This is a genomic window from Arthrobacter sp. FB24 (assembly GCF_000196235.1).
Classification (GTDB): Bacteria; Actinomycetota; Actinomycetes; order Actinomycetales; family Micrococcaceae; genus Arthrobacter.
In genome coordinates, this window is sequence record NC_008541.1 from 3,329,507 (window position 1) to 3,387,177 (window position 57,671).

Genomic DNA, 57,671 nt, shown 5'->3' on the forward strand with positions numbered 1-57,671 from the left:
AGCCTTGTCGGCCTTCTTGGTTGCAGCCTTCTTGGATTTCTTTTCTTCCTTGGCTTCCACAACCGGTGCGGCAACCTCGGCACGAATGCCCAGCTCGCGCTCACGAAGAACGGTGTAGATGCGGGCGATGTCCTTCTTTACCGCGCGCAGACGACCGTGGTTCTCCAGCTGACCGGTGGCGGACTGGAAACGCAGGTTGAACAGCTCTTCCTTGGCCTTGCGGAGTTCTTCAACGAGACGCTCGTTGTCGAAACCGTCCAGCTGTGCGGATGCAAGTTCCTTGGATCCTACTGCCATTTCTACTCACCACCTTCGCGACGCACAATGCGTGCCTTCAACGGCAGCTTGTGGATTGCCAGGCGCAGTGCCTCGCGAGCTACCTCTTCACTGACACCGGAGAGTTCGAAGAGAACCCGGCCCGGCTTGACGTTTGAGACCCACCATTCCGGAGAACCCTTACCGGAACCCATACGGGTTTCAGCAGGCTTCTTCGTCAGCGGACGGTCCGGGTAAATGTTGATCCAGACCTTGCCGCCACGCTTGATGTGGCGGGTCATCGCGATACGGGCGGATTCGATCTGACGGTTCGTGACGTATGCCGGGCTCAGAGCCTGGATGCCCCACTCACCGAAGGAGACCTTGGTGCCGCCCGTAGCAGCGCCGGAACGACCCGGGTGGTGCTGCTTACGGTGCTTGACTCGACGTGGGATAAGCATTTAAGCCTGTCCTCCTTCTACTGCCGGTGCAGCTGCCTCAACCGCAGGAGCTTCAGCAGCAGGTGCTGCTTCGGCTGCCGGGCGGTCGGTACGACGACGGCGGTCACCACGGTCAGCGCCACCCGGGCGGCCCGGACGATCGCTGGCACCACGGCCGCGGGACGGAGCAGCAGCTGCCTGCTGAGCCAGTTCCTTGGAGGTGACGTCACCCTTGTAGATCCAGACCTTCACGCCGATGCGGCCAAAGGTGGTCTTGGCTTCGTAGAAGCCGTAGTCGATGTTCGCACGGAGGGTGTGCAGGGGCACACGGCCTTCGCGGTAGAACTCCGAGCGGGACATTTCAGCGCCACCCAGTCGACCGGAGCAAGCGATACGGATGCCCTTGGCACCTGCACGCTGTGCGGACTGCATTGCCTTCTTCATTGCACGGCGGAATGCCACGCGGGAAGTCAGCTGCTCCGCAACGCCCTGGGCAACAAGCTGTGCTTCCATCTCGGGGTTCTTGACCTCGAGAATGTTCAGCTGAACCTGCTTGCCGGTGAGCTTTTCGAGCTCGCCGCGGATGCGGTCTGCTTCAGCACCGCGGCGGCCGATAACGATGCCCGGACGTGCCGTGTGGATATCCACACGGACACGGTCGCGGGTGCGCTCGATTTCAACCTTGGCGATACCGGCGCGCTCCATGCCCGTGGACATGAGCTGGCGGATACGGATGTCTTCGCGAACGAAGTCCTTGTACCGCTGGCCGGCCTTGGTGCTGTCAGCAAACCAGTGCGATACGTGATCGGTGGTGATGCCGAGTCGGAACCCGTGCGGGTTAACTTTCTGTCCCACTTAGCGAGCCTCCTCTTTCTCCGGGGTAGCGACTACCACGGTGATGTGGCTCGTGCGCTTCTTGATCTGAAATGCACGACCCTGGGCACGCGGCTGGAACCGCTTCATGGTCGGGCCTTCATCAACAAACGCTTCGCTGATGATGAGGTCACCTTCGTCAAACGCCACGCCGTCGCGGTCCGCGAGGACCCGGGCGTTGGAGATTGCCGACTGAACTACCTTGAATACCGGCTCAGAAGCTGCCTGGGGGGCAAACTTCAGAATTGCCAGAGCCTCGTTCGCTTGCTTACCACGAACAAGGTTGACGACGCGCCGGGCCTTCATAGGCGTTACGCGGATGTGACGCGCAATTGCCTTGGCTTCCATTGCTTTCCTTCTCTCGTCTTTGACGTAAGTGCAGGCGCCTAGCGGCGCTTGCCCTTACGGTCGTCCTTGACATGGCCGCGGAATGTCCGCGTGGGAGCGAATTCGCCGAGCTTGTGCCCGACCATCGACTCGGTGACAAACACCGGAATGTGCTTGCGTCCGTCGTGCACGGCGATCGTGTGCCCGAGCATGTCGGGGATGATCATCGAGCGGCGGGACCAGGTCTTGATGACGTTCTTGGTGCCCTTTTCGTTTTCCCTGTCCACCTTTACAAAGAGGTGCTGGTCAACGAAAGGACCTTTTTTCAGGCTGCGTGGCATGTGTCCAGGCTCCTATCGCTTGTTCTTGCCAGTACGACGGCGACGAACAATAAGCTTGTCGCTCTCTTTGTTGGGACGGCGGGTGCGACCTTCGCGCTTACCGTTGGGGTTGACGGGGTGACGTCCACCGGACGTCTTACCCTCGCCACCACCGTGCGGGTGGTCGACCGGGTTCATCGCGACACCACGGACGGTCGGGCGAACGCCCTTCCAGCGCATGCGGCCGGCCTTGCCCCAGTTGATGTTCGACTGCTCGGCGTTGCCGACCTCGCCGACCGTTGCGCGGCAGCGCACGTCAACGTTGCGGATTTCGCCGGAAGGCAGACGCAGCTGGGCGAAGCGGCCTTCCTTGGCAACGAGCTGGATCGACGCGCCGGCGGAGCGGCCCATCTTGGCGCCGCCACCCGGACGCAGTTCAACTGCGTGGATGACGGTACCCACCGGGATGTTGCGCAGGGGCAGGTTGTTGCCAGGCTTGATATCAGCGTTGGCACCTGCCTCTACGAAGTCACCCTGGGACAGCTTGTTCGGGGCGATGATGTAACGCTTGGTGCCATCAACGTAGTGCAGGAGGGCGATGCGAGCCGTACGGTTCGGATCGTACTCAATTTCGGCAACGCGGGCGTCAACGCCGTCTTTGTCGTGGCGACGGAAGTCGATCAGACGGTACTGGCGCTTGTGGCCACCACCCTTGTGACGGGTCGTGATCTTACCGGTGTTGTTACGGCCACCCTTTTTGGGCAGCGGACGTACCAACGACTTTTCCGGCGTCGACCGCGTGATTTCAGTGAAGTCCGCTACGCTCGAGCCGCGACGGCCCGGGGTAGTCGGCTTATATTTACGGATTCCCATAATTCATTTCCTCGTTAAAGTGGTCTCCGCTACGCGAGCGGACCGCCGAAGATGTCGATCGTGCCTTCTTTGAGGGTCACAATCGCACGCTTGGTGTTCTTGCGGGTTCCCCAGCCGAATTTGGTGCGCTTACGCTTACCGGCACGGTTGATGGTGTTGATCGATTCGACCTTGACGGAGAAAATCTTCTCCACGGCCAGCTTGATCTCGGTCTTGTTCGAGCGGGGGTCCACCAGGAAGGTGTACTTTCCCTCATCGATCAGGCCGTAGCTCTTTTCCGATACGACGGGTGCAAGCACGACGTCGCGCGGGTCCTTGATGGTGGCTGCGCTCACTTGGCATCCTCCTCGTTCTTTGCCTTGGCGGCAACGAATGCCTCGTAGGCAGCCTTGGTGAAGACTACGTCGTCAGAGACGAGCACGTCGTAGGTGTTCAGCTGGTCTGCGTACAGAACGTGAACATCTGCGAGGTTGCGCACGGACAGTGCGGCAACATCGTTGGCGCGCTCGATGACAACGAGCAGGTTCTTGCGCTCGGAAACTCCGCGCAGCGTTGCCAGTGCTTCCTTGGCGGACGGCTTGGTGCCGGCTACCAGTTCAGCGACAACGTGGATGCGGCCGTTGCGGGCGCGGTCAGACAGTGCGCCGCGAAGTGCAGCAGCAATCATCTTCTTGGGGGTCCGCTGGCTGTAGTCGCGCGGGGTCGGGCCGTGGACAACGCCACCACCGGTCATGTGAGGAGCACGGATTGAACCCTGACGGGCGCGGCCGGTGCCCTTCTGCTTGAACGGCTTGCGGCCTGCACCGGAAACTTCAGCGCGGGTCTTGGTCTTGTGGGTACCCTGGCGAGCAGCAGCGAGCTGTGCAACGACGACCTGGTGCAGCAGCGGCACGTTGGTCTGTACGTCGAAGATCTCTGCAGGCAGGTCAACCTTGACAGTGCTAGTCATTGAACTAGGCTCCCTTCACGGCGGTGCGTACGAGGACGACCTGGCCGCGGGCACCGGGAACGGCGCCCTTGATGAGGAGCAGCGACTTCTCGACGTCAACTGCGTGAACCGTGAGGTTCAGCGTGGTGTGACGAACGGCGCCCATGCGGCCGGCCATTTTCATGCCCTTGAAGACGCGGCTCGGGGTGGATGCGCCACCGATTGAACCGGGCTTACGGTGGTTCTTGTGTGCACCGTGGGAAGCACCAACGCCGTGGAAGCCGTGACGCTTCATAACACCGGCGAAGCCCTTACCCTTGGTGGTGCCAACGACGTCGATCTTCTGGCCGGCTTCGAAGACCTCAACAGAGAGCTCCTGGCCCAGCTCGTACTCGGCAGCATCTGCGGTACGGAGTTCGACAACGTGGCGGCGAGGCGTGACGCCTGCCTTTTCAAAGTGACCAGCCAGCGGCTTGGTGACCTTGCGGGGATCGATCTGGCCGTAGCCGATCTGAACGGCGACGTAGCCATCAACGTCTGCATTGCGCAGCTGGGTGATGACGTTTGAGTCAGCCTGGACAACAGTGACGGGGATGAGCTTGTTGTTCTCGTCCCAGACCTGGGTCATGCCGAGCTTCGTGCCCAGCAGGCCCTTTACGTTACGGGTTGCGGTCATAGTCTCTCAGCACCTCCCTACAGCTTGATTTCGATGTTCACGTCAGCCGGCAGGTCGAGACGCATAAGCGAGTCAACTGCCTTCGGCGTGGGGTCGATGATGTCGATCAGACGCTTGTGCGTGCGCATTTCAAAGTGCTCGCGGCTGTCCTTGTACTTGTGCGGAGAGCGGATAACGCAGTACACGTTCTTCTCCGTCGGCAGCGGCACGGGGCCGACTACCGTTGCGCCTGCGCGCGTGACCGTCTCAACGATCTTCCGTGCTGAAACGTCAATGACCTCGTGGTCGTATGACTTCAGCCGGATGCGGATTTTTTGTCCCGCCATGTCGCCTGACTCTCTTTCAGTCTGTGCTTCCCCTGTTTGGGGCTGCCCTGTTTACTTACGCGTTGTGCGGCTGCCGAAGCATTTGAAGTCGTAACTACCACCCGCCGCACAAGCTGAATCCGGAAGAATCCGGGTTCCTCAACCTGCCGGCGTAACCGACCCCCGCGGTCGGGCGTGTCGCGCTGTGCACGCGTACTCGTCCGCAATTCCATGGGGAGGGGTTATGTTTGGTCTCCTACCTGGACCCTGACACCCGGCATTATCCGGATCGGGACGCGAAGGAGCGCTTGAACAACTCATCTAGTATGCCGGATTTTGCAGGCAGAAGCGAATCAGGATGTGCCGGGGCCCGTCAGTACCCGGAGATGCGGGGTCATTGCCTTCAGCAACCGTCGAATGGATGATAGGGGCATGACTGTGCAGAACTCTGCGGCGTTGCAGAGCCTGGCCGAGCGGCTGGACCCCGAGTTCGTCCTGGGTGTGGCCGCCGCCGCGTTCCAGATCGAAGGATCCCTCAAGGCTGACGGGCGTGGCCCGTCCGGCTGGGACGCCTTCGCCGAGAAACCCGGCAGCATTATGGACGGCCACTCCCCTGCCATCGCCTGCGACCATTACAACCGTTCCGGCGAAGATGTGGCCCTGATGCGCGAACTGGGCATCAACTCCTACCGGTTCTCCATTTCCTGGCCCCGCATCCAGCCCGACGGCCGCGGCTCCTTCAACAGTCAGGGCCTGGATTTCTACGACCGGCTGATCGACCAGTTGCTCGACGCCGGCATCTCACCGATGGCCACGCTGTATCACTGGGACACTCCCCTGCCGCTCGAGCACGGCGGCGGCTGGCTGAACCGATCCACTGCGGAGCGCTTCGCCGAATACAGCGCAGCAGCCGGAGAACGGTTCGGGGACCGCGTGGCGCAATGGGTCACACTGAACGAGCCAGTGTCGGTGACACTGAACGGGTATGCACTGGGCGTCCATGCCCCGGGGCACAATCTCCTCTTCAACGCCTTGCCCTCAATTCACCATCAACTACTAGGGCACGGACTCGCCGTCCAGGCCCTCCGGGCCGCGGGCGTCACCGGGGCCGTCGGCGTCACCAACCTGCACTCCCCTGTCCGGCCGGCAACCCGCAAGCCCGGCGACAGGATGGTGGCGCGAATCTTCGATATTTTGATGAACCGCATCTACGCGGACCCCGTTCTGCTGGGCCGCTACCCGAAACTGCCGCTGGTGGTCCGTCCGTGGTTCCGCTCCATGGGCAAGATCTCCGACGCCGACCTCCGGACCATCCACCAGCCCCTGGACTTCTACGGGCTCAATTACTACTACCCCGTTAAAGTTGCCATGGGCCGGGGGCCCGTCAGCGTACCGGCAAACAATTCCGGAGCGCTGGCCCAGTTGCCATTCCACGAAGTGGGCTATCCGGAGTACGAGACAACCGGCTTCGGCTGGCCTGTGGCACCTAAACACATCGGCATCCTGCTCCGCGAAATGAAGGACCGCTACGGGGATGCTTTGCCGCCGCTGTACATCACCGAGAGCGGAGCGAGCTTCCCGGAACCGGAGCATGTGACCGGTCCGATTGCCGACTCCAACAGAATCGAATACCTGGCCAGCCACCTCGGCCATGCGCTGGCGGCCACGTCACCCGGCGGCCTGGCCGAGGACGTGAAACTCCTGGGCTACTACGTATGGACGCTGCTGGACAACTTCGAGTGGGCCGCTGGGTACTCGCAGCGTTTCGGCCTGATCCACGTGGACTTTGACACGCTGGAGCGGACACCCAAGGAGTCCTTCTATTGGCTCCAGGCGCTGAGCCGGGCACGGAAAGCCTGAGCGCGGCCCTACTGGTTCTTGTTGGCGCGGTTGATGCGCTTGGCGCGGTCGATCTCCTGGCGGAAGTGCTTCTTCGCCCAGAAGACGCCGACGACGACCGCAGCGGCGACCAAGAGGAAAACTAACCATTCCATGTTGCTGTCCTTTCGTTGTCAGCAACCTTACCAAGGCATCAGGAAGAACGATCCTGCCGTCCGTCCGGTGTTGGCTGCGGTTCGGGCAAGGGCGCCGCATCAGCCGGAGCCACGGGCTTGGCACGCGACAGCTTCCACAGGGCAAAGACAATGAGCCCGACGGCGATCAGCGCCAGCAGGGCGAACGTGTAGGACCGAAGGGCCCACATCAGGCACAACGAAACCCCGGCCGCACCCCACCAGACGAACATCCGCTCACCGATGAGCAGCCCGGACAACAGGAGCACCGCATGCAGTGCGAGGATCCACAGCTGCTGGCCGCCGGATCCGCCAAAGAGTATCCCCACGCCGCTCAGCCCGAGCACAGCTGCGCCGGAGGCCAGCCGGATGCGCCCTGCCCTCCCGGATCCGGCTGCATAGCGGGCCGCGGCCGTCGCCGCGGCGAGCAGCACGTACCACTGCGCGGCCCAGAACGGCGACTGGAGGTGGCCCTCCGTGACAAGAAGCGCACGCTGCACGGCAACCGTCACCACGAATGTACCGATTTCGGCGGCCAGCCACCGCCTCCCGACCGGAACTTCCCGAACGATCACGGCCACTGTTGCCGCCGCCAGCAGGGACGCCGTCAGGGAGGTGGCGTCGCGCACCAATCCGGCCAGGGCGGGGACGGCCAGACCAAGCGCTCCTGCGCACACCAGCGTCCGCCGTCGCAATCCGTCCTGCGCACTGAACGCGAAGCTGACCCCGTAAAGGACCGCTGCGGCCAGCCCGCAGCCGGCCAGCCATGGCAGATAGGCTCCCCACACGCCCGGAGTGCCGCGGAACAGGGTTTCGGTAATTTGTGTCGCCCCGGTCAGGACGAGTGCTGCGGACGGCGGGTACAACAGCGGCAGGCCTTCCACGTGCGAGGCTGTGAACCCGGTGGCAGCCAGGACCAGAAGTGAGGCACCGGTGATCCAGCCCGCTGCCTGGGTAGCGGTGAGGACGGCAACGACTGCAGGAACAGCCGCCCCGGTCAGCCAGAACCAGCGGTCCGCCGCGGGCACATGCTGCCCCTCCCGGCGCCGACGACGTACAAGCCCGAAAGCGTTGAAGGCAAGTGACAGAGCAAGCAATGCCAGCGGAACGCCTGTCCGGCTGAGAAGTGGCGCTTCGAGGAAGGTTCCGGCCCCGAAGTGCAGCGCCGGTCCCGCCGCGACAACACCGAACAGGGCTGCATACACGGTCAGGTAAAGCGCACCGCGTGCCGCGAACAGCCGATGGGCCGCGACCGCACTGAGCAGCAGCAGAAACATCTCGGCCAGGACGACGCCGCGCCCGCCCTCGGCAGCGTACACGGCGGACGCACCGCCGCCCTGGATGACATACAGGGCCGGCAGGAGCGCCTGCGCCGCCAAGGTCACCCACACTGCGGCATCCTGGAACGGCACCTGCTCCAGTCGGTGCCGCATGAACCAGCGGAGCACGTGCTGGAAAGCCAGCACTCCTGCGAGGGTCAGCGACACTGCCGTGGCGGACGCCGTGACATCGTAACTGAAGACGATTGCCAGCGCGGCAGTGAGTATGCGCGCCGAAGCAAAGTAGGCGCCCTTGGCCTGCCGCGGTTCCGCCGCAACAACCATGACCGCGCTGTAAACAGCGAAGATTCCCAGCAGGAGCTCGACGTCGGGCAAAATCGCCGCGCTGCAGACCAGCAGGACGGCCAGCATGGACGGCGCGAAGGCTGCGGCCGCGGTCAGGTCCCGGAATACGTAGCCGGACGCGGCGGCGCTGAGTGCCATGATGGTGATGGTCACGGTTCTCTGCCAGTCCGCCCCGCCGCCGACGGCCGCGTCGGGCAGGATCACAGCCAGCGCCAGCGTGGCGGTTTGCAGCACCAGGACCAGTGCGACGTCGGCTACCACGGCATCCGGGGCGCGGTCGCGGACTGCGGTCACGAGCGGGAACACGAGCTGGACTCCCAGTGCAACGATCAGGATCGTGGGCAGCGAGATGTCCTCTCCGGCCACGACCAACGGCCCGGACTGCTCCTGAAGGTCTCCGTAGGCCATCGCCAGGAGCAGGGTTGCAGCTCCCCGCGCCATCCACCAGTAAGCCCAACGCTGGCTGATCGCAGCAGAGCGAAGCGCCGACATACCCAGGTAAAGAACCACCAGCACAAGAAGGCCATTGGCGAGGCCTGGCGAGACCCCGGAATAGGCCGTCATGACGGCGGTCAGCGCTATTGCCAGCGGCAGCCACTCGACTATCGCAGGCTGCCAGGTTGCGCCGGCAGCGGACCCCGGAAAGAGGAGGGCACCGGCCGCCAGTGAGGCCAGCAACTGGACCACAAGGGCCACCGCCGAAAGCAGGTTGCCGGGCGTGGAGTCCGTGATGGGCAAGGCCATAAGGCAAAGGGCGCCCGCGGCGGTAAACCCGGCGAGGGTGGGCACAGGCAGGAGTGCGGCGGCCCCCGCCCGTTCCGCCACGGCCGATGCCAACTGCTGGACCACAAGGCTGAGCGAGAGTGCGAAGGCAGCCGCAGCAAGGGCATCACTGCTTCCCTCCATCACCGCCGTCACGAAAGCAGGAACGGCGAAAGTTGCGGCTACGCGCGCCGCAACGATGAAGTGGCGGCGCAGCCCCGGGCGGGATGCCATCGAGCGAACCGCCCAGAAGAGTGTTGCTGCCGCAAGCAGATTGAAGGCCAGCCAAGGGCCGAGCTGGAAAGTGGCGACGAGGCCGGTTGCCAGAGCTGCCGGAGGCGCCCATTCAGCGGCTCCCCCGGCTCTAACCGCGGTGTACATGCCAGTTGCGGTGCCGGCAAGAACCGCCCAGAGCAGCAGGTCCTCCGTGCTACCGGAAACCCGCATGACCATGATGATGACCAGCACCAGCTGCCCGCCAAGCGTAACGAACGAGTCGGCGGTCCAGTACCGCCTGCCTGCCCGGGCCGGACTCCATCGCTGGAGGGGCGCTGCCGCGGCGGTTATGGCCACCGACTGAAGGGCCAACAGGGATGCCCCCGTGAAAAGGGCCCAGACGAAACTGCCGGAGAGATGCCAGGCCCAGGCCGACGCCGCGACCGTCAGCGCCAGGCGCGCGCCGTAGATCTTGACGAGTCGGTGCCCGGCGGCGGGCATCACGGCCGTCACGGCGAAATAGGCTCCGCAGAGCGCCATGATCAGCGCAAACTCACCGCGCCCCAGACGCAACGGAAGAAACAGCGCCGCGAGGCCGACGGCAGGAACAACGAAGGGGTCGAGAAGCAGGAGGGGCCGCAGGAACAGAGGAGTAGCCCAGCCGGGCTTCACCAATGTCACCGCAGTGGCTGCCACGGCAAAGCCGATCATGGCCGCGAAGTACCAGACGAGCGGAGCCCCGAGCACGGAGACCCCGGACCAGGCGGTGGAGACCATGAAAGTGAGGGACAGGTACGCGAGGACCCTGCTGTCGAGCCTGACGGCGGCAACCACGTACGCCGCCGTGCCAACGAGCGAGGTTATGAGCCATGCCAGCGGTGCGTCCTGCACGGCAAAGTTGTACATCGCCAGGCCTGAGACGGGCACCAGCGCCAGCCCTGTCCCTGCGAACGCTACGGCGGCCGGCCGTAGCCTCGGAGCCGTGGCATGGAGTGTTAGTCCGGCGCCATAGAAGAGCGCCGTGATGAGGCAAACTCCTGCGAAACGGAGCACGGCCGGGAGGCTGGTGCCCACAAAGAGGGCACCGGCTGCCACAAGCAACAGGCTCGCTACATAAAGGGTGACGTTGATGTTCTGACGTTCGCGCCTCTCCTTGCGTGCCTGCTTTTCCTCCGCGGACTCCGTGACGAGTGGCTCATCGGTCGCCGGCCCTGCAGCCGCCGACGCGGCGGCAACCTCGGTCGGGGAATATGCGGCGTCGTATGGCTGGCGGGGGGACGGCTCGACGGGCTGAACGAAGGGCGACGCCGAGAGATCAACGGAGGCATCATCAGGCGCGTCCGCGGCCGAGGGGCGGCGGGCCCAGGTTGTCCCGCGGACGTCGGCAGCAGCGGCGGGGAGCCCCACACTGGGTGCGCGCTGAACAGAGGCCGCGGTAGCGCAGTCCTTCCACCCCTGGACGTGCCCGGCCATGAAGCCGCTCCGGTAGGCCGCGGCGTTGGTGTCTTTCAGCTCTCGGATGGAGCGCCGGGAGGAGACCAACAGGACGGAGGCAGTGATGAACAGAAACGTCATGAGGGCAGACCACATCAAGGTATTCCTTTCGGTGTCATCGCCGCCAAGTGGGCGCAATATTTTATCCAGCGACTGGATTAACTTTAGCAAAAAACAGCCCCGCCGCGTCGAAACGCAGCGGGGCTGTTGATAAGTATCAGATGGCCGTTAGACGGCTTCCTGATCCTTGATCGTCAAGTACTACTTGATGATCTTGGTGACACGTCCTGAACCAACGGTGCGGCCGCCTTCGCGGATTGCGAAGCCGAGGCCCTCTTCCATAGCGATCGGCTGGATGAGCGCAACGGTCATCTCAGTGTTGTCGCCAGGCATAACCATTTCCGTGCCTTCCGGCAGGGTGATAACGCCGGTTACGTCCGTCGTGCGGAAGTAGAACTGCGGGCGGTAGTTGGAGTAGAACGGGTTGTGACGTCCGCCTTCGTCCTTGGAGAGGATGTAGACGTTAGCCTCGAAGTCGGTGTGCGGGGTGATGGAACCCGGCTTGACGACAACCTGGCCACGCTCTACGTCATCACGCTTCAGACCGCGGAGCAGCAGGCCACAGTTCTCGCCGGCCCATGCTTCGTCGAGCTGCTTGTGGAACATCTCGATACCGGTAACCGTGGTCTTCTGGACCGGACGGATGCCGACGATCTCGACCTCAGAGTTGATCGCGAGGGTTCCACGCTCGGCGCGGCCCGTTACAACGGTGCCACGGCCGGTGATCGTGAAGACGTCTTCGATCGGCATCAGGAACGGCTTGTCGCGGTCACGTACCGGGTCGGGAACGGACTCGTCGACAGCAGCCATCAGGTCCTCAACGGACTTGACCCACTCCGGGTCGCCTTCCAGGGCCTTCAGGCCCGAAACGCGCACGACCGGTGCTTCGTCGCCATCGAAGCCCTGCGAGCTCAGGAGCTCACGAACTTCCATTTCAACGAGGTCGAGGAGTTCCTCGTCGTCGACCATGTCAGCCTTGTTCAGTGCCACCAGCAGGTAGGGAACACCAACCTGGCGGGCGAGCAGAACGTGCTCGCGGGTCTGAGCCATCGGGCCGTCAGTGGCGGCAACCACGAGGATTGCACCATCCATCTGGGCAGCGCCGGTGATCATGTTCTTGATGTAGTCAGCGTGACCCGGAGCGTCTACGTGTGCGTAGTGGCGCTTCTCGGTCTGGTACTCAACGTGGGAGATGTTGATGGTAATGCCGCGCTGACGCTCTTCGGGAGCAGAGTCAATCGACGCGAAGTCACGCTTCTCGTTGAGAGTCGGGTACTTGTCGTACAGCACCTTGGAAATGGCGGCCGTCAACGTCGTCTTACCGTGGTCAACGTGACCAATGGTACCGATGTTAACGTGCGGCTTAGTCCGCTCGAACTTTGCCTTTGCCACAGGTTCCTCCTAGAACGTTTTCAAATGACTTACCCTTCGGCTGCGCTTGTCGCGGCCGAAACTTCAGTAAGTCTACTTGGGGGGCTTGGATTGGTGAAATTGCAGATTCAGGAACTAATACTAGTCCCTCGAGCCTGTTCGTGCAGATGGCCGGAGCCCGGCTTGACCGGACTGCATCTAACCGGGAACCGGCCATCTGCACCGGGCTTATTTCCGGAACCGGAAACGCACCCGAGTTTGTCGCGGTGAAAGTCCGGTGGACTACTCGCCGCGGTTCTTCTGGATGATCTCGTCGGCAAATGCCTTCGGGACCTCGGCGTAGCTGTGGAACGTCATGGAGTACACAGCGCGGCCCTGGGTCTTTGAACGCAGGTCGCCGATGTAACCGAACATGCCGGACAGCGGGACGTGTGCGCGGATAACCTTGACGCCCTGGGCATCTTCCATAGACTGCATCTGGCCACGACGTGAGTTGAGGTCACCGATAACTTCACCCATGTATTCCTCAGGGGTGCGGACCTCAACATCCATCAGCGGTTCGAGCAGGATGGGGTTCGCCTTGCGTGCGGCTTCCTTGAAAGCCATACGGCCGGCAATCTTGAACGCCATTTCCGAGGAGTCAACATCGTGGTACGCGCCGTCAATCAGCGTGGCCTTGATGCCAACCACCGGGTAGCCGGCCAGGACGCCATCGTTCAGTGCATCCTGGATACCTGCATCAACAGACGGAATGTACTCGCGCGGGATACGGCCACCAGTGACCTTGTTCTCGAACTCGTACAGCTCGCCGTCGGACGTGTCCAACGGCGCGATGGCGATCTGGATCTTTGCGAACTGACCCGAGCCACCGGTCTGCTTCTTGTGCGTGTAGTCATGACGCTCTACAGCACGCTTGATGGTTTCGCGGTAAGCAACCTGGGGCTTGCCAACGTTTGCCTCGACCTTGAATTCGCGGCGCATGCGGTCCACCAGGATGTCCAGGTGGAGCTCGCCCATGCCGGCGATGATGGTCTGACCGGTGTCTTCGTTGAGGGAGACCTGGAAGGTCGGGTCCTCAGCGGAGAGCTTCTGGATGGCCGTGGAGAGCTTCTCCTGGTCACCCTTGGTGTTCGGCTCGATGGCAACCGAGATCACGGGCTCCGGGAAGCTCATGGACTCGAGAACGATCTGGTTGGCCGAATCGCACAGGGTGTCACCCGTGGTGGTGTCCTTCAGACCGATGGCTGCATAGATGTGGCCGGCGGTAGCGCCCTCAACAGGCATTTCCTTGTTGGCGTGCATCTGGAACAGCTTGCCGATGCGCTCCTTCTTGCCCTTGGTGGAGTTAACCACCTGGGCGCCTGCTTCCACGTGACCGGAGTACACGCGGATGAAGGTCAGCTGGCCGAAGAAGGGGTGCGCAGCGATCTTGAAGGCCAGCGCGGAGAACGGCTCTTCGGAAGACGGCTTACGAGTCAGTTCCTTCTCTTCGTCGCGAGGATCGTGACCGATCATCGGGGGGACGTCGAGCGGGTTCGGCAGGTAATCGACAACAGCATCCAGCATCGGCTGAACGCCACGGTTCTTGAACGCGGAACCGCAGAAGACCGGGTAGATCTCGGAGTTGATCGTCATCTTGCGGATGCCGGCCTTGAGCTCGTCGACGGAGATTTCTTCGCCTTCGAGGTACTTCTCCATGAGCTCTTCGGAGGCCTCGGCAACGGTCTCAATGAGCGTTGCGCGGTACTCCTCGGCCTTTTCCTTGAGGTCAGCCGGGATCTCCTGGATCTCGTACTTGGCACCCATGGTGACGTCACCCTTGGAGTCGCCGGGCCAGACCAGTGCACGCATGTACAGGAGGTCGACGACGCCGATGAAGTCGTTCTCGGCGCCGATCGGCAGCTGCATGACGAGCGGCTTGGCACCGAGGCGGCTAATGATGGTGTCGACGGTGAAGTAGAAGTCAGCGCCGAGCTTGTCCATCTTGTTGACGAAGCAGATACGCGGGACGTTGTACTTGTCAGCCTGGCGCCACACAGTCTCAGACTGCGGCTCCACGCCTTCCTTGCCGTCGAACACGGCAACTGCACCGTCGAGGACGCGCAGGGAGCGCTCAACCTCAACCGTGAAGTCCACGTGCCCGGGGGTATCGATGATGTTGATCTGGTTGTTTTCCCAGAAGCAGGTCACGGCGGCAGACGTGATGGTGATGCCGCGTTCCTTTTCCTGTTCCATCCAGTCAGTCGTCGAAGCGCCGTCGTGCGTTTCGCCGATCTTGTGGTTCACACCCGTGTAGAACAGGATGCGCTCGGTAGTAGTGGTCTTGCCGGCATCGATGTGGGCCATGATGCCGATGTTGCGGACCTTGCTAAGGTCGGTAAGCACGTCCTGTGCCACGGTGTCTCCCTTTCGGATGGACTGCACGTTCGCCGCCGGCTCTGTCGAGCCGGCGGCGTCCGGGAAGTATTACCAGCGGTAGTGTGCGAAGGCCTTGTTGGACTCGGCCATCTTGTGGGTGTCTTCGCGACGCTTCACAGCGGCACCGAGACCGTTGGAGGCATCCAGGATTTCGTTCTGGAGGCGCTCGGTCATGGTCTTCTCGCGGCGGGCCTTGGAGTAGCCGACCAGCCAGCGAAGGGCCAGCGCTGTGGAGCGGCCCGGCTTGACTTCGACCGGAACCTGGTAGGTTGCGCCACCGACGCGGCGGGAGCGGACCTCAAGGGAAGGCTTGACGTTCTCCATGGCCTTCTTGAGGGCAGCAACGGGGTCGCCGCCGGACTTGGCGCGTGCGCCTTCGAGTGCACCGTAAACGATGCGCTCAGCGGTGGACTTCTTGCCGTCTACGAGCACCTTGTTGATCAGCTGCGTGACCAGCGGGGAGCCGTATACGGGATCTAGAACTAGCGGCCGCTTGGGGGCCGGACCCTTGCGAGGCATATTACTTCTTCTCCATCTTTGCGCCGTAGCGGCTGCGGGCCTGCTTACGGTTCTTCACACCCTGGGTATCGAGGGCGCCACGGACGATCTTGTAGCGGACACCCGGAAGGTCCTTCACACGACCGCCACGGACGAGCACAATGGAGTGCTCCTGGAGGTTGTGGCCCACACCGGGGATGTAGGCAGTGACTTCAACGCCACCGTTAAGGCGCACACGTGCAACCTTACGCAGAGCCGAGTTCGGCTTCTTCGGGGTGGTGGTGTAGACGCGGGTGCAAACACCGCGGCGCATCGGGCTGCCGTTAAGCGCGGGAGCCTTGGTCTTTTTGACCTTAGGCGTGCGGCCCTTACGGACCAGCTGGTTAATCGTAGGCACTCTCGTGTTCTCCGTTTTATCCGGAGCGGCCGCTGACAGCCGCTCTCCTTTTGCTTTGCCCCGCCGCCCGAGCTTTGAAGAATCTCCAGAGCAGCTGAGGCGAAGCCTTAATAGTCGGATCGCAGACCGGGACCGGACTCGCGTCGCGATTGGTCCCTAGGCATGCAAAAATGTGGCATACGTTGCACAAGAACCCTGCAAACCGGAAACGTCGCTCTGGCTTTGCCTTTCAGCTCAGCCGGCGCTCTCATCCACTGCCACAATAACAATTGGTATCCAGTCTAACATGGACAGCCGCCAGGCCTTAATCGGGCCAACGGAAAGGCCCCGCCACCGCTCCGTTGTTCAAAACAGAGAGGTGACGGGGCCCGACGCCGAACTAACTAACGGTTAGCGGAAGTCGCTGCCGAGATCGTAGTCATCCAGCGGGATGGCGTGGAACTCAGGAGCTCCGTCACCGCCCAGGGTGTCGTAGGAGAAGTCGCTGAATGCGCTGGGACCCGTGAACAGGTTTGCCTTCGCTTCTTCAGTCGGCTCCACCGTGACCTCCGTGTAGCGCGGGAGACCCGTGCCGGCCGGGATGAGCTTACCGATGATGACGTTTTCCTTGAGGCCGAGCAGCGGGTCGCTCTTGCCTTCCATGGCCGCCTGCGTGAGGACGCGGGTGGTCTCCTGGAAGGAAGCTGCCGACAGCCAGGACTCGGTTGCCAGGGATGCCTTGGTGATACCCATGAGCTCAGGACGTCCGGAAGCCGGAGTCTTGCCCTCGGACACAACGCGGCGGTTGGCGTCTTCGAAGCGGCTGCGCTCGGCGAGTTCGCCGGGGAGCAGGTCGGATTCACCCGATTCGATGACCGTGACGCGGCGCAGCATCTGGCGGACGATAACCTCGACGTGCTTGTCGTGGATACCGATGCCCTGGCTGCGGTACACGCCCTGGACCTCGTCCACCAGGAACTTCTGTGCAGCACGGGGACCCATGATGCGAAGTACCTGCTTGGGATCGACCGGACCGTTGATGAGCTTCTGGCCCACCGCGACGTGCTGGCCGTCTTCAATCAGGAGGCGTGAGCGGCGAAGGACCGGGTAGGCGATCTCTTCACTGCCGTCATCCGGAGTGATGACCAGGCGCATCTGGCGCTCGGACTCTTCGATGGCGATGCGGCCGGCTGCTTCTGCAATCGGTGCGACACCCTTCGGAGTACGGGCTTCGAAGAGCTCCTGGATACGGGGCAGACCCTGGGTGATGTCGTCGCCGCCGCTGGCGGAAACAGCACCACCGGTGTGGAACGTACGCATGGTCAGCTGGGTACCGGGCTCACCGATGGACTGTGCAGCGATGATGCCCACTGCCTCACCGATGTCCACGGTCTTGCCGGTGGCCAGCGAACGGCCGTAGCACAGGGCGCAGGTGCCGACGCTGGACTCACAGGTGAGTACGGAGCGGACCTTGACCTCGGTGATACCGGCTGCGAACAGTTCGGCAATGACGACGTCGCCGCAGTCGGTGCCGCCGGCAGCCAGGACCTTGCCCTTGGAGTCAACGACGTCCACGGCCAGGGTACGGGCGTACGCGCTGTTCTCAACGTTCTCGTCCAGGACCAGCTCGCCGTTGGCGTCAGCCACGGCAATCGGGGTGACGAGGCCGCGTTCGGTGCCGCAGTCCTCTTCACGGACGATGACGTCCTGCGAGACGTCCACCAGACGACGGGTCAGGTAACCCGAGTTGGCGGTACGCAGGGCGGTGTCAGCCAGACCCTTACGGGCACCGTGCGTCGCGATGAAGTATTCCAGCACCGACAGGCCCTCGCGGTAGGAGGACTTGATCGGACGCGGGATGATCTCACCCTTAGGGTTGGCCACCAGGCCACGGATACCCGCGATCTGACGGACCTGCATCCAGTTACCACGTGCGCCGGAGGACACCATGCGGTTGATGGTGTTCATCGGCGACAGGTTGTCACGCATGACCTGCGCGATCTCGTTGGTCGCCTTGTTCCAGATCTCGATCAGTTCCTGGCGACGCTCGTCGTCGTCGATCAGGCCCTTGTCGTACTGGCCCTGGATCTTCGCGGCGCGCTCTTCGTAACCGGCAAGGATGACCGGCTTCTCGGCCGGAACCTCGATGTCGGAGATGGCGACAGTGACGCCTGAGCGGGTGGCCCAGTAGAAACCGGCATCCTTCAGGTTGTCCAGCGTTGCCGCGGTGACAACCTTCGGGTAGCGCTCGGCGAGGTCGTTGACGATGCGGGACAGTTCGCCCTTGTCGGCAACAGCCTCAACCCACGGGTAGTCCTCGGGCAGGGTCTGGTTGAAGATGACCTGGCCCAGGGAGGTCTGGACGAGCGCGGTCTGACCCGGCTCCCAGCCTTCCGGAGCTTCCCAGCCGGCGTAAGGGACAAAGCCCTCAAGACGGATCTTGACCTGGGAGTTCAGGTGCAGCTCGTGCAGGTCGAACGCCATGATGGCTTCCGAAACGGAGGAGAAGATGCGGCCTTCGCCAGCTGAACCGACACGCTTGGTGGTCAGGTGGTAGAGGCCGATGATCATATCCTGCGAAGGAAGGGTCACCGGGCGGCCGTCAGACGGCTTCAGGATGTTGTTCGAGGACAGCATCAGGATGCGTGCCTCAGCCTGGGCCTCGGGGCTCAGCGGCAGGTGGACTGCCATCTGGTCGCCGTCGAAGTCAGCGTTGAAGGCGCCACAAACCAGCGGGTGCAGCTGGATTGCCTTGCCTTCAACAAGCTGGGGCTCGAACGCCTGGATGCCGAGGCGGTGCAGGGTAGGTGCACGGTTCAGCAGCACAGGGTGCTCGGTGATGATCTCTTCGAGAACGTCCCAGACCTGCGGACGGTAACGCTCAACCATGCGCTTGGCCGACTTGATGTTCTGGGCGTGGTTGAGGTCAACCAGGCGCTTCATCACGAACGGCTTGAAGAGCTCCAGCGCCATCTGCTTGGGCAGGCCGCACTGGTGCAGCTTCAGCTGCGGACCGACGACGATGACCGAACGGCCGGAGTAGTCAACGCGCTTACCCAGGAGGTTCTGGCGGAAGCGGCCCTGCTTGCCCTTGAGCATGTCGCTCAGGGACTTCAGCGGACGGTTGCCCGGTCCGGTGACCGGACGGCCACGGCGGCCGTTGTCGAAGAGGCTGTCAACAGCTTCCTGAAGCATGCGCTTCTCGTTGTTGACGATGATCTCCGGAGCACCCAGGTCAAGCAGGCGCTTGAGGCGGTTGTTGCGGTTGATCACGCGGCGGTAGAGGTCGTTGAGGTCGGAGGTCGCGAAGCGGCCACCGTCCAGCTGGACCATCGGGCGCAGTTCCGGCGGGATCACCGGGACGGCGTCCAGCACCATGCCGAGCGGGCTGTTGTTGGTGGTCAGGAATGCGTTGACAACCTTCAGTCGCTTCAGTGCGCGGGTCTTGCGCTGGCCCTTGCCGTTGGCAATGATGTCGCGCAGCAGGTCCGACTCGGCCTGCATGTCGAAGTTCTCAAGGCGCTTCTTGATGGCTTCGGCACCCATGGAGCCTTCGAAGTACATGCCGTAGCGGTCACGCAGTTCGCGGTACAGGCCTTCGTCGCCTTCGAGGTCGGCGACCTTGAGGTTCTTGAAGCGGTCCCAGACCTGCTCAAGGCGTTCGATGTCGGCGTCGGCACGCTTACGCACGTTGGCCATCTGGCGGTCCGCGGAGTCACGGGCCTTCTTCTTGTCGGCAGCCTTGGCGCCTTCGCCTTCGAGACGGGCAAGCTCGTTCTCGAGGTCGCGGGCGATCGTGGCGATGTCGGAGTCGCGGTTGTCAACCAGCTGCTTCTTCTCGATGTCGTGCTCAACCTGCAGGTTGGGCAGTTCCTCGTGGCGGCTGTCGGTGTCGACGCTCGTGATCATGTAGGCAGCGAAGTAGATGACCTTCTCAAGGTCCTTCGGTGCCAGGTCAAGGAGGTAGCCCAGGCGGGACGGAACACCCTTGAAGTACCAGATGTGCGTTACGGGCGCAGCCAGTTCGATGTGGCCCATGCGCTCACGGCGGACCTTGGCGCGGGTGACCTCAACGCCACACCGCTCGCAGATGATGCCCTTGAAGCGCACGCGCTTGTACTTGCCGCAGTAGCATTCCCAGTCGCGGGACGGGCCGAAGATCTTCTCGCAGAAGAGGCCGTCCTTCTCGGGCTTGAGCGTGCGGTAGTTGATGGTTTCCGGCTTCTTAACCTCGCCGTAAGACCAGCCACGGATGTCTTCCGCGGTGGCGAGGCCGATCTGCATGAGGCCGAAGGAGGATTCGCTGGACATATGGTCCCTGTTCTCTCTTGTTCTCTAAATTCTGAAGTCTTGGGTTACGGGAAGAGGGAGCCCCGGAGCAAGGCAGCGCGGCGGGCCGGCTGCCTTGCTCCGGAGGACTCTAGACCTCTTCTACGGAACTGGGCTCTGCACGAGACAGATCGATGCCCAGTTCTTCCGCAGCCGTGAAGACTGCGTCATCAGAGTCACGCATTTCAATTGTGGTTCCGTCCGTGGAAAGCACTTCCACGTTCAGGCACAGCGACTGCATTTCCTTGATCAAGACCTTGAAGGACTCAGGAACGCCCGGCTCCGGGATGTTCTCGCCCTTGACGATGGCTTCGTAGACCTTCACACGACCATGGATGTCATCCGACTTGATCGTGAGCAGTTCCTGGAGCGTGTAGGCAGCGCCGTAAGCCTCGAGCGCCCACACTTCCATTTCACCGAAGCGCTGGCCACCGAACTGAGCCTTACCACCCAGCGGCTGCTGCGTGATCATGGAGTACGGGCCGGTGGAGCGTGCGTGGATCTTGTCGTCCACCAGGTGGTGGAGCTTCAGGATGTACATGTAGCCGACCGAGATCGGATCCGGGAACGGCTCGCCGGAGCGGCCGTCGAACAGGCGGGTCTTGCCCGAGGAGTTGATCAGGCGGTCACCGTCGCGGGTCACGTTGGTGGAGTCGAGCAGGCCCGTGATTTCCTCTTCACGAGCACCGTCGAAGACCGGAGTTGCAACAGTGGTTGAACCACTCTCGCGCGGCAGGTTCGGCAGCTGCTTGACCCACTCGGGCTCGCCTTCGATCTTCCAACCTGTCTTGGCAACCCAGCCGAGGTGCGTTTCGAGCACCTGGCCGACGTTCATACGGCCCGGAACACCCAGCGGGTTCAGGACGATATCAACAGGCGTACCGTCGGCAAGGAAGGGCATGTCCTCGATCGGAAGGATCTTGGAGATAACACCCTTGTTGCCGTGACGGCCGGCGAGCTTGTCGCCGTCGGTGATCTTGCGCTTGGCGGCCACGTAAACGCGGACCAGCTGGTTGACGCCCGGGGGCAGTTCGTCGTCGTTGTCGCGGTCGAAGACGCGGACGCCGATGACGGTGCCGGACTCGCCGTGCGGAACCTTCAGGGACGTGTCGCGGACTTCACGGGACTTCTCGCCGAAGATGGCGCGCAGCAGGCGCTCTTCCGGGGTCAGTTCGGTTTCACCCTTCGGGGTGACCTTTCCGACCAGGATGTCGCCGGCCTCAACCTCGGCACCGATGTGGATGATGCCGCGCTCGTCCAGGCCTGCCAGGACTTCCTCGGACACGTTGGGGATGTCACGGGTGATTTCCTCGGCACCAAGCTTGGTGTCGCGGGCATCGATCTCGTGCTCCTCGATGTGGATGGAGGAAAGAACGTCCTCGGCAACAATGCGCTGCGAGAGGATGATGGCGTCCTCGAAGTTGTGGCCTTCCCATGACATGAATGCCACGAGCAGGTTCTTACCGAGGGCAAGTTCGCCCTGGTCCGTTGCCGGGCCGTCAGCGATGATGCCGCCGACCTCCAGGCGCTGGCCCTCGCTCACCAGGACACGGTGGTTGTAGCAGTTGCCCTGGTTGGAACGCGCGAACTTGTTGATGCGGTAGTTGGTTTCCGTGCCATCGTCGTTGAGCATGATGACGAGTTCAGCGGACACCTCGGTGACCACACCGGCCTTCTTGGCGATGACAACGTCACCGGCGTCGACTGCAGCGGCGCGCTCCATGCCGGTACCGACGAACGGCGCCTCGGAACGGACCAGCGGCACGGCCTGACGCTGCATGTTGGCACCCATGAGTGCGCGGTTTGCATCGTCATGCTCGAGGAACGGGATCAGGGCCGTAGCCACGGACACCATCTGGCGCGGGGAAACGTCCATGAACTCGACGTCGGCGGCGGGAACCAGCACGGGCTCGCCTCCACCACCACGGGCGCGGACCAGGACGGTCTCTTCGGCGAACTTCTTGTTCTCGTCCAGCGGAGCGTTGGCCTGAGCGATCAGGACCTCTGCTTCGTCGTCGGCCGTCAGGTACTGGACCTCATCGGACACGACACCCTCGGATACGAGGCGGTAAGGCGTCTCGATGAAACCGAAGGGGTTGATGCGGCCGTAGGATGCCAGCGAACCGATCAGACCAATGTTCGGGCCTTCAGGGGTTTCAATGGGGCACATACGTCCGTAGTGGGACGGGTGAACGTCTCGGACTTCCATGCCTGCACGGTCACGGGACAGACCACCCGGGCCAAGCGCGGACAGACGGCGCTTGTGGGTCAGACCCGACAGCGGGTTGTTCTGGTCCATGAACTGGGACAGCTGGGAGGTTCCGAAGAACTCCTTGATGGCTGCCACCACCGGGCGGATGTTGATCAGCGTCTGCGGCGTGATGGCTTCGACGTCCTGCGTGGTCATTCGCTCGCGGACAACGCGCTCCATACGGGACAGGCCGGTGCGGACCTGGTTCTCGATGAGCTCGCCGACGGCGCGGATGCGGCGGTTGCCGAAGTGGTCGATGTCATCGATTTCGACGCGCAGCTCGTGGTCCTGGCCGTCGCGCTTGCCGGTGAGGGTCTTCTCGCCGGCGTGCAGTGCAACCAGGAACTTGATCATGGCAACGATGTCTTCGACGTGCAGGACCGAAGCTTCCTTGTCGCCAAGGGAGCGGTCGATGCCAAGCTTGCGGTTGATCTTGTAACGGCCGACCTTGGCCAGATCGTAGCGCTTGGAGTTGAAGTACAGGTTGTCCAGCAGGGACTGGGCAGCCTCGACGGTGGGCGGCTCGCCCGGTCGCAGCTTCCGGTAGATGTCCAGCAAGGCGTCTTCGCGGGTTTCAGTTGCGTCCTTCTCCAGCGTTGCGCGCATGGAGTCGTACTGACCGAACTCTTCGAGGATCTGGCCTTCGGTCCAGCCGAGGGCCTTCAGCAGCACCGTGACGGACTGCTTGCGCTTGCGGTCAAGGCGGACGCCGACCTGGTCGCGCTTATCGATTTCGAGCTCGAACCAGGCACCGCGGGACGGGATGATCTTCGCAGTGAAGATGTCCTTGTCGCTGGTCTTGTCGGCAGTGCGCTCAAAGTATGCGCCCGGAGAACGGACCAGCTGGGAGACAACGACACGCTCGGTGCCGTTGACGACGAAGGTGCCCTTCTCGGTCATCAGCGGGAAGTCACCCATGAACACGGTCTGCTGCTTGATTTCGCCCGTGTTGTTGTTCATGAATTCGGCTTTAACGTACAGCGGAGCCGAGTACGTAGCGTCCCGGTCCTTGCACTCTGCCATGGTGTATTTGGGATCAGCGAACTCCGGGTCGGAGAAGCTCAGGGACATGGTGCCCTGGAAATCCTCGATCGGGGAGATCTCTTCGAAGATGTCAGACAGACCGGAGCTAGTGGCGACGCTGAGGTCGCCTTCTTCGACGGCCTTCGCAACGCGTGCCTGCCAGCGTTCGTTTCCGACCAGCCAGTCGAAGCTGTCCGTTTGCAGGGCAAGCAGATTCGGAACGTCAAGAGGTTCGTGAATCTTTGCGAATGAGAGCCGGCGAGTGGCACCATCGGTGCTGTCGGCATTGATAGCGGTAGCGTTGTTTACATTAGAGGTGCTCGAGGCGACCAAGAGGGATCCTTCCACAGACCTTCAGGCGTTTTCAGATCTCCCCCGTTGCAAGCCCTGCAGAATGACTCCGCAGCGCTACCAGTCCGGTTCCGCTATATGACCCGGGACCCAGGCTGCCCACGGTGTGACACGTCTTTGACGGCACGTTGATGGATCAGCTGCTAGGCAAAGCCCACCGCTATATGAAGGCTGAAGGTAAACAGGGAAGACGCAAATATCTACGATACGGCAAAACGGCGTACGTGTCTACCCCACTTCCCCGCTTATTGCAAGCACTGTTGCCGCGGGCACCTAGTTGGCCTGCGCACCGCCCCAGCTGCATCGCTACAGGCGGGCCGCTACAGCGTGAGGGTCACGCCTTCGGCGGTGCAGGCGCCGGCATTGGCAAACACCGCATCGCGGACCGCGTCCTTGGAAGCCTGCTCCGGCTCGCCGTTACCGCCAGCTGCTGAATGGTCGATGGCGATGAGGCTGAGAGCAGCGAAAAGACCTTCGAGATCTCCGGAAACGGCAGCTTTGGCGTCCTCGGCTTTGAGGTAGATGTCCTCGTAAGCATTGGCGTCACCGCTCGCCGCCTTGTATTCGGCGTAGAGGGTGTTGAACTTCTCGCATGCTTCCTTCACGCCCGCACTGGCGGCGGTGGAACTGCCGGAAGACCGCGACGGCGACGCCTGGGACGGCGTGGAAGAGGACGTGGCAGGGGCCGCCGTCGACGTGGTGCTGTCCGGCGCGGGAGTGGAAACGCTGCAGGCCGTGAGTCCGGCCAGGCCTGCGATGGCCGCGACTGCAAGTATCTTCTTCATCTGAGCTCCTGTTTCCCCACAACGTCTTCCCGGGACGGGCGTATCCGCCATCCACCCTACTCAGCCCTGTCCGGCGCCGCACATTCACTTGATGGGCAGGCCTACCCATCCGCGGCGGAATGGAGCCTGCCGCGCATGCGTTTGAATGGATAGGTGATTCGGCTCACGATAGCCTTGGCCTACATCGTCACAGATCGGAAGAGATAACCATGAGCAACTCCCCAGACAACAATGATGTTGTCATCCTCGCTGCGGCCCGCACGCCGCAGGGGCGCCTGAACGGCCAGCTAGCCGGCTTCACGGCGGTGGAGCTCGGGGCGCACGCCATCAAGGCGGCCCTGGCTGCGAGCGGCGTTGCCGCGGAGCAGGTGGATGCGGTCATCATGGGCCAGGTCCTGCAGGCGGGAGCGGGCCAGAACCCCGCGCGGCAGAGCGCCATCGGCGCCGGCATCGGCTGGAACGTCCCCACGGTCACTATCAACAAAGTGTGCCTTTCCGGCCTCACGGCCGTGATCGACGCCGCCCGCATGATCCGCAGCGGTGACGCCGCCGTCGTCGTCGCCGGCGGTCAGGAATCCATGTCCCGGGCGCCGCACATCCTGCCGGGTTCCCGGCAGGGTTGGACCTACGGGACTGTCCAGGCGCTGGACGTGGCCGCGCATGACGGCCTGACCGACGCCTTCGACGGACAATCCATGGGGCTGTCCACGGAAAGCAAGAACCTGGTTCTGGGCATCGACCGGACCTCGCAGGACAACGTGGCAGCCCAGTCCCACCAGCGCGCCGCCCTGGCCGCGAAGAACGGAGTTTTCGACGACGAAATCGCCCCGATCAGCGTCAAACAGCGGAGGGGGGACCCGGTGGTGGTGGCCACCGACGAAGGCGTGCGCCCGAACACGTCGGTCGAGTCGCTGGCCGGTCTCCGTGCCGCGTTCGTCAGCGACGGCACCATCACGGCAGGCAACTCCTCTCCCCTGTCCGACGGCGCTGCCGCCCTGGTATTGACCACCCGGAAGTTCGCGGAAGACAACGGCCTGGACTACCTCGCAGTTGTGGGCAAGCCGGGCCAGGTTGCGGGCCCGGACAATTCGCTGCACTCGCAGCCGTCCAATGCAATCAAGAGCGCCTTGGACCGTGCCGGATGGACCACCGCGGACCTCGACTTCATTGAGATCAACGAGGCCTTCGGTTCCGTTGCCGTCCAGTCGCTCAAGGACCTCCAGTACCCGCTGGAGAAGTGCAACATCCATGGCGGCGCCATCGCGCTCGGGCACCCCATCGGGGCCTCAGGCGCCCGCCTGGCCGGACATGCCGCGCACGAGCTGAAACGCCGCGGCTCCGGCAAGGCCGCTGTATCCCTGTGCGGCGGCGGCGGGCAGGGCGAAGCCCTCCTCCTCTACCGGGACTGACGACTGTGGCTGGTAACGCCGACACAGCCACCGGCGGCACGAAAGGCACCAGCGGCACCGGCAGGGAGCGGTTCCTTGCCGATGCCGCCGCCCGCGGGCTGGAGGTGCAGCTCGTGGAGCGCCTCGCCGCGAACAGCCTCGAAGAAGCCGCCCGGATCCTGGGTATCCAGCCGTCGGACATTGTGAAGTCCTTGGTGGTCAAGCACAAGGACGGCAGCTTCCTGTTCGCCCTGGTGCCGGGAGACCGCCAGATTTCCTGGCCGAAGCTCCGCAGCCTTCTGGGCGTCAACAAACTTTCCCTGCCGCCCGCCGACGTCGCGCTCGAGGCCACCGGTTACGAGCGCGGCACGATCACCCCGCTGGGCAGCACCACGCCCTGGCCGGTCTACGCGGACGTGGCCATCACAGGGCGGCGGATTTCCATGGGGGCCGGGCAGCACGGCTACAGTGCGTTCGTGGACGCCGATGCCCTGACCGCGGCGCTGGACGCCGTGGTCGCGGACATCAGCGACGCCGTCTAGTTCCCCGCGCCGCCCGGCCGCTACCCCTAGGGTGTGACCGCCAGCGGCTGGCCGTTGACCACAAGCCGCCAGTCATTCCGGCTGAAGAGGGCTGCATCAAGGGTGCCGTTGTCAACAACGTAGTCAATGATGCGCTGCCGGATCTCCTGCTGGCTGTTCGACAGGACGGGTGCTGTTCTGACTGCCGGGAAGTTCCCGCCGCCGCTCTGGCGGTAGTTGTTGATGGCCATGGCGAATTCCTGGTCCACCCGCAGCGCCTCTCCCCCGTAGCTGAGGCCGACGATACGCTCGCCCACGGGCCGTGCCAGGTCGATGTCATAGGTCAGCGGGGCGTCAAGGCCGTACACGACGTCGTAGTTGTAGTCCGGGGTTCCGTTCGGTGCCATCGCGGTGCTGGCATTGGTGACGTCAGCCGCGCGGGCCGTAGCGGAACCGACCGGCTTGAAGTACTGCGCGGACCATTCGAGGTAGGCCTTCAGCTGCATACCGGTGACCTTGATGGACAACAACGTGTTGTCGAAAATGTAGAGCCCCGCGACATCACGGATGGTCAGGGGGCCGGCTTTGACGTCCACGGCGCGGGAAAACGCCGCGGCAATGGACAGCACCGGAAGACCCGCTGCCGGACCAGTGGCCAGCTCTGCCTTGATGGTGCGGGCCTGGACGTAGTTGATGGCGTCGATGGCCGCGGAGTCCTCCCAGCAGGCGGTGGCCGTACTGAGCGGGGCCGTGGACGTTCCGATCACCTCGTTCACGTACGCCACTGTGGCCTCGTGCCCGGCCTGAACAGCGCGGACGACGGCGGGATCCGCCTCGGCGGTCTTCGCGTCCAGCAGCTGGGAGGAGGCCGCAGTGACGCTCCAGCGCCCCTTCGCCTTGGCCACCTGGAGGTCCATCACGGCAACCCGCATGCCCCACTTCAGTGGTTCTGTCAGGAGCACCTGCCTGCCGGTGGCCCTGTTCCGGACGAATCGTTCCGGGATCTCCACATGGGCGTGACCGACCAGGATGGCATCGATCCCCGGCACGTCCTCGGCAAGCTGTGTGGAGACGTTTTCCGGGAACGGAAGAGCGTCGCCGTAGGAGGATCCCGGCGTCGCTCCTGAATGGCTGCAGACGATCACGACGTCGGCTCCGGCAGCCTTCATTTGCGGGATGACGATACCGGCTTCCTCGACGATCCCGTTGAAGTCGAGTTTTCCCTGGACGCTGTCGCGGTCCCACAGCACGCAACCGGGTGTTACGAAGCCGACCAGTCCCACCGTCAGCCAGCCGTTGTCCGTCTTCACGCGCTTGAGCACGTACGGGGTGAAGGCGCGCTTCCCGGTCACGGCATCGTGGATATTGGCACCGAGGAGCGGGAAACCAAGTTGCCTCTCCCAGGTGCGAAGCAGCGGGATGCCGTAATTGAACTCGTGGTTGCCAAGCGCGGCGGCGTCGTAGCCCACCGCGTTCATGGCGAGGGCCATGGGGTGTGTGACCGAGTCGGAGATAGGGCGGATTTTGGCGAAGTAGTAGGCCTGCGGCGTGCCCTGGATAGTGTCGCCCGCGTCGATGGTCAGGGTGCATTGTTCGCCCCGCTCGGCCCGCATGGCCTTGATCAGCGTGGCCGCCTGGGCGATCCCGATTTTGTTGCCCGCCGCATCCGCGTAGGCGGTGTCCGTGAAGTAGTCCCAGTTGAAGACGTTGTTATGCAGGTCGGTTGTGCCGAGCACTGTCAGGGTGAACTGCTTCTTCCCTCCGGACTGTGGCGCCGGCAGGGCCTGGGCAGCGGGGGCTCCGGCCGGGGTGGCCGCGGGGGTAGGCACAAATCCAAAGTCTAGGGCTGTCTGAAGAGCATGAAAAGGAGAGCCCACCATCTTTTTCAGAACTCCACCGGCTGTCGGTGCATGCCCCGGATGCAGGAAACCCCGCCCACCGGAGTGGACGGGGTTTCCCGGAGCAGAAAGGAAAGCTGAACGCTTCCCGGAGCTCGAAGTGTTACTTGAGGGTAACGGTGGCGCCGGCAGCTTCGAGCTGCTCCTTTGCCTTCTCGGCAGCTTCCTTGGTTGCGCCTTCGAGGACGGCCTTCGGAGCGCTGTCAACCAGGTCCTTGGCTTCCTTGAGGCCCAGGGAAGTGATGGCGCGAACTTCCTTGATCACTGCGATCTTCTTGTCGCCAGCAGCTTCGAGGACGACGTCGAAGTCGGTCTTCTCTTCAGCTTCTTCAGCAGCGGCAGCCGGGCCGGCAACGGCAACGGCAGCAGCGGTAACTTCGAAGGTCTCTTCGAAGAGCTTGACGAACTCGGAGAGCTCGATGATGGTCAGTTCCTTGAAAGCTTCAATGAGCTCTTCGTTGGTGAGCTTCGCCATGGTGTGGCGTCCTTCCTATAGGTGGTGCTTGGCGGCCTGGGCCGTTGCCTTCACACCGGAGTCTGGTTTGAAAGAGAGTTAGTTCTCTTCGGTGGCTGCGGCTTCGGCCGGAGCTTCGGTCTCTGCTGCTTCTGCGGCCGGGGCTTCTTCAGCGGCGGGCGCTTCGGCAGCTGCCGGTGCACCGTTCTCTTCTTCAAGCTTGAGGCGCAGGGCGTCGATGATGCGTGCAGCAGCGGCAGCAGGAGCCTTGAGGATGCCTGCAACCTTGGCGAGCTGCAGCTCGCGGGACTCGAGTGCTGCCAGGGCAGCAACTTCGCTGGCGTTCAGTGCCTTGCCCTCGAAGTAACCGGTCTTGATAACCAGCTGCTTGTTGGTCTTGGCAAAATCCGTCAGGCTCTTGGCAGCTGCAACTGCGTCACCCTTGATGAACGCGATTGCAGTGGGGCCGGCGAGCTGACCGTCGAATGCTTCGACACCAGCTTCCTTGGCTGCAATTGCGGTCAGGGTGTTCTTGACGACCGCGAACTTGGTGTCCTGGCCGAGAGAAACGCGCAGCTGCTTGAGCTGTGCAACGGTGAGCCCACGGTATTCGGTCAGGACAGCGGCGTTCGATTCCTTGAAATCGTTAGTGATCTCAGCTACTGCTGAAACCTTGGTAGGCGTTGCCATAACCCTCCTTCCGGGGATAGTGCCGGTGTTCCGGGTCCCCGCTCAGGTGAGCTAAAACTAAAAACGCCCCGGGCAGATGCACGGGGCTTGGCTCGACACGGTCCATGACTGTGGAGCTTTACTTCGTTCACCTGCGCTGGCCGCCCTATGTTCAGGGTCCTTCGTCCGGAAATCCACTGGCTCTCCCGCGCACAACTGCAGAATTGAGCGATGCCCAGGAGAGTGGATTTCCAACAACCGACGGTCTTTGGTCCTTCAAGCTTACGGGCAACGCCGCCCGTACTCCAAATCGGCGCTGTTCAGCTGCTGCTCGGTCCGAGGTCCGGGAGGTCCTTCTGCCATATCCCCGTGACGCCTGCGGTGTTGAAGCCCAGCTGCTGGTTGACTTTGAGCAGGTATCTGTTTTCCGGGGCATTCCAGGTGTAGATGACCCTGGCGTCGGGGAACTGTTCGGTGAGGCGCACCATGTTGGCCACCTTGATCAGGAGGCCCAGCTTGTTGCCCCGGTGTTCCTGCATCACCACGGTATCGTCCTGGAACACCACGTCCTGCCGCTGGGACAGGACGCTGATCGTCGTTAGCCCCACCAGGGTGCCGGTGGCGATATGTTCGACGGCGGTGACCACCGTTCGCCGTCCCTGCGCGATAGTGGCGTCCTCCGCCTTCCGGATCATGGCGCCGTCGAACACCATCTGCTCGTCGGTCCGGGTGGACGGTTCGGTATCTCCACCGGCCTGGTTCTCCAGGGCGGCTACGCCCTCGAGCCAGATGTCAGGGCACCTGTCCGTCCAGTGATGCAGGCGGTAGCGGCCCGCGTTGGCCTGCTCGGCCTCGTCCGAGAGTTCTGCGACCAGCTTGGTGTCCAGCGGCAGCAGGCACGAGCTGAACTGCTCAATGTGCTGCAGGGTGTAGCCGGTCTTCCGGGCGAACTCCACTTCCCGGCTTCCCATCGGAACAAAGCCAAGCCCGGAGCCGGGGACCAACTGGTCGTCCGCGGAGCTGCTCAATGAAACGCCGGGGTGGTTGGTGTCGATCAGGATCATGCTCCGGCCTTCTGCCCGGGCAAACTGCTCGGCTGCTTCCAGCAACTGGCGTCCCACTCCCTGCCGCTGGAATTCCGGCAGGATGTCCAGCGTAAACTCCGCTAGGTCGAGGTTGTCGGCCAAGGGCAGGGCGATGTCCACCGTGCCCACAATGTTGCCCTCCACCCTGGCCACCAGGATGACCTGGCGTTCGTAGGGATCGGCAAATTCCAGGAGCTTCTCAAGCGGCGTGTAGGCGAGATCGTCACTCCCCCACGTTTGCATCCGTACCTTCCGGCCAACTTCGACGGCGGCCAGGAAATCGGCGCTATCGGGCCCGTCGAGGGAATCGGGAATCCAGAGTTGTTCGATCCGTACGTCTTCAACCATAGAGGGCGTCATTCCAGTCGTTTCTGCCACTCACCTTCAAAGCCGGCGGGCTTGAAACCAAGCGAATAATTATCGCCAGCATATGCCGGTTTGCGCTGGCATTCCATGCAATGACCGACTCCGGTCACAGCGCCTTCTGCCATTCGCCGTCATACCCCTCCGGGTGGAATCCGAGCGCCACGTTGATGGCCAGCATGTGATCGTTTTCCGCAGCGTTGAACGTGATGATCCGCTCCACCCCCGGGTAGCCGGCGAGCAGACGGCGGATGTTGAGTATCTTGACCAGCATGCCCAGGCGGTGCCCCCGGTGGTGGCTGGCCACCAGGGTATCGTCCTGGTTTGCCAGCCACGGCTTCGCGTCGGACACCTGCAGGACGGAGTACGCGGCCAGTTCTCCCGTGGCCCGGTGCCGGGCGCCGGCCACCAGGGATGCCAGGCCCGCCTTCTGCCATGTATCCTCCACATGGCGGACCCGGGCCACATCCCAGGACTCCTCGTCGTAGTTGAGCGCGCCCACCGGGGTGTCCGTGCTCATACGCGACATAAGGACGGCAAGTTGTTGTGCCAACCCATCCGGGCAGCGGTCTGTCCAGTGCAGCAGTTCGTACTGCTCCCCGGACTTCTCCAGCGCCTCGGTTTCGAGGGCAGCCAGGGTATCCCCTGCGAGGGGCAACTCTAAGGCGCTGAAGCGTTCCACCTGTTCCAGCCTGTAGCCGGCCGCCAGAGCGAAACGCACCCCTCGGGCGGCTGCCGGCACGCCGCCGGTTCCCGTTTCGGGTTTGAGCACCCCGGCACCCCCGGCGTCAAAGTCCGCCGGGTGTTCCGTGAACGTCTGCAAGGTGGTGCATCCGCGTGCCGCCGCCAGCTCTTCGGCATGGCGCAGTAGCGCCCTGCCGATGCCGCGTCCGGAGAACTCCGCCAGGACGTTTACGTGGAGGACTGCGGTGTGGACGTTCTCCTGGATCCCGAAGCGGATCCAGGACCGCGCCACCATTCGCCCGTCCAGCCACACGAAGAAGAGCCGCAACTGCGTGTAGGGGTTGTCGCGCCAGTACTGGAGCCGGGCTTCCTGGGGCGACGAACGGTCCGCATTTCCCCAGGTTTCCAGCACCAGCGCATCGCTGAGTTCCCCGAACTCCCGGAATGCGCCTGCATCCGGAGAGTCGACGGCCGCGGGCAGGACGAGGGGTTCGATGAGGTACGGCAGTGCAGTCACGGAGACAGCCTAACCGCCTGCCGGACCGCATCATACGAAAGGTCCCGGCCAACGCGGGTGCCGGCAAACGAAAGGACCCGGACGCAGAAAGACCGTCCCACAGCTGCGGGACGGTCTTTCTGGCGGAACCGGCGAGGATTAGACCTCGGTCAGGACCTTGGTGACGTTGGGGTCAACCGAAATACCCGGGCCGAACGTGGTAGCCACGGTGGCCTTCTGGATGTAGCGGCCCTTGGAAGCGGAGGGCTTCAGGCGAAGGACCTCTTCCAGTGCGGCTGCGTAGTTCTCAGCCAGCTTGATGGCGTCGAACGAAACCTTGCCGATGATGAAGTGCAGGTTGGAGTGCTTGTCGACGCGGAAGTCGATCTTGCCGCCCTTGATGTCGTTGACAGCCTTGGTGACGTCGGGAGTCACGGTGCCGGTCTTCGGGTTCGGCATCAGGTTACGCGGACCCAGAACCTTACCGAGGCGGCCAACCTTGCCCATGAGGTCAGGGGTAGCGACGGCTGCGTCGAAGTCGGTCCAGCCTGCTGCGATCTTTTCGATCAGGTCATCGGAACCAACGAAGTCGGCGCCGGCAGCGATTGCTGCTTCTGCCTTGTCGCCCGTTGCGAAGACGAGGACGCGGGCAACCTTACCGGTGCCGTGGGGCAGGTTAACGGTGCCGCGGACCATCTGGTCGGCCTTACGCGGGTCTACACCCAGGCGGAAAGCGACCTCAACGGTGGCGTCGAACTTGGACGGGTTGGTGTCCTTGGCCAGCGTCACTGCCTCGAACGGCGCGTAGAACTTCTCCGCGTCGATCTTGGCGGCGGCTGCCTCATATGCTTTGCTGCGCTTTGCCATGCTGCTTATTCTCCTTGTGCAGTTGTGGTCTGCGGACCGCGCTGGGCCCTGCCACAGTTGGATGATCGGGCTGGATCTCCAACATTTCAATGATTCAGTGGTGCCGGTCTCCCGGCGGTGCCGTCCGGCGTCGTAGTCGGTTGTCCGAATACGCGAGCCGCATCAGCGGTGGGGAATTAACCCTCGACGGTGATACCCATGGAACGGGCGGTGCCGGCGATGATCTTCGCTGCGCCTTCGAGGCTGGTGGCGTTGAGGTCTTCCATCTTGGTGGAGGCGATCTCGTTGACCTGGGCCTGGGTCAGCTTGGCAACCTTGACGGTGTGCGGGGTAGCTGAACCCTTGGCGACGCCTGCAGCCTTTTTGATGAGCTCTGCAGCCGGCGGGGTCTTGGTGATGAACGTGAACGAGCGGTCTTCGTAGACCGTGATTTCAACAGGAATAACGTTGCCGCGCTGGGCTTCCGTCGCAGCGTTGTACGCCTTGCAGAATTCCATGATGTTGACACCGTGCTGGCCAAGCGCAGGACCGATCGGCGGGGCCGGGTTGGCGGCACCTGCCTGGATCTGCAGCTTGATGAGGCCGGTGACCTTCTTCTTGGGAGCCAATGTAGGGTCCTTCTCTCAATTACGTCCTGGGACACAGGAGCGTGCCTCAGGTTGGTGGCCGCCATGGCGAGGCGGCCGGCCGCTTCGTGGCTGCTAAGCGGGCAGCCCCGGAGCGAATTCTGTGGGTGTTGCTAGATCTTGGTGACCTGGTTGAATGCCAGGGTGACCGGGGTCTCACGCTCGAAGATGGAGACCAGTACCACGAGGGTCTGGGAATCGACCTTGATCTCGGAGATCGTGGCGGGGAGGGTCTCGAACGGACCTTCCTTGACGATGACGGACTCGCCGACCTCGAAGTCGACGTCCACGGGAGCCGCAGCGTGCTTGACCGGCTTGCCCTTCTCGGCCTGCTCTTCTTCGAAGACGGGGGCGAGCATGGAGAAGACCTCGTCGAGGCGGAGCGGTACGGGGTTGTGGGCGTTGCCCACGAAGCCGGTGACACCCGGGGTGTGCCGGACGGCACCCCACGAGGCATCCGTAAGGTCCATGCGGACCAGCACGTAGCCGGGGATGCGAACGCGGTTGATGACCTTGCGCTGGGCGTTCTTGATCTCCACGACTTCTTCCATGGGAACCTGGATTTCGAAGATGTAATCTTCCATGTCCAGGGTCTGGATGCGGGTTTCAAGGTTGGCCTTCACGCGGTTTTCGTAACCTGCGTAAGAATGGATGACGTACCAGTCGCCTTCCTGGCGGCGCAGCTTGGCCTTGAATTCCTCAGCCGGATCAACCTCTGCCTTAGCGGCCGCGGCGGCCAAGGCGTCAGCCTCATCTTCGTCGGATTCAGCGGCTTCGCCAGTTTCGGCGTCAGCAACTTCATCGCGCGCGGCGTCGTCAGCATCAGCGTCAGCGTCGGCCTCAGAGGAATCGTCGATGGAATCGGGCGCAGCAGACTCAACCTCGGACTCTTCCCCGGCTACCGCCGCGGCGTCTGTCGTATTGTCCGTGGACCCATCCAGCTCAGTCTCAGTTACCTCGAGCTCCTGCTCAGACACTTGGTCTCCTGCTTCCTCATTGCCTAACATGCCTATTTAAATGGCTCAATTCCGCACACCCCGTGAACGCTTCCGGATTATCGGGAGCATGCCACGCAGTCTGCGGACGGATCGCCTTAGCGGTCCGTGGGGCCTGTGCCGCCGAAGACCCAGCTCACTCCGGTCCCGAAAGCCAAGTCCAGGACGGTAACAATGAGCATCATGATGATCACGAACACCAGCACCACGAGCGTGTAGTTGATCAGTTCCTTGCGGGTGGGTGCTACGACCTTCTTCAGTTCGCCGATGACCTGGCGGATGAAGAGTGCGATGCGAGCGAAGAAGCCGGATTTGGCGGCATTCTTGGCGGGGCGGCCCTTGGAGCTGCTTGCAGCCGTTTCGGTCACCTGGTCCTCACTCATCCTCGCAAATGTCGGATACCCGGCTCTGAACTGAACCATGGTTGCTGCGCTGGCTCCGGCTAACCGCCGGAACCGCTTGCGCAGGGCAGACAGGACTCGAACCTGCAACCTGCGGTTTTGGAGACCGCTGCGCTACCAATTGCGCCACTACCCTATGGATCGAAAACCAAACACACCACACATCCCGCAGACTTCACGGGGCGCAGGGCATCATCGTGTTTTCAACACCGGAGAACTAGTCTACGCAACAACTGCGCTTACGTCGAACCAGCCTCATTTCGGACCTTCTTCGCGGCTGCCAGTGCCTGCCGACCGGGACACGGTCACATTCCTGGCCGTCACGCTGAACGATCCGCTGAACAGCATAGAGTAGATCTCGTCGAATCCCACATCCAGCCATCGAGCTGCAAGCGAAGAATGGACCCCGCCATGCCTGCCGCCCGCGTTTCCCAACGCATTTCCGCTATTGCCGAATCCGCCACCCTGGCCGTCGATGCCAAGGCCAAGGCACTCAAGGCAGCCGGACGGCCGGTCATCGGCTTCGGCGCCGGGGAACCCGACTTCCCGACCCCTGGCTACATTGTGCAGGCCGCCATTGAGGCCGCCGGCCAGCCGAAGTACCACCGCTACTCCCCCGCCGGAGGGCTGCCGGAACTCAAGCAGGCCATTGCGGACAAGACGTTCCGGGACTCCGGCTACAAGGCCCAGGCGTCGCAGATCCTGGTCACCAACGGCGGCAAGCAGGCCGTCTACAACACCTTCGCCACGCTGGTTGATCCGGGCGATGAGATCATTGTTCCCACGCCGTTCTGGACCACCTACCCGGAAGCCATCCGGCTGGCCGGCGGTGTGCCGGTGGAGGTCTTCGCCGGCCCGGAACAGGACTACCTGGTCACCGTGGAGCAGCTGGAAGCGGCCCTGACCGAGCGCACCAAAATCCTGCTGTTCGTCTCGCCGTCCAACCCCACCGGTTCCGTGTACTCGCCGGAGCAGGTCCGCGAAATCGGTTTGTGGGCCGCGTCCAAGGGACTGTGGGTGGTCACCGACGAAATCTACGAGCACCTCACCTATGACGGCGTTCCCTTCACATCCATTGCCACGGCGGTTCCCGAACTCGGCGACAAGGTGGTCATCCTCAACGGCGTCGCCAAGACCTACGCCATGACCGGCTGGCGGGTGGGCTGGATGATCGGTCCGGCCGACGTCATCAAGGCGGCCACCAACCTGCAGTCCCACGCCACGTCCAACGTCTCCAACATCATGCAGATCGCGGCCCTCGCCGCCGTCTCCGGCCCGCTCACCGCGGTGGACGAGATGAAGGTGGCCTTCGACCGCCGCCGGAAGGCGATTGTCGCCGGCCTGAACGCCATCGACGGCGTGGAATGCCCGACGCCGAAGGGCGCCTTTTACGTCTACGCGGACGTCCGTGGCCTGCTGGGCAAGGAATTCGAGACGGCGAACGGAACCGTCCGCCCGCAGACTTCCGCCGAGCTCGCTGCGCTCATCCTGGATGAGGTGGAGGTTGCGGTTGTCCCGGGCGAGGCATTCGGACCCTCAGGCTACCTGCGGCTCTCCTACGCCCTTGGCGACGACGATCTCGCCACCGGAGTGGCACGGCTCCAGGGCTTCCTCGGCAAGGCCAAATAGGCACGCTCTCTCACGTTTGGCAGCAAAAACACGGACGCTCTCTCACCGGCAAACTGGTCACCGGTGAGAGAGCGTTCGTGTTTGGGCGACAGGAAGTGAGAGAGCGTCTGTGTTTGGGCGACAGGAAGTGAGAGAGCGTCCGGGGCGCGCTAGAGGAGCCGGCGTTCGGCCGCCCATTTGGTCAGTTCGTGGCGGCTGGAAAGCTGCAGCTTCCGCAGCACGGCGGACACGTGGGTTTCCACGGTCTTGATGGAAATGAACAGCTCCTTGGCCACTTCCTTGTAGCTGTAGCCCCTCGCGATCAGCCGCATGACCTCCAGCTCACGGGCGGAGAGGCGGTCCAGTTCGTCGCCGGCGATATCTGCCGGTGCCGTGCCGAACGCATCCAGCACGAAACCCGCCAAACGGGGCGAAAAGACGGCGTCACCGCCGGCCACCCGCAATACGGCGTCACTGATTTCCGTGCCGGAGATGCTCTTGGTCACGTATCCGCGGGCGCCGGCGCGGATGACCGAAACGACATCTTCAGCGGCGTCCGAGACGCTAAGTGCGAGGAATCGGGTGGTGCCCAGCAGCGCGGCGGAACCGGCGATCACCTCGCGGCCGCCGCCGCCCAGCCCGCCGGGGAGGTGCACGTCCAGCAGGACCACCTCGGGCCGGGTCTGCGCGATCACGGCGATGGCCTGTTCAACCGTTCCGGCTTCGCCCACCACGGTGACCCGGGCGTCCAGGTCCGCTTTGAGCCCCGACCGGAAAATGGCGTGATCGTCCACGATGACCACCCGGATCGCCGGGGTGCCACCCGCTTCGGCACTCCCTGGTACGACGTTGTTCACGACTTTCCCTCTCCGTTGTCCGCGGCGTCGGAGGGCAGCCTGAGCCTTACCTCCGTGCCGTCCGAGCTGCTGCTGATGACCGCAGTTCCACCGTGCCGGTTCATCCGACCGACAATCGATTCCCGGACCCCCATGCGGTCCTCCGGAACCGACTGCGGGTCAAAACCGGGGCCGCGGTCCTTCACGTAAACTTCCGCGCCGCCGTCGGCCACCTCAAGATACACGGATACCGCGCCGCCGCCGTGGCGGGACGCATTCACCATGGCCTCGCGGCTGGCCTGGACCAGGGCCTCATGCCTCGGGGTCATGGCGGTGTCTCCCACGGTGACCACGTCCACGGCATGGCCCAGGGTATCCTCAACCTCCGCGGCGGCGGCCCTGATGCGCTCCGAGAGCTGCCCGGCCTCCTTGCCGGGATCACGGTAGAGCCAGCCCCGCAACTCGCGTTCCTGTGCGCGGGCCAGCCGTAAGACGTCGTGCTCATTGCCGGCCCGGCGCTGGATCAACGCGAGCGTCTGCAGGACGGAGTCATGCAGGTGGGCGGCAATCTCCGCCCGCTCGGTCGCCCGGACGCGGCCTGCGCGCTCGGCTTCAAGGTCCCGCCAGAACTTCAGGCCCCACGGAAGCAGCACCAGGGCCACGCCGCCAAGGACCGCCACGGAGGCCAGCAGCGCCAGCCAGGTCTGTTCCCAGGAACCGGAGCCGGACACCATCACCAGTACGCCCGCCACTACCAGGGCCAGCCCGGCGGCCAGCCTGGCCCAACCGCCGGCTTGATCTGCCTTGGTCTTGTCGAGGAGTCCGGCCCTGCGCGTTTCGTCCAGCTGGATCCACGCGATGGCCGCCCCGCCAAGAATCGCCGCGGCCGGGATGAGCGTCCCGAGCGGGACGTCCACACCCAGCATGCGTGCGATCAGGATTCCGCCCGCCAGCAGCAGGCCGGCGCCCAGGAGCACTTCCTTGCCGTACGGCATGCTCCGCATGCGGAACCACGGAGCTGTGGCCGCCGTCCCACCGGCGGGCCCCCGGCTGGTGCCAGCCGTGGTCCCACCGCTGGCCCCCTGGCCGGATCCGGAGGCTAAGCCCTGATCCGGCGCACCGGGCAGGGTGGCCGTGCCCGGGAAGGCGGCTACGCCGGGCATTGGCGCGGCAACAAAGTCCATTGGTACGGGCAGCTGCCCCGGTGCGCTGACGGCCGGCGCAATGGGCGACGTCGGGCGGCGGGCGGTCCGCTTCGCGTTCTCGTCCGCAGTAGGAACCATGATCCAGAGCCACGCATAGAACGCCAGCCCTGCCCCGCCGGCGAGCGCCGCCACCGCCATGCCGATCCGGACCATCCGTACCGGCCAGCCCAGGTGGGCGGCCAGGCCCGCACAGACGCCTGCGATAACGCGGTCGCTGCTGCGGACCAGCGGAGGGCGGGTAAAGGCCGTTGTCATGTGTCAATCCAAACACGGATCAGGGTTCCGGATGCCTGATTCCAGACGGAACCGGGGTTCAGTCAGGGGTAGCTCAGGGTGTTCCCCAATGGAGCGCGGCCGGCGCGGACGGCAGGATCGAAGTATGAACTCGCACAATGCACACCCAGATGAAGATCCGCTGCCGTCCGGCCGTCCCGGTTCCGGTTCCGCCACGCCAGCTGAAGGCGATTCCGACGGCGGCGCCCCCTCCGTCCAGGACGGTTCCGGCTCAGGTTCCGGCGCCGGCTCCGGCTACGACTCAGTCTCCGGTTCCGGCTCGGACTCCACGCAGGGCAGCTTCCCCGGCGGTCCGCCACCGCTGTATCCCGGCGCCCAGTTTCCCGGCACCCAGTACCCGGGCGACCAGCTCCCCCCTTCCCCGCCGGCGGGTGCCCCCTACGCTTACCCCCAGCCCCAGTCCCAGCCCCAGAACTTCTTCTACTGGGTCCGGAGCCACGGCATCCACCGCGGACGGGACCGCTGGATAGGCGGGGTGGCCAGCGGCATCGCACACCGGCTGGGCGTCGATCCGCTGATCGTGCGGGGCGTCTTCATTGTCCTGTCGATTTTCGCAGGCATCGGAGTGCTGCTCTACGGAATCGCCTGGGCCCTACTGCCGGAGCCCGATGGCCGCATCCATGTGCAGGAAGCCGGCGCCGGACGCTGGTCCACCGGCATGACCGGGGCCCTTATCACCACGGTGATCGGCTTTCCCAGCCTGGGCAGCGGATTCTGGGGCTGGGAGCGGAACGGATTCGGCGGCTTCTTCTGGACAGTCTTCTGGATAGCCGGCGCCATCTATCTCATCTACTACCTCTCGCAACGCGACAAGGCCACCACCGGAGCGCCCATCATGAACACCCCATCAGACACCGGGGCGGCCGCCGGCGGAACCGCCTTTGCAGCCACGTCGCCGGCCGGCACCTCATCCACTGCCCCGGGCATGCCCTACGAGCCCGGCGCCTACTCCGGCGGCCCGTATACCGGCAGCTCCCACGCCGGCGGTCCCTCCGCCGGCGGTCCCTACAACGGAGGCGCTCCCGGCTCGGGCGGCTACGGCGCCACCCCGCCCTACGGCGGCGGGTACGGCGGCCCGTCCGCTCCCGCCCCCAAGGCGCCGAATCTTGGCCCGGGTGCCCCTGCAGTGGCGGTAACTGCAGGCCTTGCTCTGCTGGTGGGCGGCGGCATCAAAGCCCTCGAAGCCCTCAATGTCATCAACCTCGGTGACGCCACCAACGCCGTGGTGTGGGCCAGCGGCGCCGCCGTCCTGGGCCTCGGCATCCTGGTGGCAGGACTCAGGGGCCGGACGTCCGGCATCCTTGGATTCTTTGCCGTAGTGGCCCTCATCGTTGGCGGAATTTTCAACGTGGTGCCCAACGGAGACCGCTTCCGCTTCCAGGACGCCAACTGGAACCCGGCCAGTATCGAACAGGCGCGGGAAGGCTTCGACATCACCGGGGGCAGCGGAATAGCCGACCTGACGCGGCTGAACATTACCCCGCCGCTGGGCACCGACGTCGTCATTCCCATGGATGTCACTGCCAGCAACCTGACCGTCATCATTCCGGACACCGTTCCCGTGGAAATCCGCGCGGACATGACCCTGGGCAACCTCAATGAAGGCTCGCAGAACCACGGTGGCATGACCACCAAGCAGAGCAATTACAACACCGACAAGCCGGGCGCCGCGCTCATCCTCGAGATCGACGGCACTATGAGCAACATCACCATCCAGGAAGGAAACTGACATGAGCAGCTACGAACCTGCCCCGGACACTGTCCCGCAGCCTGCGGCCTCGCCGGCCGAATCGTCACGTAGTGCAGGAGCACGGCACGGCGGCCAGTCGCCGGCTCGGGTGGGCACAGTAGTCTGGGGCCTCATCGTCCTGGCGCTGGCGGCGTTGATCATCATCGGCCAGCTCGGCATCGTGGTCCTGAACGGAACCTACGTGCTGATCGGCCTGATGATCGGCGCCGGTGCCGCACTGGTGGTTGGCGGGCTCCTCTCAGCCCGCGGACGTGACAAAGAATCCACAACAGGGAAGTCTTGAGCCATGGATAAGTTCTTCAGCATCGTCAGGGGCCTTGGCCTGAAACGCGGACCGCAGCGTTGGTTGGGCGGCGTGTGCGGCGGCATCGCCGCAAAGCTCAACGTGGACGTCGCGTTCGTCCGGATCGCGTTCCTGCTTCTCAGCCTCCTGCCCGGCCCGGCATTCGTGTTCTACCTCGCAGCGTGGCTCATCCTCCCGGACCAGCGAAACGCCATTATCCTGCAGTCTTTCCTGGACAAACGATCGATTAACGGATCCTGACCACGAGGACCAAGGGCCCCTGCTCTCCGGAGCGGGGGCCTTTTTCGTTCGCCATGGATGAGCTGCCCTTTGTAACCGGTTTGTGTCGTAACCCACACTCACCACTAGAATCTAGGTGAGCTCAGCGTGGCGCTCTGCCTGTACACCCCCTCACCAGGATTTGAGCCGAGACATGAAAATTGGAATTCTCACCAGCGGTGGCGACTGCCCCGGACTGAACGCCGTTATCCGCGGTGCCGTCCTCAAAGGAATCGCCATCCACGGCCACGAATTCGTAGGATTCCTCGACGGCTGGCGCGGCGTCGTCGAAGGCGACGTGATCGACATTCCCCGAACCATGGTCCGCGGCATCGCGAAGCAGGGCGGCACCATCCTCGGCACGTCCCGGACCAACCCGTTCGAAAACGGCGGCGGGCCCGATGTCATCAAGGGCCACATGGACCGGCTCGGCATCGACGCGATCATCGCCATCGGCGGCGAAGGTACGCTGGCCGCAGCCAAGCGGCTGACCGACGCCGGACTGAAGATCGTCGGCGTTCCCAAGACAGTGGACAACGACCTTGACGCGACGGACTACACGTTCGGCTTCGACACAGCTGTCCAGATCGCCACCGAGGCCATAGACCGCCTCCGCACCACCGGTGAATCGCACCACCGTTGCATGATCGCCGAAGTCATGGGCCGCCACGTGGGCTGGATTGCCCTGCACGCGGGCATGGCATCCGGCGCACACGCCATCCTCATTCCGGAGCAGAAGGCCTCCATGGACCAGATCACCGAGTGGGTGCAGGAAGCCCATGACCGTGGCCGCGCGCCCTTGGTGGTTGTGGCTGAGGGCTTCGTTCCGGAAGGCCAGGAAACGCCGCACTCCGAGCGCGGCCTGGACACCTTCGGACGCCCGCGGCTGGGCGGCATCGCCGAAATGCTGGCTCCCGAGCTTGAGGCACGCACCGGTATTGAGACCCGGGCCACCGTCCTGGGTCACATCCAGCGCGGCGGCGTCCCGTCCGCATTCGACCGAGTCCTGGCCACGCGGCTGGGCATGGCCGCCATCGACTCCGTTGTGGACCAGCGCTGGGGCACCATGGTGTCCCTCAACGGCACGGACATTGTGCACGTCGGCTTCGACGCCGCCCTGGGCAACCTCAAGAGCGTTCCGCAGCACCGCTACGACGAGGCCGCCGTCCTCTTCGGCTAGGGCGACCAGCCGCAGCAGCGCGAACGGACAGTCAAGGCCGCCACGTCGGTGCCCTGACTGTCCGTTCGCGCTTCAAGAGTCAGGCCGCAAGTGTCCGCTCGCGCTTCCCTCGGCTCGGTAGGGTTGAGTCATGACTCTCGACCCCGGTTCCGCAGACATCATCCAGCTGGCATGGGCCCGCCATTTGGGCCTCGATGACGGCGCCTTTGCGGCGGTCCGGAAGCTCGACGCCGATGCGGCGGTTTCCGGGGCGGGCTCGCTGGCAGCGGGCGCACGGATCACGCGGGCTGACGAGTCCCGGAAATCAGTGGATTTTGTGCGGTTGTTCGGCGCATCGGCCCTCGTGGGGCCCCAGTGGGTAATCGACGCCGCAAAAGATATCCCGGACGAGGACCTCGCCCAACACGTGACGCTCCTGACCATCACCCGGCAGCATGGCGGCCACGGCGAGGGCGCAGCCGCCCTCTTCTTCGCCGACGATCTCCCCCTGCGCCAGCCGGCCGAGGAGCTGACCGTCTCGCACGGGAATCCCGAAGCCATCGAGCTGGAGGGCTTGTGTCCGCCGGATGACGTCAACGAAGTGAGATTGTCCGATCTCGAACACCGGTTCACCATCCTGCGCGATGACAACGGCCGCAAAGTCCCGGTTGCCTGTGGCGCCTACTCCGAGTGGGAGGGCATCCTGGCCCAGATGGGGGTCCTCGTGGATCCCGACTGGCGGCGCCGGGGGCTCGGCTCCCTGGCGGCATCGATAGCCGCCCATGAGGCCCTGGCGGCGGGGCTCACCTTGCAGTGGCGCTCGGACGTCAGCAACAAGGGCGCACTGGCAATAGCGCGCAGCCTCGGATTCTCGACCGGCGGCATCCACACCAGCGTGCTGCTGGGCTGACCGGAATCAGCCCGGCACACGCTTAGGCGGACTTGGTCTGCGCTGATTCGGCTTCGGTTGACGCTGAGCCTTCCGCCGGCGCGGGGGCACCGGACCCACCCCAGTTCTGAACCGCCTTGGGTTTGGCGAAGAACAGCGCCACGGCCGCGCCAAGCAGGATCACCGCCGCCGGCAGCAGGATGGACTGGCCCATCGCCGTCGAGAACCCTTCATGCAGCGCCTCGGGCAGTGTGCCGCCGAATGCCATGGGGCTGGCCTCGCCGGAACCGTCCGGTGCCGCCGGAAGCTCCGCCGCGAGGCGCGCCTGGATCAATACCGCAATGGCCGCGCTGCCCAGCACCGCGCCGATCTGTCGGGTGGTGTTGTAGACGCCCGAGCCGGCGCCTGCCTGGCGCGGCGGCAGGTTCCGGGTGGCTGTGGAGCTCAGCGGCGCCCAGATGCCCGCGTTGGCGAACCCCAGCACGGCACTGGGCAGCAGGAACAGCCAGATGGGTGTGTCGGGATGCATCAGGGAAGAATTCCAGAACAGCGCCACGGACATCAGGACCAGGCCGGCCGCGGTGATGTACTTCGGATTGACCCGGTCAATAATCCGTCCGACAACCGGCGCCAGCCCACCCGATATCAGTGCCATCGGCACCATCATCAGGGCCGACTGCGTAGGTGTCAGGCCCCGGACCACCTGGTAGTAGAAGATCAGCGGGAGGCTGAATGCCGTCACCGTGAAGCCCACGGTGGTGATACCTATATTGGCCAGCGAGAAGTTTCGGTCCTTGAACAGTGAAAGCGGGAGAAGCGGCTCGCCCTTGTTGAACCGCTGCCACAGCACAAAACCCACCAGGACCACAAGCCCGGCGATGATCAGGCTCCACACCGTAACGGGGCCGGTGATGGTGCCCCAGTTGTACGTCTCGCCTTCCTGGATGCCGAACACCAGCAGGAAGAGCCCGACGGCGCTGAGCAGCACGCCGGGGATGTCGAACTTGTGCGGGTGGGTGCTCAGTGTAGGGACGAAGCGCTGTGCCAGGATGAACCCGACGATTCCCACTGGCACATTGATGAAGAAGATCCACTCCCAGCCCAGGCCGTCCACCAGGACGCCGCCCAGGATCGGCCCCACCAGCGTGGCGACACCCGCTGTGGCACCCCAGATCCCCATGGCAGCGCCGCGCCTGTCCGGCGGGAAGATCCGGGTGATCACCGCCATGGTCTGGGGCGTCATAATTGCGGCACCAAAGCCTTGGACCACGCGGGCCAGGATGAGGGTCTGGACATCCCCTGACAACCCGCACCACAGGGACGCCAGGGTGAACACCACCAGGCCCGTGAGGTAAAGCCTCTTGGGCCCGAACCGGTCGCCCAGCCGGCCGGTGATCAGCAGCGGCACGGCGTAGGCCAGCAGGTAGGCGCTGGTCACCCAGATGACGGAATTGATGTCAGCGTTCAGGCCTTCCATGATCCGGGGGTTGGCCACCGAGACGATGGTGGTGTCGATCAGGATCATAAAGAAACCGATCACCAGGGACCAGAGGGCCGGCCACGGCCTAGCTACGTGTTCCATGTGAATCCTTCAGGTGTGGTTGTGGTGTGGTCTGCTACCAGGGGAGTTCCCCGGAGCGGAGCTGGTCCTGCAGGCTGCGTATCCAGCCCATCTCGGACCGCAGCATGGTCTGTTGGTACTGGAGGTCAATCCAGTACTTGCGTGCAACGTCCTTCGTCCGGACGGCCGATTCGGCTGTCTGCAGAAACTCCAGTTGTTCCTGCAGCAGGACCAGCCGTCGGTCCAGGAGGTCCAGGACGACGCCGGCGGGCAAGTTGTAGGCCTCGGCCACGGCCAGCGGGAACGACGGATATTCGTTGACCGGCTCGGCGAGCATGTCCTGCAGGCGGGCCGTCAGGGCCTCGCGGCCGGCGGGCGTGATCCGGTAGGTGGTCCGTTCCGGCCGGTTGCCCTCCCGGTCCGTTCCGGCAGCCTCCACCAGGCCCCGCTCTTCGAGCCTGCCGACGGCGTGATAGAGCGTTCCCGGGCGCACCTTGACCAGGCGGTCTTCGTGCCTGGCCATCAGGAGCTGGTACATCTCGTACGGGTGCATCGGTTCTTCAACGAGGAGCGACAGGGCAGAGATGCCGAGCGGCGTCAGCGGGGCCGATCGGGGCATTGTTCCGGCCACTCCCCTGCCTCACTCCCCACTTTTCGACGACACCTAGGCTAATATTCGGCTCCAACTATTCCACATGGAATATTAGGGCGCAAGAAAGCCCGCGCATCCTAGGACCCGCGGGCTCCCGGCCGTCCGGTTTGCCGGCCGGGGTCAGCCGAGCAGGGCCTGGATATCGGTCCTTGCAAACATCTCTGCCGCTGCGCGTGCGGACGGCGTTCCGGCATCCGGATCGGCGCCTGCTCCCAGGAGCGCCTCGGCGACGTCTGTGTAGCCCTTGAAGGCCGCGCCGGCGAGCGGCGTCTGACCGCGGTCGTTGATGGCGTTGGCATCGGCACCATGCTGCAGGAGCAGCTGCACCGCCGGGGCGTGGCCGTGGTATGCAGCCAGCATCAACAGGGAGTCGCCGGAGGCGTTGGCCATGTTGGCCGGCGCGCCTGCATCGAGGTAGCTGCCCAGGAGCGCAGCGTCGCCCTGACGTGCCGCGTCAAAGAGGGCGTGCGCAAGGGCCAGCGTTTCTTCGTCGGGGCCTGTGGTGTCTCCCGGGTTGTCAGGCATCGCATTGTCAGTCATCGGTGTGTTCCCTTCAGGAATCCGGTCTGGCGGCCCACCACTTGACCGGCGTCGGGAGCCACAATGACTTCCTGCGCGGCCGTGTAGGGTTCGTCGCCGTCTACGACCGTCAGTATTTCATCCGGAGAGACCGAACGCTTTATGACCGCCAGCGCGATCGGACCCATCTCGTAGTGCTGCACCACGGAGGTCACCGTCCCCACTTTGCGCTCCCCCAGGCGTACTTCGCTGCCCACGGCCGGGAGGGTGTGCTGCGAGCCGTCCAGCTGGAGGAAGACCAGCCGGCGCGGCGGATGGCCCAGGTTGTGCACACGGGCGACCGTCTCCTGGCCCTTGTAGCACCCTTTGGCCAGGTGGACGGCGGTGCGCAGGAGGTCAAGCTCATGCGGAATAGTCTTGTCATCCGTTTCCGCGCCAAGACGGGGACGCCAGGCGGCGATGCGCAGCGCTTCGGCGGCCCAAACCCCGGCCAGCGGGCGGTCACCCACGGTGGCTTCGAGTTCCGCAGCCGGCACCAGGTATTCAAACCATGGCCGCTCCATGCCCGGGTGTGATTCCTCCGCGACGACCGAGTAGGCGTAGCCACCGGCTCCCACATGCGGCCAGGGGTCTTCCCACACTTTCAGGCCGGACCACTCCTCAACCCGCCGCGTGGACCCGAGGACGGCCCAGTCGTCGGAAACATCCGCAATTTCGACGCGGAGCATGAACTTCATCCGGTTCAGCCACTCCGCCAGCGGTGCCGCTTCGGCGGCCTCCACGATCAGCCAGGTGGTCCCGCCGTCGTCAATCACCCGCGCGTCAAACTCAATGCGGCCCTGGACGCTGAGCAGCAGCAGTTCGCTGGACTCCCCCGGCGCAAGGTTGGTGACCTGCTGGGACGACAGGGTGTTGAGCCAGTTCAGGCGGTCCGGACCGGAGACGGTGACCACGCCGCGGTGGGAAAGGTCGACGACGGCGGTGCCGGCTGCCAGCGCCCGCTGCTCCCGCAGCGGTTCACCATAATGCGATGCGACGCCGGAGTCCGCACCGCCGGCCTCGACGGCGCCCGGGCGCGACAACAGGGGGCTCTTGATAGTCATATGTAGTAGAAGTCCTAACGAGCTAGCGGTATTCCGGATTCTCAAAGTCGAACCGTGTGCCGGCTTTCCATTCCTCCGGCAGGTTGCCGTAGGCGGGGATCCCGCCGGCGTCCTTCAGGATTCGTGCCACGTGCAGCAGGTTCCACGTCATGAACGTGGTGTTGCGGTTGGTAAAGTCGCTCTCCGGCCCCCCGGACCCTTCGTCGAGGTAGCTCGGACCCGGTCCCACCGGTCCGATCCAGCCGGCGTCCGCCTGCGGCGGAATAGTGAAGCCGATGTGCTGGAGGCTGTAAAGGACGTTCATCGAGCAGTGCTTAATGCCGTCCTCGTTGCCGGTAATGAGGCAGCCGCCCACTTTGGGGTAGAAGGCCCACTGGCCTTTGTCGTTCAATTGCCCGGAGTGCGCGTACAGGCGTTCGATCAGTTTTTTGGTCTGGGAGGAATTGTCGCCCAGCCAGATGGGGCCGGCCACCACTACGATGTCCGCTTCCTGGACAGCAGGGTAGAGTTCGGGCCACTCGTCGGTTGCCCAGCCGTGCTCGCGCATGTCCGGATACACGCCGCTGGCAATGTCGTGGTCCACGGTCCGGATCACCCGGGTGGCGACGCCCTGCTTCTCCATGATCAGGCGGCTGACCTCGATCAGGCCTTCCGTGTTGCTGGTCTCCGGAGATTTCTTGAGTGTGCCGTTGAAGAATACGGCCTTGAGATCGCCGTAGTTTGCTTTGGTCCCCTGATCTGGCGTACCCGGGTCCGGATGCTGGCTGTTCACGGTCTTGCTCCCTGCGTTCGTTGCGAAAAACAACAATCAGTGAGACCTGCCGGCCGGGGTGTCAGAGTCCCGCCGGCCTAGGAAATCTTGCTGAGGATGGCCGAAGCGTGGGCTTCCAGGCCGCCGCCCTGAGTGGAGCCCGCCCCGGTGGCCACGTCCCACCGCCAGAGAAGCTTTCCGTCCACCAGGCCGAAAATCCGGGTTGCCGCCGTGTACTCCTTGGAGTGGCTTCCTCGCATGACCATGTCGGTGCTGAGCTGGATCTGGGGGCCCTTGATCTGGCCGTAGTACAGCTCGGAGATGCCGCCGGGGTGTGAGATGGAAACGGAGATGTCGAAGCCGCCGTCGCTGTTGCGCAACGCTTCGACTTCGTCGGCGCTTTTCAGCACCGGGACGATGTCGGCCGGGATCAGCCCCGGTCCGCCGTCTTCCTCCCGCTGCTTCCGCTCCAACGCCCAGAAGCCGGTCTCCACCGTCAGCGGCCGCAGCCTGGTGCCTTCATCGTCGGTCAGCCAGCTCTCGGCGCGGTACTGGAGGTACGGCAGGCCGTTGTGCGTGAAGGACACATGCTGGGAGAAATGCTCGGAATCTTCCTCGCCGGCGCCCAGGCGTCCGCTGCCCTCCCACTCACCAATGAGCCAGGACAACGGGACGAGCTCGGGCGTGAGGTCTGTAGGAATTTCAATCGGCACAGTAACTACCTCCGCAGACAACTAGCTCTGGACTGGTATTACTTCTGGCCCTTGAAGAGGCGGTAAACCACGAAACCAGCGAACCATGCCATGGAAAGGCTGGCAATGCCAAGCAGGACAAGGAAGAAAATCTCAAATGCAAGTACGGACATGATGCCATCCTAACGCGTTAGTAGATGAGTAGTTTGTCTATGAAGTAAGCGAGCGAACCCACTGCTGCCACGGGTGCCAGGCCCATACCGAGCGCGGCTGGAAAGTTAATCCGGTCCCCGCGGAGTATAACCAGTCTGCGCAGGCTCACGAGAACTGCGCCCACCGTAACGCCCACCACGGCGGCAGGTATTACGGCGATGTTTGAGAAGATCAACCCTGCCAACGGAGCACTGAGGCCTGCCAGCACGATGCCCAGCGGCGCTACGATCCGGTCCGGCCAGCGGATGAGTCCGGCCAGCAGGGCAAAGGCGGCACTGATACCGGCCACGAGGAGCATTTCCTTGACGCCGTTGAACCTTGAAGCCGCAATCCACCCTGCACCAAGACAGGACAGCAGCACACCTGCGCTCGATCCCAGCGTGGATTCCAGGCGCTGCGCCTGGCCCGTGCCGCGAAGCAGCTGCATCAGGAAAACAGCCATCACGCCTGCCGCAATGAACGCCGGGGTCCAGTCGAGGAAGCCGGGCGCCGGGACGTAGGTGGCTGCCACGGCCGAGCCCGCTCCGGGCAGTCCGATGATTGCTGCGAGGGTCTTCTTGGCGGGGATGTCCAGGAAGTGGGGCCAGCCGACACCGACGGCCAGGGCGACGAGTATGGCGACACCGAGCAGCACTTCAGGGGAGGTGTAAGCCCCGCCGATAAAGACAGCAAGCCCGGCCAGCCCGATGGTTCCGATGGTCCACGGCTTCACTGTTTACCCGCGCTCACTCTCTGCTGACATCTTCTTCGCTCCGTCCAATCCTGCCTTATGTGACCTGCTTATGTCGCAAAACGCGAACTGAAACAGAACTGATCCGTGTCTGTTAAGGGCCAATTGGGTATACTCAAAGCTCAGCTACGCTTCCTTCGGAGGATGCGGGCCCGGCCGGATTTTCGGCCGGCCACGACCGACGCGGGCAGCCAGTACCGGCCGGTGAAAGCCCGGTTCAGACGCCCGATGATGCGCGGACAGCCCCTTGGAGGAACAATGTCGCACATCCTGCTACTGACGAACAGCACCGGATCATCGGTGGACATTTTGCCTGCCTTGGAATTGCTCAACCACCGCGTGCATATCCTCCCGGCCGAGCCCACTGCCCTGCTGGAAACGGACCCCTGCGACGTCGTCCTGCTGGATGCCCGCAAGGACCTGGTCGGTGCGCGGTCCCTCACGCAGCTGCTCAAGGCCACGGGGCTCAGTGCACCGTTGATGCTGATCCTCACCGAAGGCGGCATGGCAGCCGTGTCCTCGGCCTGGGCCGTGGATGACATCCTGCTGGACTCCGCGGGTCCGGCTGAAGTCGAAGCCCGCATTCGACTCTCTGTCGCGCGCGCCGTGCCGGAGAAAGAGGATCTTCCCACCGAGATCCGCGCCGCCGGCGTCGTCATCGACGAAGCAAGCTACACGGCCAGGGTCAACGGAGCCCCCCTGAACCTGACGTTCAAGGAATTCGAACTCCTGAAGTACCTGGCGCAGCACCCGGGCCGGGTGTTTACCCGGCAGCAGCTCCTCACAGAGGTGTGGGGCTATGACTACTACGGCGGCACCCGCACGGTGGACGTCCACGTCCGGCGGCTGCGGGCCAAGCTCGGCGCCGACCACGAAAACCTGATCAGCACGGTGCGCAATGTCGGCTACCGCCTGACCCTCGTGCGGCAGCCCGAAGAGGAGCTGACGGAGGCATAGCCTTTCGCAGCCGCCGCAGAAGGCTAAGGCTCAACCACTCCCGCAAACTTAGCGAAAAGAAGAAGCCCCGGACCAACGGTCCGGGGCTTCTTCTTAGGCTTCTGGGCCTGCAGTGGAGGACATACGGGTCGAACGTATCGAGGCCACCCCAGTGGTGGATCCCCCTCAGTTCCCGCTTCAGGAAGCCGGAACAGGTAATGACTATACGTGCCGGATCCGGCCGCATCAAATCGACCCGAATCCCGCCGTCAGCCGGACGGGCCGTATAGCCTGTACACCATGAGTCCTGCGCATCCCGAGAACTGGCCCGTGCTCGTCGTCAAGGGCGGAGTGGACGATGAACTGCTCAGGGATTTCACAGCCCTCGCCGCGGCCGCCGAAGAGTCGGACGGAAACCCTCCCCTGTCCGAGCAGACTTTCGTGACCCTCCGCGCCGGCGAGTCGGGAACCCATTCGCTCCTGAGCCTGGCGCTCTATGCGCCCGATGAGGAATCGGATCCCGCCACCGCACAGGACCTCGCCGGCTTCGCGGTGGTGGTGGAGGAAGCGGACGGCACAGGTGTGCTGGAACTGGCGGTGCATCCGAGCTACCGGAACCAGGGCGTGGCAGACAGGCTGGTTGCCACGCTCAAGGCATCACGGGGTTTCGACGGGCTCAAGGCGTGGTCCCACGGGAACCATGAGGCAGCAGCGGACCTTGCGGCCAAGTACGGTTACGCCCCCATCCGGGAGTTGTGGAAGATGCGGCTCACAGCATCTGACGCTGAACTGCCCGACGCCGCCCTCCCGGACAACGTGAGCCTGCGGGCCTTCATCCCCGGGCAGGACGAGGAGGCGTGGCTGGCAGCCAACAAGGCCGCCTTCAGCCACCATCCGGAGCAAGGGAATATGACGCGGCAGGATCTGGCCGCCCGGATGGCCGAGGACTGGTTCGATCCCGCCGGCTTCCTCCTCGCGGTCGACCCGTCGGGGCGGATCCTCGGCTTCCACTGGACCAAGGTGCACCCGGGCCACGGCGGCCATCCCGCCATCGGTGAGGTCTACGTGGTGGGTGTGACCCCCGAAGCCCAGGGCATGGGACTGGGTAAGGCCCTCACCGTGGCCGGCATCAAGTACCTGCAGGACAAGGGCCTTCACGCGGTCGTGCTCTACACGGATGCGGACAATACGCCAGCCGTTTCGCTGTACCGCCGACTCGGCTTTACGCGGTGGGATGCGGACGTGATGTACGGACCCAAAAACGGCGGTTAATCCAATCGGCAGACGCATGCGCCGCGGTTCAGGAAATCTGAGTATCCCGCGAATCGAATGCTTGTAAGGTTGAAGGTAAACCGCGCCAGCAAAAGGAGTGACCATGCAACCGGAATCAGCCGGAATCGCCACGTCTGAGGCCAAGGTGCTTCCGGTGCGCGCCCGCTTCGGGTCCTCCGAGGTCCCGGCTTCCCGTGCCACGCAGGACCGGATCGACATTCCCGAGTTCGCGCCAAATCTTGAGCCCGAGGGAGACATCAGCCCGGACCGGTTCCTGGACCGTGAATTGAGCTGGCTGGCTTTTAACTCCCGGGTGCTGGAACTTGCCGAGGACCCCAATCTCCACCTGCTGGAGCGTGTCAGCTTCCTCTCCATCTTTGCCTCCAACCTGGACGAGTTCTTCATGGTCCGAGTGGCCGGGCTGAAGCGCCGGATCGCCACCGGTCTGGCCGTTCCCTCGCCGGCAGGCCTGAGCCCCATGCAGGTTCTGGACCAGATCGGCGAAGCTGCCCACCGCCTTGCGCAGCGCCACGCCCGGGTCTATGCCGAGCAGATCCGGCCGGCCCTGGCGTATGAACACATCCACCTCATGCACTGGGACGAGCTTGACGACCAGGCCAAGGACCAGCTCAGCGCGATGTTCGCGGAAAAGGTCTTCCCCATCCTGACCCCGCTGGCGGTGGATCCCGCCCACCCGTTCCCCTACATTTCGGGGCTGTCGCTTAACCTGGCCGTGGTGGTCCGCAACCCTGTGAGCGACAAGGAACTGTTCGCCCGCGTCAAGGTTCCGGACCAGCTGCCCCGCCTCATTTCCATCGATGGCCCGCGCGCCGGATCGGTCCCGGGACGGGTGGCCCGGTTCATCGCCCTGGAAGAAGTCATCGCCGTCCACCTGGACCAGCTGTTCGCCGGCATGGAGGTTCTGGAGCACCACACGTTCCGCGTCACGCGCAACGAGGACGTTGAGGTGGAAGAGGACGACGCCGAGAACCTGCTGCAGGCGCTCGAAAAGGAACTGCTGCGCCGCCGGTTCGGCCCGCCGGTGCGGCTCGAAGTCACCAACGACATCAACCCGAACATCCGGGCGCTGCTGATCCGCGAACTGGGCGTGGAAGAGTCCGAGGTCTACTCCGTACCAGCGCCGTTGGACCTCCGCGGCCTGTCCGTCATTGCCGCGATCGACCGTGCGGACCTGCACTACCCGAAGCATGTCCCGCACACCTCGAGGTACCTGAACGAATCGGAGACGTCGAAGGCAGCCAACGTGTTCGCGGCCATGCGCCGGCGGGACATCCTGCTGCACCACCCGTACGATTCGTTCTCCACGTCCGTCCAGGCCTTCCTGGAGCAGGCTGCGGCGGACCCCAAGGTGCAGGCCATCAAGCAGACGCTGTACCGCACCTCGGGCGACTCCCCTATCGTCGATGCCCTCATTGACGCGGCAGAGGCAGGCAAGCAGGTGCTGGCCCTGGTGGAGATCAAGGCCCGGTTCGATGAACAGGCCAACATCTCCTGGGCACGGAAACTGGAACAGGCCGGCGTGCATGTTGTGTACGGCATCGTGGGCCTGAAGACCCACTGCAAGCTCTCCCTCGTGGTCCGCCAGGAAGTGGACGGCCTGCGGCGCTACTGCCACATCGGCACGGGCAACTACCACCCGCGCACCGCCCGCTATTACGAGGACCTCGGGCTGCTGACGGCCAATGAGCAGGTGGGCGAGGACCTTTCCAGGCTCTTCAACCAGCTCTCGGGCTACGCTCCCAAATCCACTTTCAAGCGGCTTCTGGTGGCGCCCCGCTCGGTGCGGTCGGGGCTCATTGACCGCATTGAGAAGGAAATCCGCAACGCCAAGGCGGGCATTTCGGCCAGGGTCCAGATCAAGGTCAACTCCATGGTGGACGAGGCAATCATCGATTCTCTCTACCGTGCATCGCAGGCCGGCGTGAATGTTGACGTGATAGTCCGCGGCATCTGTTCGCTGCGTCCCGGCATCCCCGGGCTCAGCGAAAACATCACAGTGCGTTCCGTGCTGGGACGCTTCCTGGAGCACTCGCGGGTGTTTGCCTTCGCCAACGGCGGGGACCCTGTGGTCTACATCGGCTCCGCCGACATGATGCACCGCAACCTTGACCGGCGGGTGGAAGCACTGGTCCAGCTGACCAGCGGCGACGACACGTCCTACGTGCTGGACATGCTCCGCCGCTACATGGACCCGGGAACGTCCAGCTGGCACCTGGACAGCCAGGGTGAATGGACCAGGCACCACATCGGTGACGACGGCAAGCCGCTGGAGGACGTCCAGTCATGGCTGCTTGCCTCGCGTTCCCGCCAGCGCCCGACGATTAGGCGGTAGGACCCTGGCCCCGAAAACGGATGCGAAAAGCGACGTCACTAACGACTCGGCGAACGACTCGCTTATTGCGGACCAGACAGACCATCCCGGGGAACCTGTAGCGGTCACCGCTGCCGGCGCCCTGCCGTGGCGCGTCAGCAAGGACAAGCTCGAAGTCCTGCTGATACACCGTCCAAGCTATGACGACTGGTCGTGGCCCAAAGGAAAGATCGACTCCGGCGAGACCATTCCGGAGTGCGCCGTCCGTGAGATCGAGGAGGAGATCGGACTCAAGGCCACCCTGGGCATTCCCCTCCCTCCGATCCACTACCACGTGTCCGCTGGCCTCAAGGTAGTCCATTACTGGGCCGTGGACGTGGACGGTGCCACGCTGCGTCCGGACGGCAAGGAAGTGGACAGCGTGATGTGGTGTTCACCGGAAAAAGCCGCCTCCCTGCTGAGCAACCCCGGTGATATTGCGCCGCTTGAGCACCTGGTGGCAGCCCACGCCCGCAAGGAGCTGGACACGTGGCCGCTGCTGGTGGTGCGCCACGCAAAGGCCAAGCCGCGCTCCTCCTGGACCAAGGCGGAAGGGGACCGTCCGCTTGCGGCTACCGGATTGCGGCAGGCCCAGGCTGTCCGACGGTTGCTTCACGTGTGGAAGCCGCTTCGCGTTCACTCGAGCCCGTGGCAACGCTGCGTGGCCACGATTGCCCCGTACGCCAAGTCCGCCGACGCCAAGGTGAAACTGCACGACGCCCTGACGGAGCACCGCCATGCCCGGAGCCCGAAGAAGACTGCAGCCGTTGTGGAAGCACTCTTCGATAAGCAGCGCGCAATCGCCCTGTGCACCCATCGGCCCGCCCTGCCTACCGTCATCAAGCAGCTCGGGGAGCACATGAACGGCCGGCTGCGCGCCCTGCTTCCATCCTCCGACCCCTACCTGGCGCCCGGAGAGATCATCGTGTGCCATGTAGCCCGCGGCAACAACCACAAGATTGTGGCTGTTGAACAGTTCAGGCCCTTCGACGACTAAAAGCGGCCGGCCTGCCCGGCCCGGCGTGCCGGGCCACGAACCGGCTTGACCCGGACCTCTTTGTATCAAATACTCAGTACATTGATGCAAAATCTGGGGGGATTATGCCGGTCCAATTCGAACTGCCTACGACTCTTCTGCTGGGACCGCTGGCCGCCGCCGTCGTTATCTACCTCATCCTGAGGTGGGTGGTATGGGAACCCCGGATGGGCGCCTCGCCCGAAACTGTTTCGCAGCACGCGCTCTGGGTGGGCGTCATCGGATGGATGACTAGCTCCCTCCAGGGGGCCATGAATATCGGCATCATTCCGTCGGGCAGAACCACCAGCCCCGCGATCGGCCCTTTCCTGGTCACCCCGGACACCATTATCCCGGCCCTGGCATGGCCCATCCTCGGAACTATCGGAGTCCACGCACTGGGCCAGCTCAGCTATCCGCGCCCCCGGGGACCCCGCCGCAAGGCCAGCCTCCAGGTCCGGAAAATCCGCGACTTCCTTCCGCGTCCGCTGGCCTGGACAACATTGGCCATTTTCACGGGCGCAGCCGGATTCACCGCATGGACCGCTACGCTCCCGGGCTTCGCAGCAATTGCGTACGGCTCGGTCCGGGAGGACCCGCAGGGCTACCGGACCATCGGCGGCGACGGGCGCATCCCCGGTTCTGAACTGGCCGGCTGGCTGGGTGCCGCGCTGGTTGCCCTGGCTGCGTGCACCTGGCTGGTGCTGCTGCTGATCTGCCGCAGACGGCAGCTCGAGCAGCTGACGGACCACGACAATTCGATCCTGCGAACCATCGCCATGAACAGATTGCTCCGCACGGTCTCCACGATGGCGTCGGGCCTGGCCGTCATCGCCGGTAACTATGTGGCCCGCCCGGACCCGGCTGCGGGCAGCACGTCGTGGACTAATTTCGCGGCCTTTGCGGGCATGGCGGTCCTGCTTGCCATGCTGCTCTGGGCGCCGCCGAAACTAACGGGAACCGCAACGGCCGCCGGCCTCCGGAACGCGAAGCCCGGGCACTTCGGCGCCGGACCGCACCCGGCATCCAAACTTGTGGTCTCGGTCGGCGCCGGACTCGGCGTCGCCGCAGCCCTGCCGGTGCTTGCGGGAGCGTTCCTGGTCCCGGCCATCATCGCAGCGGGGCCGTCCGGGCCGGCGGTTTTCATAACACTAGTTGCGGGGCTGGTCCTTGTGGTCCTCGCCGCCGGCGAGCTGTTGCTGCAGCGCAACTACACGAGCCCGGATGAACCGCGGACATGGCCCCGGCAGCCGGTGGGCGCGGCCCTTCTCACCACACTGATCCTGGCGCTGCTCGTCCTCGTCACAACCCTCGTGGTCTCAGCCGCCGGGAACACCCTGCTTGGCCGGGACGGAGGGTGGATCCCAGCTGCGCTCCTCAGTACCGCCGGGGTGCTGCTGGCGCTCCCGGCTTTGCTGGCAACGCGCCTGCGGCGAGGCATCCCCGCTGCTCCGCCCGGGCTCGACGCAGCGCTGCGTGCCATCACCCTCCACCGGATGGCGCGAACGCTCTCGGCCATGTTCATGGCGCAGGCAGCGATGGTCCTGCTGATGAACAGCCAGGCGTGGGCCGCTGTCTTCGGCGTGGCATTCCTGCCGTCCATCCCGTGGTGGCCCGCTTCCCTCGCGGGCACGATCCTGGCCTGCGCGGCGGTCGCCACAGCCGTGATACCGGTGCGGACCTTCGCAGGCTCCCGTTCCCGGCCCGCTCCCCTGCCCCGCAGGGACCACGTCACATGACGGCCGGGATCGCAGTCGACCTGCGGTCGGCCGTGCCGCCCTATGACCAGATCCGCACCCAGATCTCCTCGTTGATCGCCATCGGCTCGCTGGCGGCCGGAACCCGCCTGCCCACCGTCCGCAGCCTGGCGGCGGACCTGGGCATCGCAGCGGGGACGGTGGCACGCGCCTACAAGGAACTCGAGCAGGCCGGCCTGATTGAAACACGGCGGCGCAACGGGACAGTCGTCGTCGGCGTGCCCGACTCCGTCCGCCCGACGGGCGGCTCCGTGCCCCCTGACCTCATCGCCGCCGTCGACCGTTACATCGCCGAAGGCCGCGCGGCGGGCCTGGACGACGGCACGCTCCAGGACATACTGCGCCTCCGGCTGTTCCATTCTCAGTAGACTGGGACCGTGAGCATTCCAACGCCCTATGAAGACCTCCTGCGTGACGTCCTTGCCAACGGCACGCACAAATCTGACCGCACCGGCACCGGCACGCTCAGCGTGTTCGGGCGGCAGATGCGCTTTGACCTCAGCCAAAGCTTTCCGCTGATCACCACCAAGCGCGTTCATTTCAAGTCGGTGGCAGTTGAACTTCTATGGTTCCTGCGCGGCGAAACCAACGTGAAATGGATGCAGGACCAGGGCGTCACCATCTGGAACGAATGGGCCGACGCCGACGGCGAACTGGGTCCCGTTTACGGCGTGCAGTGGCGCAGCTGGCCGACGCCCGACGGCGGCCACATCGACCAGATCGCCGAGCTGGTGGAGAACCTCAAATCCAACCCGGACTCGCGCCGGCACATCGTCTCCGC

Annotated in this window: 53 protein-coding genes and 1 tRNA gene (2 of these 54 running past the window's edge); 16 read left to right on the forward strand and 38 right to left on the reverse strand. The window is 64.0% G+C overall.

The window, feature by feature from the left end; genetic code table 11:
- The 10 genes in view from rpmC to rpsJ are tightly spaced (at most 38 nt apart) and all read right to left on the reverse strand, a layout consistent with a single transcriptional unit that may run on beyond the window.
- On the reverse strand, positions 1–297 hold the 5' portion of the coding sequence (rpmC, locus tag ARTH_RS24420; RefSeq protein ID WP_011692802.1) for a 50S ribosomal protein L29. The gene continues 33 nt to the left of window position 1, outside the view; only the first 297 of its 330 coding nucleotides appear in the window; it begins with the start codon at positions 295–297; its stop codon lies beyond the left edge, outside the window.
- A 2-nt stretch (positions 298–299) separates the two neighbouring features.
- Positions 300–716, reverse strand: a complete 417-nt coding sequence (rplP, locus tag ARTH_RS15075) for a 50S ribosomal protein L16 (protein WP_011692803.1) — start codon at positions 714–716, stop codon at positions 300–302.
- A complete protein-coding gene (gene rpsC / locus ARTH_RS15080) occupies positions 717–1,550 on the reverse strand; it encodes a 30S ribosomal protein S3 (protein ID WP_011692804.1) in 834 nt (277 codons plus the stop codon).
- Positions 1,551–1,916: a 50S ribosomal protein L22 gene (rplV, locus tag ARTH_RS15085; RefSeq protein ID WP_003803798.1), complete on the reverse strand. Its 366-nt coding sequence runs from the start codon at positions 1,914–1,916 to the stop codon at positions 1,551–1,553.
- Between the two features lie 38 nt (positions 1,917–1,954).
- Positions 1,955–2,236 (reverse strand): 30S ribosomal protein S19, encoded by a 282-nt coding sequence (gene rpsS, locus ARTH_RS15090; protein ID WP_011692805.1) that lies wholly within the window; start codon positions 2,234–2,236, stop codon positions 1,955–1,957.
- 12 nt (positions 2,237–2,248) lie between these two features.
- Complete coding sequence (rplB, locus tag ARTH_RS15095) at positions 2,249–3,088, reverse strand: 50S ribosomal protein L2 (RefSeq protein WP_011692806.1); 840 nt, start codon at positions 3,086–3,088, stop codon at positions 2,249–2,251.
- Positions 3,089–3,117: 29 nt separating this feature from the next.
- On the reverse strand, positions 3,118–3,423 hold the full coding sequence (rplW, locus tag ARTH_RS15100) for a 50S ribosomal protein L23 (protein ID WP_011692807.1): 306 nt from the start codon (positions 3,421–3,423) through the stop codon (positions 3,118–3,120).
- On the reverse strand, positions 3,420–4,037 hold the full coding sequence (rplD, locus tag ARTH_RS15105; protein WP_011692808.1) for a 50S ribosomal protein L4: 618 nt from the start codon (positions 4,035–4,037) through the stop codon (positions 3,420–3,422). The genes rplW and rplD overlap by 4 nt, the downstream gene beginning before the upstream one ends.
- A 4-nt stretch (positions 4,038–4,041) precedes the next feature.
- Entirely contained in the window at positions 4,042–4,692 is a 651-nt protein-coding gene (gene rplC, locus ARTH_RS15110) for a 50S ribosomal protein L3 (RefSeq protein ID WP_011692809.1), read from the reverse strand.
- 17 nt (positions 4,693–4,709) lie between these two features.
- Positions 4,710–5,018, reverse strand: a complete 309-nt coding sequence (rpsJ, locus tag ARTH_RS15115; RefSeq protein ID WP_003803825.1) for a 30S ribosomal protein S10 — start codon at positions 5,016–5,018, stop codon at positions 4,710–4,712.
- Between the two features lie 411 nt (positions 5,019–5,429).
- Between rpsJ and ARTH_RS15120 the strand changes: the two genes are divergently transcribed.
- On the forward strand, positions 5,430–6,857 hold the full coding sequence (locus tag ARTH_RS15120) for a GH1 family beta-glucosidase (RefSeq protein ID WP_043429958.1): 1,428 nt from the start codon (positions 5,430–5,432) through the stop codon (positions 6,855–6,857).
- A gap of 8 nt (positions 6,858–6,865) precedes the next feature.
- Here the strand turns inward: ARTH_RS15120 and ARTH_RS24425 are convergent, their stop codons facing one another.
- The 9 genes from ARTH_RS24425 to ARTH_RS15160 form a co-directional block, all read right to left on the reverse strand.
- Positions 6,866–6,991 carry a hypothetical protein gene (locus ARTH_RS24425; RefSeq protein WP_269534686.1) on the reverse strand — a complete coding sequence of 42 codons (126 nt, stop codon included), beginning with the start codon at positions 6,989–6,991 and terminating at the stop codon, positions 6,866–6,868.
- Positions 6,992–7,029: 38 nt separating this feature from the next.
- Positions 7,030–11,205, reverse strand: a complete 4,176-nt coding sequence (locus ARTH_RS15125; protein ID WP_156810680.1) for a hypothetical protein — start codon at positions 11,203–11,205, stop codon at positions 7,030–7,032.
- 162 nt (positions 11,206–11,367) lie between these two features.
- Positions 11,368–12,558, reverse strand: coding sequence for an elongation factor Tu (gene tuf, locus ARTH_RS15130; protein WP_003803827.1), 1,191 nt, complete (start codon positions 12,556–12,558; stop codon positions 11,368–11,370).
- Between the two features lie 261 nt (positions 12,559–12,819).
- A complete protein-coding gene (gene fusA, locus ARTH_RS15135) occupies positions 12,820–14,934 on the reverse strand; it encodes an elongation factor G (RefSeq protein WP_043430888.1) in 2,115 nt (704 codons plus the stop codon).
- A gap of 69 nt (positions 14,935–15,003) precedes the next feature.
- Positions 15,004–15,474 (reverse strand): 30S ribosomal protein S7, encoded by a 471-nt coding sequence (rpsG, locus tag ARTH_RS15140; protein ID WP_011692813.1) that lies wholly within the window; start codon positions 15,472–15,474, stop codon positions 15,004–15,006.
- Position 15,475: 1 nt separating this feature from the next.
- Positions 15,476–15,850, reverse strand: a complete 375-nt coding sequence (gene rpsL, locus ARTH_RS15145) for a 30S ribosomal protein S12 (protein ID WP_011692814.1) — start codon at positions 15,848–15,850, stop codon at positions 15,476–15,478.
- Positions 15,851–16,240: 390 nt separating this feature from the next.
- Positions 16,241–20,140, reverse strand: coding sequence for a DNA-directed RNA polymerase subunit beta' (locus ARTH_RS15150; RefSeq protein ID WP_011692815.1), 3,900 nt, complete (start codon positions 20,138–20,140; stop codon positions 16,241–16,243).
- A gap of 109 nt (positions 20,141–20,249) precedes the next feature.
- The gene (gene rpoB / locus ARTH_RS15155) at positions 20,250–23,765 is read right to left on the reverse strand and encodes a DNA-directed RNA polymerase subunit beta (RefSeq protein ID WP_011692816.1); all 3,516 of its coding nucleotides are present in this window, start codon (positions 23,763–23,765) and stop codon (positions 20,250–20,252) included.
- Positions 23,766–24,103: 338 nt separating this feature from the next.
- Positions 24,104–24,568, reverse strand: coding sequence for a hypothetical protein (locus tag ARTH_RS15160; protein ID WP_011692817.1), 465 nt, complete (start codon positions 24,566–24,568; stop codon positions 24,104–24,106).
- Positions 24,569–24,777: 209 nt separating this feature from the next.
- Here ARTH_RS15160 and ARTH_RS15165 point away from each other — a divergent pair, with 209 nt between their 5' ends.
- Positions 24,778–25,977 carry an acetyl-CoA C-acetyltransferase gene (locus tag ARTH_RS15165; RefSeq protein ID WP_011692818.1) on the forward strand — a complete coding sequence of 400 codons (1,200 nt, stop codon included), beginning with the start codon at positions 24,778–24,780 and terminating at the stop codon, positions 25,975–25,977.
- Between the two features lie 5 nt (positions 25,978–25,982).
- Positions 25,983–26,498 carry an aminoacyl-tRNA deacylase gene (locus tag ARTH_RS15170; RefSeq protein WP_011692819.1) on the forward strand — a complete coding sequence of 172 codons (516 nt, stop codon included), beginning with the start codon at positions 25,983–25,985 and terminating at the stop codon, positions 26,496–26,498.
- Positions 26,499–26,524: 26 nt separating this feature from the next.
- Here the strand turns inward: ARTH_RS15170 and ARTH_RS15175 are convergent, their stop codons facing one another.
- The 10 genes from ARTH_RS15175 to ARTH_RS15220 form a co-directional block, all read right to left on the reverse strand.
- The gene (locus ARTH_RS15175; protein ID WP_232223527.1) at positions 26,525–28,306 is read right to left on the reverse strand and encodes a bifunctional metallophosphatase/5'-nucleotidase; all 1,782 of its coding nucleotides are present in this window, start codon (positions 28,304–28,306) and stop codon (positions 26,525–26,527) included.
- 172 nt (positions 28,307–28,478) lie between these two features.
- Entirely contained in the window at positions 28,479–28,850 is a 372-nt protein-coding gene (rplL, locus tag ARTH_RS15180) for a 50S ribosomal protein L7/L12 (RefSeq protein WP_011692821.1), read from the reverse strand.
- A 78-nt stretch (positions 28,851–28,928) separates the two neighbouring features.
- Complete coding sequence (gene rplJ, locus ARTH_RS15185; protein ID WP_011692822.1) at positions 28,929–29,519, reverse strand: 50S ribosomal protein L10; 591 nt, start codon at positions 29,517–29,519, stop codon at positions 28,929–28,931.
- Positions 29,520–29,818: 299 nt separating this feature from the next.
- Positions 29,819–30,931: a GNAT family N-acetyltransferase gene (locus ARTH_RS15190; RefSeq protein WP_043429959.1), complete on the reverse strand. Its 1,113-nt coding sequence runs from the start codon at positions 30,929–30,931 to the stop codon at positions 29,819–29,821.
- Between the two features lie 124 nt (positions 30,932–31,055).
- Positions 31,056–32,147 carry a GNAT family N-acetyltransferase gene (locus ARTH_RS15195; protein WP_011692824.1) on the reverse strand — a complete coding sequence of 364 codons (1,092 nt, stop codon included), beginning with the start codon at positions 32,145–32,147 and terminating at the stop codon, positions 31,056–31,058.
- A 138-nt stretch (positions 32,148–32,285) separates the two neighbouring features.
- Positions 32,286–32,993: a 50S ribosomal protein L1 gene (gene rplA, locus ARTH_RS15200; RefSeq protein WP_011692825.1), complete on the reverse strand. Its 708-nt coding sequence runs from the start codon at positions 32,991–32,993 to the stop codon at positions 32,286–32,288.
- Positions 32,994–33,169: 176 nt separating this feature from the next.
- Positions 33,170–33,601, reverse strand: coding sequence for a 50S ribosomal protein L11 (rplK, locus tag ARTH_RS15205; RefSeq protein ID WP_003803853.1), 432 nt, complete (start codon positions 33,599–33,601; stop codon positions 33,170–33,172).
- 131 nt (positions 33,602–33,732) lie between these two features.
- Positions 33,733–34,596: a transcription termination/antitermination protein NusG gene (gene nusG / locus ARTH_RS15210; protein WP_011692826.1), complete on the reverse strand. Its 864-nt coding sequence runs from the start codon at positions 34,594–34,596 to the stop codon at positions 33,733–33,735.
- Between the two features lie 116 nt (positions 34,597–34,712).
- Positions 34,713–34,997, reverse strand: coding sequence for a preprotein translocase subunit SecE (gene secE, locus ARTH_RS15215; protein WP_043430893.1), 285 nt, complete (start codon positions 34,995–34,997; stop codon positions 34,713–34,715).
- 81 nt (positions 34,998–35,078) lie between these two features.
- Positions 35,079–35,151, reverse strand: a tRNA-Trp gene (locus ARTH_RS15220).
- 275 nt (positions 35,152–35,426) lie between these two features.
- On the opposite strand from ARTH_RS15220, the gene ARTH_RS15225 reads away from it, so the two are divergent.
- Positions 35,427–36,644 carry a pyridoxal phosphate-dependent aminotransferase gene (locus ARTH_RS15225; RefSeq protein WP_043429960.1) on the forward strand — a complete coding sequence of 406 codons (1,218 nt, stop codon included), beginning with the start codon at positions 35,427–35,429 and terminating at the stop codon, positions 36,642–36,644.
- Between the two features lie 149 nt (positions 36,645–36,793).
- Here ARTH_RS15225 and ARTH_RS15230 read toward each other — a convergent pair whose 3' ends face one another.
- Both ARTH_RS15230 and ARTH_RS15235 read right to left on the reverse strand, forming a co-directional pair.
- Entirely contained in the window at positions 36,794–37,480 is a 687-nt protein-coding gene (locus ARTH_RS15230; protein ID WP_011692829.1) for a LuxR C-terminal-related transcriptional regulator, read from the reverse strand.
- Positions 37,477–38,919: an ATP-binding protein gene (locus ARTH_RS15235; protein ID WP_011692830.1), complete on the reverse strand. Its 1,443-nt coding sequence runs from the start codon at positions 38,917–38,919 to the stop codon at positions 37,477–37,479. Before ARTH_RS15235 ends, ARTH_RS15230 begins: the two co-directional genes overlap by 4 nt.
- A 124-nt stretch (positions 38,920–39,043) precedes the next feature.
- On the opposite strand from ARTH_RS15235, the gene ARTH_RS15240 reads away from it, so the two are divergent.
- The 5 genes from ARTH_RS15240 (at position 39,044) to ARTH_RS15260 (ending at position 43,339) form a co-directional block, all read left to right on the forward strand.
- Complete coding sequence (locus ARTH_RS15240; RefSeq protein WP_011692831.1) at positions 39,044–40,687, forward strand: PspC domain-containing protein; 1,644 nt, start codon at positions 39,044–39,046, stop codon at positions 40,685–40,687.
- A gap of 1 nt (position 40,688) precedes the next feature.
- Positions 40,689–40,991, forward strand: a complete 303-nt coding sequence (locus ARTH_RS24295; protein ID WP_011692832.1) for a hypothetical protein — start codon at positions 40,689–40,691, stop codon at positions 40,989–40,991.
- Between the two features lie 3 nt (positions 40,992–40,994).
- On the forward strand, positions 40,995–41,252 hold the full coding sequence (locus ARTH_RS15250) for a PspC domain-containing protein (protein ID WP_011692833.1): 258 nt from the start codon (positions 40,995–40,997) through the stop codon (positions 41,250–41,252).
- A 172-nt stretch (positions 41,253–41,424) separates the two neighbouring features.
- Entirely contained in the window at positions 41,425–42,450 is a 1,026-nt protein-coding gene (locus ARTH_RS15255; RefSeq protein WP_011692834.1) for a 6-phosphofructokinase, read from the forward strand.
- A 130-nt stretch (positions 42,451–42,580) separates the two neighbouring features.
- Positions 42,581–43,339 (forward strand): GNAT family N-acetyltransferase, encoded by a 759-nt coding sequence (locus tag ARTH_RS15260; RefSeq protein WP_011692835.1) that lies wholly within the window; start codon positions 42,581–42,583, stop codon positions 43,337–43,339.
- A 22-nt stretch (positions 43,340–43,361) separates the two neighbouring features.
- On the opposite strand, the gene ARTH_RS15265 is transcribed toward ARTH_RS15260, so the two are convergent.
- The 7 genes from ARTH_RS15265 to ARTH_RS15295 all read right to left on the reverse strand — a co-directional run bounded on the left by ARTH_RS15265 (position 43,362) and on the right by ARTH_RS15295 (position 49,521).
- A complete protein-coding gene (locus ARTH_RS15265) occupies positions 43,362–44,900 on the reverse strand; it encodes a DHA2 family efflux MFS transporter permease subunit (RefSeq protein ID WP_011692836.1) in 1,539 nt (512 codons plus the stop codon).
- A 34-nt stretch (positions 44,901–44,934) separates the two neighbouring features.
- Positions 44,935–45,498, reverse strand: coding sequence for a PadR family transcriptional regulator (locus tag ARTH_RS15270; RefSeq protein WP_011692837.1), 564 nt, complete (start codon positions 45,496–45,498; stop codon positions 44,935–44,937).
- Positions 45,499–45,651: 153 nt separating this feature from the next.
- A complete protein-coding gene (locus tag ARTH_RS15275) occupies positions 45,652–46,071 on the reverse strand; it encodes an ankyrin repeat domain-containing protein (RefSeq protein WP_011692838.1) in 420 nt (139 codons plus the stop codon).
- Entirely contained in the window at positions 46,068–47,153 is a 1,086-nt protein-coding gene (gene ygfZ, locus ARTH_RS15280) for a CAF17-like 4Fe-4S cluster assembly/insertion protein YgfZ (protein ID WP_011692839.1), read from the reverse strand. Before ygfZ ends, ARTH_RS15275 begins: the two co-directional genes overlap by 4 nt.
- 22 nt (positions 47,154–47,175) lie before the next feature.
- On the reverse strand, positions 47,176–47,925 hold the full coding sequence (locus tag ARTH_RS15285; RefSeq protein WP_011692840.1) for a flavodoxin family protein: 750 nt from the start codon (positions 47,923–47,925) through the stop codon (positions 47,176–47,178).
- Between the two features lie 77 nt (positions 47,926–48,002).
- Positions 48,003–48,617 carry an FABP family protein gene (locus tag ARTH_RS15290; protein WP_011692841.1) on the reverse strand — a complete coding sequence of 205 codons (615 nt, stop codon included), beginning with the start codon at positions 48,615–48,617 and terminating at the stop codon, positions 48,003–48,005.
- Between the two features lie 169 nt (positions 48,618–48,786).
- The gene (locus tag ARTH_RS15295) at positions 48,787–49,521 is read right to left on the reverse strand and encodes a hypothetical protein (protein WP_011692842.1); all 735 of its coding nucleotides are present in this window, start codon (positions 49,519–49,521) and stop codon (positions 48,787–48,789) included.
- Positions 49,522–49,797: 276 nt separating this feature from the next.
- Here ARTH_RS15295 and ARTH_RS15300 point away from each other — a divergent pair, with 276 nt between their 5' ends.
- The 7 genes from ARTH_RS15300 to ARTH_RS15330 all read left to right on the forward strand — a co-directional run.
- Positions 49,798–50,496, forward strand: a complete 699-nt coding sequence (locus ARTH_RS15300; protein WP_011692843.1) for a winged helix-turn-helix transcriptional regulator — start codon at positions 49,798–49,800, stop codon at positions 50,494–50,496.
- Between the two features lie 279 nt (positions 50,497–50,775).
- Positions 50,776–51,747 (forward strand): mycothiol synthase, encoded by a 972-nt coding sequence (mshD, locus tag ARTH_RS15305; protein WP_011692844.1) that lies wholly within the window; start codon positions 50,776–50,778, stop codon positions 51,745–51,747.
- A 103-nt stretch (positions 51,748–51,850) separates the two neighbouring features.
- Complete coding sequence (locus ARTH_RS15310) at positions 51,851–54,100, forward strand: RNA degradosome polyphosphate kinase (protein ID WP_011692845.1); 2,250 nt, start codon at positions 51,851–51,853, stop codon at positions 54,098–54,100.
- A gap of 64 nt (positions 54,101–54,164) precedes the next feature.
- Entirely contained in the window at positions 54,165–55,115 is a 951-nt protein-coding gene (locus ARTH_RS15315) for an NUDIX hydrolase (RefSeq protein ID WP_043430898.1), read from the forward strand.
- Between the two features lie 104 nt (positions 55,116–55,219).
- Positions 55,220–56,872 (forward strand): hypothetical protein, encoded by a 1,653-nt coding sequence (locus ARTH_RS15320; protein WP_011692847.1) that lies wholly within the window; start codon positions 55,220–55,222, stop codon positions 56,870–56,872.
- Positions 56,869–57,258, forward strand: a complete 390-nt coding sequence (locus ARTH_RS15325) for a GntR family transcriptional regulator (protein WP_011692848.1) — start codon at positions 56,869–56,871, stop codon at positions 57,256–57,258. Before ARTH_RS15320 ends, ARTH_RS15325 begins: the two co-directional genes overlap by 4 nt.
- Positions 57,259–57,267: 9 nt before the next feature.
- Positions 57,268–57,671 carry the 5' portion of a thymidylate synthase gene (locus ARTH_RS15330; RefSeq protein WP_011692849.1) on the forward strand. Its footprint extends 400 nt past the window's final position, so 404 of the gene's 804 nt are visible here — the first part of the coding sequence; its start codon is at positions 57,268–57,270; its stop codon lies off the right edge, out of view.

Bases quoted from the DNA above. Each gene is read 5' to 3' on its own strand.
- rplP (WP_011692803.1), bottom strand. From the start codon at position 716: ATGCTTATCCCACGTCGAGTCAAGCACCGTAAGCAGCACCACCCGGGT.
- rplV (WP_003803798.1), bottom strand. From the start codon at position 1,916: ATGGAAGCCAAGGCAATTGCGCGTCACATCCGCGTAACGCCTATGAAG.
- rpsS (WP_011692805.1), bottom strand. From the start codon at position 2,236: ATGCCACGCAGCCTGAAAAAAGGTCCTTTCGTTGACCAGCACCTCTTT.
- rplB (WP_011692806.1), bottom strand. From the start codon at position 3,088: ATGGGAATCCGTAAATATAAGCCGACTACCCCGGGCCGTCGCGGCTCG.
- rplD (WP_011692808.1), bottom strand. From the start codon at position 4,037: ATGACTAGCACTGTCAAGGTTGACCTGCCTGCAGAGATCTTCGACGTA.
- rplC (WP_011692809.1), bottom strand. From the start codon at position 4,692: ATGACCGCAACCCGTAACGTAAAGGGCCTGCTGGGCACGAAGCTCGGC.
- rpsJ (WP_003803825.1), bottom strand. From the start codon at position 5,018: ATGGCGGGACAAAAAATCCGCATCCGGCTGAAGTCATACGACCACGAG.
- ARTH_RS15120 (WP_043429958.1), top strand. From the start codon at position 5,430: ATGACTGTGCAGAACTCTGCGGCGTTGCAGAGCCTGGCCGAGCGGCTG.
- ARTH_RS24425 (WP_269534686.1), bottom strand. From the start codon at position 6,991: ATGGAATGGTTAGTTTTCCTCTTGGTCGCCGCTGCGGTCGTCGTCGGC.
- rpsG (WP_011692813.1), bottom strand. From the start codon at position 15,474: ATGCCTCGCAAGGGTCCGGCCCCCAAGCGGCCGCTAGTTCTAGATCCC.
- ARTH_RS15150 (WP_011692815.1), bottom strand. From the start codon at position 20,140: ATGTCCAGCGAATCCTCCTTCGGCCTCATGCAGATCGGCCTCGCCACC.
- ARTH_RS15160 (WP_011692817.1), bottom strand. From the start codon at position 24,568: ATGAAGAAGATACTTGCAGTCGCGGCCATCGCAGGCCTGGCCGGACTC.
- ARTH_RS15165 (WP_011692818.1), top strand. From the start codon at position 24,778: ATGAGCAACTCCCCAGACAACAATGATGTTGTCATCCTCGCTGCGGCC.
- rplL (WP_011692821.1), bottom strand. From the start codon at position 28,850: ATGGCGAAGCTCACCAACGAAGAGCTCATTGAAGCTTTCAAGGAACTG.
- rplJ (WP_011692822.1), bottom strand. From the start codon at position 29,519: ATGGCAACGCCTACCAAGGTTTCAGCAGTAGCTGAGATCACTAACGAT.
- ARTH_RS15190 (WP_043429959.1), bottom strand. From the start codon at position 30,931: ATGGTTGAAGACGTACGGATCGAACAACTCTGGATTCCCGATTCCCTC.
- rplA (WP_011692825.1), bottom strand. From the start codon at position 32,993: ATGGCAAAGCGCAGCAAAGCATATGAGGCAGCCGCCGCCAAGATCGAC.
- secE (WP_043430893.1), bottom strand. From the start codon at position 34,997: ATGAGTGAGGACCAGGTGACCGAAACGGCTGCAAGCAGCTCCAAGGGC.
- ARTH_RS15225 (WP_043429960.1), top strand. From the start codon at position 35,427: ATGCCTGCCGCCCGCGTTTCCCAACGCATTTCCGCTATTGCCGAATCC.
- ARTH_RS15235 (WP_011692830.1), bottom strand. From the start codon at position 38,919: ATGACAACGGCCTTTACCCGCCCTCCGCTGGTCCGCAGCAGCGACCGC.
- ARTH_RS15240 (WP_011692831.1), top strand. From the start codon at position 39,044: ATGAACTCGCACAATGCACACCCAGATGAAGATCCGCTGCCGTCCGGC.
- ARTH_RS24295 (WP_011692832.1), top strand. From the start codon at position 40,689: ATGAGCAGCTACGAACCTGCCCCGGACACTGTCCCGCAGCCTGCGGCC.
- ARTH_RS15250 (WP_011692833.1), top strand. From the start codon at position 40,995: ATGGATAAGTTCTTCAGCATCGTCAGGGGCCTTGGCCTGAAACGCGGA.
- ARTH_RS15255 (WP_011692834.1), top strand. From the start codon at position 41,425: ATGAAAATTGGAATTCTCACCAGCGGTGGCGACTGCCCCGGACTGAAC.
- ARTH_RS15260 (WP_011692835.1), top strand. From the start codon at position 42,581: ATGACTCTCGACCCCGGTTCCGCAGACATCATCCAGCTGGCATGGGCC.
- ARTH_RS15265 (WP_011692836.1), bottom strand. From the start codon at position 44,900: ATGGAACACGTAGCTAGGCCGTGGCCGGCCCTCTGGTCCCTGGTGATC.
- ARTH_RS15270 (WP_011692837.1), bottom strand. From the start codon at position 45,498: ATGCCCCGATCGGCCCCGCTGACGCCGCTCGGCATCTCTGCCCTGTCG.
- ARTH_RS15275 (WP_011692838.1), bottom strand. From the start codon at position 46,071: ATGACTGACAATGCGATGCCTGACAACCCGGGAGACACCACAGGCCCC.
- ygfZ (WP_011692839.1), bottom strand. From the start codon at position 47,153: ATGACTATCAAGAGCCCCCTGTTGTCGCGCCCGGGCGCCGTCGAGGCC.
- ARTH_RS15300 (WP_011692843.1), top strand. From the start codon at position 49,798: ATGTCGCACATCCTGCTACTGACGAACAGCACCGGATCATCGGTGGAC.
- mshD (WP_011692844.1), top strand. From the start codon at position 50,776: ATGAGTCCTGCGCATCCCGAGAACTGGCCCGTGCTCGTCGTCAAGGGC.
- ARTH_RS15310 (WP_011692845.1), top strand. From the start codon at position 51,851: ATGCAACCGGAATCAGCCGGAATCGCCACGTCTGAGGCCAAGGTGCTT.
- ARTH_RS15320 (WP_011692847.1), top strand. From the start codon at position 55,220: ATGCCGGTCCAATTCGAACTGCCTACGACTCTTCTGCTGGGACCGCTG.
- ARTH_RS15325 (WP_011692848.1), top strand. From the start codon at position 56,869: ATGACGGCCGGGATCGCAGTCGACCTGCGGTCGGCCGTGCCGCCCTAT.